This window comes from Shewanella sp. MBTL60-007 (genome assembly GCF_019654915.1).
Classification (GTDB): domain Bacteria; phylum Pseudomonadota; class Gammaproteobacteria; order Enterobacterales; family Shewanellaceae; genus Shewanella.
This window is the reverse complement of the sequence record NZ_BPET01000034.1, coordinates 1-57,671: the sequence shown is the minus strand read 5'-3', so window position 1 is coordinate 57,671 and position 57,671 is coordinate 1. Positions and strand designations below refer to the sequence as shown.

At 46.2% G+C, this 57,671-nt stretch carries 50 protein-coding genes; 17 read left to right on the top strand and 33 right to left on the bottom strand.

Annotation, left to right across the window (positions count from 1 at the left end; genetic code table 11):
• Positions 1-73: 73 nt before the first annotated feature.
• Entirely contained in the window at positions 74-559 is a 486-nt protein-coding gene (locus tag K5Q92_RS14020) for a VOC family protein (protein WP_220769619.1), read from the bottom strand.
• 443 nt (positions 560-1,002) lie between these two features.
• Between K5Q92_RS14020 and K5Q92_RS14015 the strand changes: the two genes are divergently transcribed.
• Both K5Q92_RS14015 and K5Q92_RS14010 read left to right on the top strand, forming a co-directional pair.
• Complete coding sequence (locus tag K5Q92_RS14015) at positions 1,003-1,647, top strand: recombinase family protein (RefSeq protein ID WP_220769618.1); 645 nt, start codon at positions 1,003-1,005, stop codon at positions 1,645-1,647.
• A gap of 7 nt (positions 1,648-1,654) precedes the next feature.
• Positions 1,655-2,824 (top strand): multidrug effflux MFS transporter, encoded by a 1,170-nt coding sequence (locus K5Q92_RS14010; protein ID WP_220769617.1) that lies wholly within the window; start codon positions 1,655-1,657, stop codon positions 2,822-2,824.
• Between the two features lie 307 nt (positions 2,825-3,131).
• On the opposite strand, the gene K5Q92_RS14005 is transcribed toward K5Q92_RS14010, so the two are convergent.
• The 4 genes from K5Q92_RS14005 to K5Q92_RS13990 form a co-directional block, all read right to left on the bottom strand.
• Positions 3,132-4,019, bottom strand: coding sequence for a helix-turn-helix transcriptional regulator (locus tag K5Q92_RS14005; protein ID WP_220769616.1), 888 nt, complete (start codon positions 4,017-4,019; stop codon positions 3,132-3,134).
• 84 nt (positions 4,020-4,103) lie between these two features.
• Complete coding sequence (locus K5Q92_RS14000; RefSeq protein ID WP_259649579.1) at positions 4,104-5,657, bottom strand: Ig-like domain-containing protein; 1,554 nt, start codon at positions 5,655-5,657, stop codon at positions 4,104-4,106.
• 429 nt (positions 5,658-6,086) lie between these two features.
• Positions 6,087-7,679 carry an ABC-F family ATPase gene (locus K5Q92_RS13995; protein WP_220769614.1) on the bottom strand — a complete coding sequence of 531 codons (1,593 nt, stop codon included), beginning with the start codon at positions 7,677-7,679 and terminating at the stop codon, positions 6,087-6,089.
• A gap of 278 nt (positions 7,680-7,957) precedes the next feature.
• On the bottom strand, positions 7,958-10,195 hold the full coding sequence (locus K5Q92_RS13990; RefSeq protein ID WP_220769613.1) for a heavy metal translocating P-type ATPase: 2,238 nt from the start codon (positions 10,193-10,195) through the stop codon (positions 7,958-7,960).
• Between the two features lie 119 nt (positions 10,196-10,314).
• Between K5Q92_RS13990 and cueR the strand changes: the two genes are divergently transcribed.
• Positions 10,315-10,716 carry a Cu(I)-responsive transcriptional regulator gene (gene cueR, locus K5Q92_RS13985; protein WP_220769612.1) on the top strand — a complete coding sequence of 134 codons (402 nt, stop codon included), beginning with the start codon at positions 10,315-10,317 and terminating at the stop codon, positions 10,714-10,716.
• Positions 10,717-10,797: 81 nt separating this feature from the next.
• Here the strand turns inward: cueR and K5Q92_RS13980 are convergent, their stop codons facing one another.
• From K5Q92_RS13980 to K5Q92_RS13930, 11 genes are all read right to left on the bottom strand, one after another.
• Positions 10,798-12,831, bottom strand: a complete 2,034-nt coding sequence (locus tag K5Q92_RS13980; protein ID WP_220769611.1) for a prolyl oligopeptidase family serine peptidase — start codon at positions 12,829-12,831, stop codon at positions 10,798-10,800.
• A 75-nt stretch (positions 12,832-12,906) separates the two neighbouring features.
• Positions 12,907-13,134, bottom strand: a complete 228-nt coding sequence (locus K5Q92_RS13975) for a hypothetical protein (protein ID WP_220769610.1) — start codon at positions 13,132-13,134, stop codon at positions 12,907-12,909.
• A 124-nt stretch (positions 13,135-13,258) separates the two neighbouring features.
• Positions 13,259-14,017 (bottom strand): SDR family oxidoreductase, encoded by a 759-nt coding sequence (locus K5Q92_RS13970; RefSeq protein ID WP_220769609.1) that lies wholly within the window; start codon positions 14,015-14,017, stop codon positions 13,259-13,261.
• Positions 14,018-14,028: 11 nt separating this feature from the next.
• A complete protein-coding gene (mmsB, locus tag K5Q92_RS13965) occupies positions 14,029-14,940 on the bottom strand; it encodes a 3-hydroxyisobutyrate dehydrogenase (RefSeq protein WP_220769608.1) in 912 nt (303 codons plus the stop codon).
• Positions 14,941-15,059: 119 nt separating this feature from the next.
• Positions 15,060-16,229, bottom strand: a complete 1,170-nt coding sequence (locus tag K5Q92_RS13960; RefSeq protein WP_220769607.1) for an enoyl-CoA hydratase/isomerase family protein — start codon at positions 16,227-16,229, stop codon at positions 15,060-15,062.
• On the bottom strand, positions 16,229-17,020 hold the full coding sequence (locus K5Q92_RS13955; protein WP_220769606.1) for an enoyl-CoA hydratase: 792 nt from the start codon (positions 17,018-17,020) through the stop codon (positions 16,229-16,231). Before K5Q92_RS13955 ends, K5Q92_RS13960 begins: the two co-directional genes overlap by 1 nt.
• Positions 17,021-17,070: 50 nt before the next feature.
• A complete protein-coding gene (locus K5Q92_RS13950) occupies positions 17,071-18,228 on the bottom strand; it encodes an acyl-CoA dehydrogenase family protein (RefSeq protein WP_220769605.1) in 1,158 nt (385 codons plus the stop codon).
• 282 nt (positions 18,229-18,510) lie between these two features.
• Positions 18,511-20,010 (bottom strand): CoA-acylating methylmalonate-semialdehyde dehydrogenase, encoded by a 1,500-nt coding sequence (locus tag K5Q92_RS13945; protein WP_220769604.1) that lies wholly within the window; start codon positions 20,008-20,010, stop codon positions 18,511-18,513.
• 181 nt (positions 20,011-20,191) lie between these two features.
• Positions 20,192-21,382, bottom strand: a complete 1,191-nt coding sequence (locus K5Q92_RS13940; protein WP_220769603.1) for an acetyl-CoA C-acyltransferase — start codon at positions 21,380-21,382, stop codon at positions 20,192-20,194.
• 355 nt (positions 21,383-21,737) lie between these two features.
• A complete protein-coding gene (gene metA / locus K5Q92_RS13935) occupies positions 21,738-22,682 on the bottom strand; it encodes a homoserine O-succinyltransferase (RefSeq protein ID WP_220769602.1) in 945 nt (314 codons plus the stop codon).
• A gap of 76 nt (positions 22,683-22,758) precedes the next feature.
• Positions 22,759-23,160: a YbaY family lipoprotein gene (locus tag K5Q92_RS13930; RefSeq protein ID WP_220769601.1), complete on the bottom strand. Its 402-nt coding sequence runs from the start codon at positions 23,158-23,160 to the stop codon at positions 22,759-22,761.
• Positions 23,161-23,376: 216 nt separating this feature from the next.
• On the opposite strand from K5Q92_RS13930, the gene K5Q92_RS13925 reads away from it, so the two are divergent.
• A complete protein-coding gene (locus K5Q92_RS13925; RefSeq protein ID WP_220769600.1) occupies positions 23,377-24,150 on the top strand; it encodes an SDR family oxidoreductase in 774 nt (257 codons plus the stop codon).
• A gap of 90 nt (positions 24,151-24,240) precedes the next feature.
• Here the strand turns inward: K5Q92_RS13925 and ompW are convergent, their stop codons facing one another.
• From ompW to K5Q92_RS13885, 8 genes are all read right to left on the bottom strand, one after another.
• Positions 24,241-24,891, bottom strand: coding sequence for an outer membrane protein OmpW (gene ompW / locus K5Q92_RS13920; protein ID WP_220769599.1), 651 nt, complete (start codon positions 24,889-24,891; stop codon positions 24,241-24,243).
• A gap of 487 nt (positions 24,892-25,378) precedes the next feature.
• A complete protein-coding gene (locus K5Q92_RS13915; protein WP_220769598.1) occupies positions 25,379-26,080 on the bottom strand; it encodes a class I SAM-dependent methyltransferase in 702 nt (233 codons plus the stop codon).
• A 129-nt stretch (positions 26,081-26,209) separates the two neighbouring features.
• Positions 26,210-26,677, bottom strand: a complete 468-nt coding sequence (locus tag K5Q92_RS13910; RefSeq protein ID WP_259649578.1) for a GNAT family N-acetyltransferase — start codon at positions 26,675-26,677, stop codon at positions 26,210-26,212.
• Positions 26,678-26,995: 318 nt separating this feature from the next.
• Complete coding sequence (locus tag K5Q92_RS13905) at positions 26,996-27,718, bottom strand: aminoglycoside phosphotransferase family protein (protein WP_220769597.1); 723 nt, start codon at positions 27,716-27,718, stop codon at positions 26,996-26,998.
• 137 nt (positions 27,719-27,855) lie between these two features.
• Positions 27,856-28,464, bottom strand: coding sequence for a nucleotidyltransferase family protein (locus K5Q92_RS13900; protein WP_259649577.1), 609 nt, complete (start codon positions 28,462-28,464; stop codon positions 27,856-27,858).
• Between the two features lie 88 nt (positions 28,465-28,552).
• Positions 28,553-28,954 (bottom strand): YbaY family lipoprotein, encoded by a 402-nt coding sequence (locus tag K5Q92_RS13895; protein ID WP_220769596.1) that lies wholly within the window; start codon positions 28,952-28,954, stop codon positions 28,553-28,555.
• A gap of 44 nt (positions 28,955-28,998) precedes the next feature.
• A complete protein-coding gene (gene tesB, locus K5Q92_RS13890) occupies positions 28,999-29,865 on the bottom strand; it encodes an acyl-CoA thioesterase II (RefSeq protein WP_220769595.1) in 867 nt (288 codons plus the stop codon).
• A gap of 80 nt (positions 29,866-29,945) precedes the next feature.
• Complete coding sequence (locus K5Q92_RS13885; RefSeq protein ID WP_220769594.1) at positions 29,946-30,878, bottom strand: SDR family NAD(P)-dependent oxidoreductase; 933 nt, start codon at positions 30,876-30,878, stop codon at positions 29,946-29,948.
• A 339-nt stretch (positions 30,879-31,217) separates the two neighbouring features.
• On the opposite strand from K5Q92_RS13885, the gene K5Q92_RS13880 reads away from it, so the two are divergent.
• Positions 31,218-32,108 (top strand): 1,4-dihydroxy-2-naphthoate polyprenyltransferase, encoded by an 891-nt coding sequence (locus K5Q92_RS13880; RefSeq protein ID WP_220769593.1) that lies wholly within the window; start codon positions 31,218-31,220, stop codon positions 32,106-32,108.
• Between the two features lie 149 nt (positions 32,109-32,257).
• Here K5Q92_RS13880 and gndA read toward each other — a convergent pair whose 3' ends face one another.
• Both gndA and K5Q92_RS13870 read right to left on the bottom strand, forming a co-directional pair.
• Positions 32,258-33,796 carry an NADP-dependent phosphogluconate dehydrogenase gene (gene gndA / locus K5Q92_RS13875; protein WP_220769592.1) on the bottom strand — a complete coding sequence of 513 codons (1,539 nt, stop codon included), beginning with the start codon at positions 33,794-33,796 and terminating at the stop codon, positions 32,258-32,260.
• Between the two features lie 483 nt (positions 33,797-34,279).
• Positions 34,280-36,184: a propionyl-CoA synthetase gene (locus K5Q92_RS13870; protein WP_220769591.1), complete on the bottom strand. Its 1,905-nt coding sequence runs from the start codon at positions 36,182-36,184 to the stop codon at positions 34,280-34,282.
• A gap of 362 nt (positions 36,185-36,546) precedes the next feature.
• On the opposite strand from K5Q92_RS13870, the gene K5Q92_RS13865 reads away from it, so the two are divergent.
• From K5Q92_RS13865 to K5Q92_RS13820, 10 genes are all read left to right on the top strand, one after another.
• The gene (locus K5Q92_RS13865) at positions 36,547-36,945 is read left to right on the top strand and encodes a MerR family DNA-binding transcriptional regulator (RefSeq protein WP_202721612.1); all 399 of its coding nucleotides are present in this window, start codon (positions 36,547-36,549) and stop codon (positions 36,943-36,945) included.
• 174 nt (positions 36,946-37,119) lie between these two features.
• The gene (locus tag K5Q92_RS13860; RefSeq protein ID WP_220769590.1) at positions 37,120-38,289 is read left to right on the top strand and encodes an isovaleryl-CoA dehydrogenase; all 1,170 of its coding nucleotides are present in this window, start codon (positions 37,120-37,122) and stop codon (positions 38,287-38,289) included.
• 84 nt (positions 38,290-38,373) lie between these two features.
• Complete coding sequence (locus K5Q92_RS13855) at positions 38,374-39,981, top strand: carboxyl transferase domain-containing protein (protein WP_220769589.1); 1,608 nt, start codon at positions 38,374-38,376, stop codon at positions 39,979-39,981.
• Between the two features lie 57 nt (positions 39,982-40,038).
• Positions 40,039-40,917 (top strand): enoyl-CoA hydratase-related protein, encoded by an 879-nt coding sequence (locus K5Q92_RS13850; protein WP_220769588.1) that lies wholly within the window; start codon positions 40,039-40,041, stop codon positions 40,915-40,917.
• A 1-nt stretch (position 40,918) separates the two neighbouring features.
• Positions 40,919-43,030 carry an acetyl/propionyl/methylcrotonyl-CoA carboxylase subunit alpha gene (locus tag K5Q92_RS13845; RefSeq protein WP_220769587.1) on the top strand — a complete coding sequence of 704 codons (2,112 nt, stop codon included), beginning with the start codon at positions 40,919-40,921 and terminating at the stop codon, positions 43,028-43,030.
• A gap of 2 nt (positions 43,031-43,032) precedes the next feature.
• A complete protein-coding gene (locus tag K5Q92_RS13840; RefSeq protein WP_259649576.1) occupies positions 43,033-43,197 on the top strand; it encodes a 3-methylcrotonyl-CoA carboxylase in 165 nt (54 codons plus the stop codon).
• A complete protein-coding gene (locus K5Q92_RS13835) occupies positions 43,198-44,094 on the top strand; it encodes a hydroxymethylglutaryl-CoA lyase (RefSeq protein ID WP_220769585.1) in 897 nt (298 codons plus the stop codon).
• Positions 44,095-44,319: 225 nt separating this feature from the next.
• Positions 44,320-45,036 carry a CoA transferase subunit A gene (locus K5Q92_RS13830; RefSeq protein ID WP_220769584.1) on the top strand — a complete coding sequence of 239 codons (717 nt, stop codon included), beginning with the start codon at positions 44,320-44,322 and terminating at the stop codon, positions 45,034-45,036.
• A gap of 12 nt (positions 45,037-45,048) precedes the next feature.
• Positions 45,049-45,705 carry a 3-oxoacid CoA-transferase subunit B gene (locus tag K5Q92_RS13825; protein ID WP_220769583.1) on the top strand — a complete coding sequence of 219 codons (657 nt, stop codon included), beginning with the start codon at positions 45,049-45,051 and terminating at the stop codon, positions 45,703-45,705.
• Positions 45,706-45,836: 131 nt separating this feature from the next.
• Positions 45,837-46,856 (top strand): aminoglycoside phosphotransferase family protein, encoded by a 1,020-nt coding sequence (locus K5Q92_RS13820; protein ID WP_220769582.1) that lies wholly within the window; start codon positions 45,837-45,839, stop codon positions 46,854-46,856.
• 240 nt (positions 46,857-47,096) lie between these two features.
• On the opposite strand, the gene nrfA is transcribed toward K5Q92_RS13820, so the two are convergent.
• Positions 47,097-48,482 (bottom strand): ammonia-forming cytochrome c nitrite reductase, encoded by a 1,386-nt coding sequence (gene nrfA / locus K5Q92_RS13815; protein ID WP_220769581.1) that lies wholly within the window; start codon positions 48,480-48,482, stop codon positions 47,097-47,099.
• Positions 48,483-48,818: 336 nt separating this feature from the next.
• Between nrfA and K5Q92_RS13810 the strand changes: the two genes are divergently transcribed.
• Positions 48,819-49,256 (top strand): hypothetical protein, encoded by a 438-nt coding sequence (locus K5Q92_RS13810; protein ID WP_220769580.1) that lies wholly within the window; start codon positions 48,819-48,821, stop codon positions 49,254-49,256.
• A gap of 96 nt (positions 49,257-49,352) precedes the next feature.
• Here K5Q92_RS13810 and K5Q92_RS13805 read toward each other — a convergent pair whose 3' ends face one another.
• Positions 49,353-49,700, bottom strand: a complete 348-nt coding sequence (locus tag K5Q92_RS13805) for a RidA family protein (RefSeq protein ID WP_220769579.1) — start codon at positions 49,698-49,700, stop codon at positions 49,353-49,355.
• A gap of 174 nt (positions 49,701-49,874) precedes the next feature.
• On the opposite strand from K5Q92_RS13805, the gene K5Q92_RS13800 reads away from it, so the two are divergent.
• Positions 49,875-50,366, top strand: a complete 492-nt coding sequence (locus K5Q92_RS13800; RefSeq protein WP_220769578.1) for a hypothetical protein — start codon at positions 49,875-49,877, stop codon at positions 50,364-50,366.
• A gap of 85 nt (positions 50,367-50,451) precedes the next feature.
• Here K5Q92_RS13800 and K5Q92_RS13795 read toward each other — a convergent pair whose 3' ends face one another.
• The 5 genes from K5Q92_RS13795 to K5Q92_RS13775 form a co-directional block, all read right to left on the bottom strand.
• Entirely contained in the window at positions 50,452-51,162 is a 711-nt protein-coding gene (locus K5Q92_RS13795; RefSeq protein WP_220769577.1) for a molecular chaperone, read from the bottom strand.
• A 102-nt stretch (positions 51,163-51,264) separates the two neighbouring features.
• Positions 51,265-51,930 (bottom strand): DMSO/selenate family reductase complex B subunit, encoded by a 666-nt coding sequence (locus K5Q92_RS13790; protein ID WP_028768110.1) that lies wholly within the window; start codon positions 51,928-51,930, stop codon positions 51,265-51,267.
• Between the two features lie 14 nt (positions 51,931-51,944).
• A complete protein-coding gene (locus tag K5Q92_RS13785; protein WP_220769576.1) occupies positions 51,945-54,467 on the bottom strand; it encodes a DMSO/selenate family reductase complex A subunit in 2,523 nt (840 codons plus the stop codon).
• Positions 54,468-54,506: 39 nt separating this feature from the next.
• Entirely contained in the window at positions 54,507-56,543 is a 2,037-nt protein-coding gene (locus tag K5Q92_RS13780) for an MtrB/PioB family decaheme-associated outer membrane protein (RefSeq protein WP_220769575.1), read from the bottom strand.
• A gap of 18 nt (positions 56,544-56,561) precedes the next feature.
• A complete protein-coding gene (locus K5Q92_RS13775; protein ID WP_220769574.1) occupies positions 56,562-57,500 on the bottom strand; it encodes a DmsE family decaheme c-type cytochrome in 939 nt (312 codons plus the stop codon).
• Positions 57,501-57,671 lie beyond the last annotated feature (171 nt).

The window sequence follows — 57,671 nt, the reverse complement described above, 5'->3', positions numbered from 1 at the left end:
TAACTTTTCAGTCATACAAAAAGGGTTAGCATTGCTGCTAACCCTTTTGTGTGCGTGCACGCTTCAGAATCAATTACTCATAATCAGACGCGTATGTTTCTTCGTAAGTGTGTGAGTAGAGTTCAAACAAATTACCGAAGGGATCTTCTAGATAAACCATTTTAGCTTGTTTATTATCATCTTCCGGATGGTAACGCATAATATCCATACGCACTCTACCACCAAATTCCTCAGTACGCTTAATCGCGCCTTCAAAGTCGTCAGTTTGAAGACAGAAATGGAAAATACCAATACGAGAGAAATCGACTTCATGGCGTTCTTGACGATCAACCATTTCAAACAGTTCAACGCCAATCCCATCCGTTGTCACAAGGTGAGCAATATTGAAACCTTTAAAGCCTTCACCGAAAACCGCAATACACATTCTACCAATAGCCGTCTTACGCTCTTCAATAACTTGAGTGTTGCCCATCACCACTTTTAACCCTAGAGCATTAGTATAAAACTCAACGGCTTTATCCATATCGCCGACCATGATACCTAGGTGATTCATCTTCATAATTTTGCTCCAGACTCAAATAATCTATTCGTTACTCATTTCGATGGATTAAAGTATAGGGCCAGAAAATAAAAATATTAAATTATCATTAATTATGAAAATGATAATTTAATTTTATAACCAGAGACTGTCGAGCCGACACTATGGCTTAGTGCTAAACCGCCAACAATGAAAAACTTTTGCGCATATATATTCTACTGCACTCTATTAACTTGGTAGTCGCTGCTGACCTTTCAGTGCTAACTTGCGCTCAACTCAATACTTACCACTTATTTGAACTGAGCAAACAGAAAAGAAAATTGATAGATATTCATTTTAAATTCAGTTAAATACGCTCACACATCAGGGGATAAAATAACTCTCTATTGATTGAGTCTTGAACATATTAACTCATTTCACTACAATTATGAGCCATAACACCAAATGAACCACCAAGAGGTGCAATGAAGAACTACCTTTATACTCGGTACTCCCCCAAAAACAAATCCTATCAAGGCCAGCTAGCAACGATGAGGCTGTTAGCCCCAGAGGCCGAGCACTTCCAAGATAAAGTACGTGGTGATATTCCTCCCATGGAACGAGCAGCGTTTAAGCAATTACTTAGCTCTGTTAAACCCAAAGATACGGTGATCATCTGGTGGTTGACTGATTTCAGTCATGATTTCAATCAAACCTTACACACCATCAACCACTTATTGGATAAAGGAGTTAGATTGCAGACGACCTGTGAACCACTGGTATTTGAAGCCGATTCAACTCTAAGCCATGGGTTACTGACTCTCATATCGGGTTATGGAAAAGTACAAACCCAACATCGGCTATTAGCTGCAGAGCAAGGTAGAAATGCACTCAAACACGACTCTGAGCAATGGAAGCGAAGATTTAGCGGTAGACCTGCAAATAAGGAGAAACATCAGCAAATCGCCACATTGTTACTTGAAGGGGAGACGCTACTGAGTGTTGCAGAACAGTGTGGTGTAAGTATGTCCACCGTAAAACGAGTCAAAGCCAAATTGGGTACATTTGACAATGAAGGCAGCTTGAGACGCAGAGGAAAAGTGGGCTCAACTTCGAATGATACTGAGTGAGAGATTCATGAATTTTAAAGCCATTTTACTGGCCTGTTTAATTATCAGTGTCGGGCAATTAAGTATGGGATTAGTCTTCCCATCGCTCCCCTGGATAGCCAAAGATTTTGCGGTTTCCCATGAACAGGTTCAGATATTAGTCAGTATTTATTTACTAGGGTTTGGTCCGTCACAGTTTATCTACGGCCCTATTTCTGATGCGCTTGGACGCAAAAAAGTATTGTTGATTGGTCTGATGATCGCCATGCTAGGTCTACTGATGATCATTTTTCTCAGCCATTCATTTACGGGGATGGTGCTAGGGCGCTTCCTTCAAGGTTTAGGTACCGGATGTTGTGCAGTACTAGCTCGAGCCTCCACACGAGATAACTTCAGTGGTGCAGAACTGCCGGTTGCAATGTCCTACATAGCAATGGTTGCATCGATAACACCTCTTCTCGCTCCAGTGCTCGGTGGCTTCATCAACTTCCACTTTGGTTGGACTATGGTGTTCATCTCTTTGCTGGGCTACCTAGCTGTCGTTTGGGGGATTGTGGCATTGCGATTCCAAGAAACCCTAGACCAACTCTCTCCCCTCCCGTCTCCTAAGAAGGTGTTACTTCAGTATCGTGAGCTGCTAAGTTCACGATACTTCATGAGTTTTGCCAGCATAGGTTGGCTAAATTTTAGTTTAATGATCACCACAATTTCGCTAATGCCATTTATCATGCAAAACCAAATAGGTATGACGTCTGATAAATACGCAATGTGGGCACTCATCCCAGCATTAGGCATGTTAGCGGGTACCAGTATCTGTAATCGTGTGCGCCCCTTAATCGGTAGTAAGAAGCTCCTGCTATGCACTCCCGTGCTACATGTGGCCGCAGCGCTATGGTTATTTTTCTGTCCACTCGATCCTTTGTATTTAATGCTCGGACAGCTATTGATGATCTTAGGCAACAGCATCGCTTTACCTTGTGTTCAAGCCATGGTTATGCAGCCATACAAGAAACAGGCGGGAGCGGCAGCTGCGATGTCTGGAGGCGGCCAAATGGTGGTTTCCTCCATCATCAGTATGGGACTGGTTAATTTAGGCTTGAGCCAAGCCTGGCACCTTTCTTTGATCATTATTGTCTTTGCAGTAATTACGCTCATTAATGTTTTGCGTGGCTTTGCCACCCAAGAAGCTATGCAATAACTCAAGTCAATCATCCCTCATTAATGATACTAGGAAGACTATTATGGGTAGTGGTGCCGTTGCAGCTGCTGTAAATGAAGCCTGCCCACTAAAAAGTCATTCTATTCATAGTAGGAAACAGAGAAACGCCCTTAAAATATCTAAAAAATAGCGTTTAGAGTCGATGAGAAAATTGAGGAGCGTCTGCGGCAGAATTTAATTGAACAATACAAAATCTTATGTCAATTACCTTTTAATCAATACCTTCTGCAATCTTATCACTCAGTATAAATGACATTTTTAGATAGAGTTCTCAACTCAAATAACATTAGGTAATGGCATTGTGAGCCGCCCGATAACAGGATGGTGTTTGCCCATTAAGGCGCTTGAAGTAGCGTACAAAATTTGTAATGTCATCAAAACCCAACTCAAAGGCGATAGATTGTACACAGTCCCCTTGCATTCTCAGCTTGCGCATAATCTCTAAATTCAAACGGAAGTCTATAATCTGCTTAGCCGTACGCCCACTACAACATTTACACAATTGATTTAAAGCTTTATAGCTTAGATGCATTTGCTCCGCATAACGCTTAGCCTCGCGCTCAAAGTGAAACTTTTGCTCCACCAAGCCAAGAAACTCGCTAAAGCGTTGCCTATGCTCACCATCAGCCATCTTTTGTTGTGAACTACGCAACTGAGCCAACTTAAGCACCACTGCTGAAAATAGTAGTTTGACCTCTATCGAGTCAGCTCTCTGTTCAGCAATAGCGTCTGATATTAGATTAATCATGCTATGACAATTTTGGCTTTGCTGAGACTCAAGCCGCAGTACAGAAGCACAGGACAGGCTTAGGTGAAACGGAATAAAGTAAGAGTAGCGAATATTGGCGGAACACTCAGAAAAGAAAGTTGGGGTGAGAATAACCATCTTACCTTGGGGGGAGTCCGCAGCATCGAATGCATGGTGCTGCCCCTGATTAATAAAAATCACATCACCACTCTGATAAGGGTGCAACACACCGTCTACCAAGTGCTTCCCTTGCCCGTTTTCGATATAGATAAAACTAAAATAGTTGGCGCATTGAGGTTGAAATGGGTTATTGGAATCTTGATTCTGATGAGCGTAAATATGCTCCAACTCCACCACATCAATCCCCGCTTCAGCCATCTTGGCATCGCCGCGTCCTTTCATTGAGGTAATATCTAAAGAGGTCATTGAATTTCTATCCGTAACCAAGGTAACTAATTCCACTCTACTCGAAAAGACACCGAGCAAGCCCGGTGTCACAACTTAAATAACTTAACGGTGTATCCGCTCTACTCGTGAAGCTCTGTCGTCATAGTCCTCTGCATGGCACGCTTTACACGACTGTGACGGTCTCAACCAAGGCTGACGGAACTTACCATCCTTAGAGAAATGATAAGGGCTGTCTGAAGGTTCTGACAGATCAATTTTAAACAGATGTGAGTTTATCGGCATATGACAATCAGTACAGTCTGCTACTACTGCATGAACTTTGGTCGCCCCATCTGCAAACTCCTTATTGCCGTGACAATCTTGACACTCAGTTATCAACGCCTTTTCGTGTCCAGGCTTATCCTGGAAGTTGGTGGATAGATGAGGGTTGTGGCAATCTGCACAGTGCAGATGACGCTTCGAACCACTGGGTACACCAGTGTCAGGATCAATCGCCATTAAGGCGTCTCCAGCTGTACGACCTTCTTCAAAATATTCCTTATAGCGCCCACCAATAGTGTCTCCACCAAAGTCAGCATTATAGGGTGTCTGATAGCTTGGGTAGTAGCGTTCTCCCTCTTTAGTATGACATTCACCACAGGCTACAGGCTCTCCATAGGCCATATTCAGTGCCGTCAAGTCCGCGGTTAGACGCCCCTCAGCTTTACGAGTGATATTATCTTTACTGGGTTGCTTAGCGTGTTCGCTACCTGCACCGTGGCACGCCTCACATTGCACACCAGGCAGAGCGAAGGTTCCCTCCATGCCAATTAAGTCATCCTGACGATGACGATTACGGTGATCACCTGGTTCAGAAGTGTAATCTCGCCAACCTGTGTTATGGCAGGAACCGCATTTATAAGGCATAGCATCTGCACCTGCACCCGGGGCAAACGGTACCATTCTATCGGCAGTGATCACTCCGCCTGTTGGCACTACGTCAACCATAGCCTTGGTACCATTAACCATATAACCGTTTTTATCCAGCAATATCCCTTGTCGCTGATAACCGCCGAGCACATAGCTGACATCAGCCCAACTCTTCGGTGCCCCCAAGCTATTTTCAACCCCCTCTAAGTGGTCAAATATCCCTTCCATTGTCATGAAAGGAAACTCCGGCATCTGATCGTTTTCAACCTTACTAAACTTAAAGTTATGGCCAGTCTCTTGGAAACTAGCCTTATCCGTATGACAACCAAGGCAAGTTTCAGTACCAACGTAATCTCGCAAACTAGCCTTAACTTCTACATCTACCTTTGCTCGTCCCTCGTTGCTGTGGTCATCAAGAATAACGTACTCAATTTGGGCTATACCATAAACATCTGATTCAAACCAAAGTTGGTCATCTTGTACTCGCACTTCGCCGATACCATTAACCACTTTCGCCTCAGACAGTGTTAATTCACCTCCCTCAGGGTCGCTGGACTCGGCCAACACATCAATGGCGGTTTCCTCACCAATAAGAGCAACAACAGATAGACTGCCTGCCACAGGGGGCTTGTTAACCCCTTCATTATCATCATTATTTTTATTATCACTGCCACAACCAACCATAAGCGCTATCAGCGTACTGGCGATTAGTGTTCGACGACCATGTTCGATTACATGTCTTTTCATCATCATAACTCCTTTTAATTTTATATTGCTTTCGCAGTAAAAGAGTAATGAAGCGGTAATAATCAAAACAGGTCATTTATAGCCCCGGAATAGTCAATCCAGCACCTCTAAACCGTTTTGTGAACTATCTCTTTATTTACCCAATTATGAGTATACGATTCAATAAACACTCCAAAACGTGGTAACTCTGAGGTACTCGATATTTGCGAAAATAAGTAAGAAACAATGATTCAGTTGGGACTGAATTGGTGGATGCAAAGAATGAAGAGTCATACTTGCTAACTATCTGACGAAGAAACTTGAAACAAGCGTGACATAAATGTTCCAGACATAAAAAAGCCCGATTACTCGGGCTTTTTCTTTCATAAAGCTATCAACTAGCTCTATCAGCTAAATCTCTCAATTAAATAAAAGACAAGAGCTATAAAATTAACCTTCGATACCTTTGCTCGCTAGGAACTCATCATAAGTTCCTTTGAAGTCATTCACGCCTTCAGGGGTGATCTCAAGGATACGGTTTGCTAAAGATGATACGAATGCACGGTCGTGACTGACGAAAAACAGTGTACCTTCGTACATTTCAAGCGCATTGTTCAATGACTCAATAGACTCCATATCCATGTGGTTGGTTGGTTCGTCAAGTAGCAAGATGTTTGGCTTTTGCATAATTAGCTTACCAAACAGCATACGCCCTTTCTCACCACCCGATAGCACTTTAACTGACTTCTTGATGTCATCAGAGCTAAATAGCATACGACCTAAGTAACCACGAACTGACTGGTCATCATCTTCTGGTTTACGCCATTGGCTCATCCAGTCAAACAATGTCATATCGTTAGCAAAATCTGCTTCATGATCCTGTGCGTAGTAACCAATGGATGAATTTTCAGACCACTGGATAGTACCGCTATCTTGTGGGATATCATGTACTAGGGTACGAAGTAATGTGGTTTTACCCACACCGTTCTCACCCAAGATGGCGATACGCTCGCCCACTTCAGCAATAATGTTTAGATCTTTAAATAGCGTGTGGTCAAAACCTTTCGCTAGATCTTCAACCACTAGTGCGTTACGGAACAGTTTCTTCTCTTGTTCGAAACGGATGAATGGGTTAACACGGCTAGATGCTTTCACTTCATCAAGCTTAATCTTATCGATCAACTTAGCACGTGATGTGGCTTGTTTAGCTTTAGATGCGTTAGCAGAGAAACGTGCAACGAAGCCTTGAAGCTCAGCAATCTGCGCCTTCTTCTTAGCGTTATCAGACATCAAACGCTCACGCGCTTGCTGTGCCGCCATCATGTACTCATCGTAGTTACCTGGATAAACACGTAGCTCACCGTAATCTAAGTCAGCCATATGAGTACAAACAGAGTTCAAGAAATATCTATCGTGTGAGATGATAATCATGGTGCTGTTACGTTGGTTTAGCATCTCTTGCAACCAGCGGATGGTATCGATGTCCAAGTTGTTGGTTGGTTCGTCAAGCAGCAATACATCTGGATCGCTAAATAGTGCCTGAGCCAAAAGTACACGTAGCTTAAAGCCTGGTGCGATTTCGCTCATTAGACCAAAATGCTGCTCAACACCAATACCTACGCCCATTAACAGTTCACCCGCGCGAGACTCTGCGGTATAACCGTCCATCTCAGCGAATTCCATCTCAAGCTCCGCAACCTTGATGCCGTCTTCTTCAGACATCTCAGGAAGCGAGTAAATGCGATCACGCTCTTTCTTGACTTCCCAAAGCTCAGCATGGCCCATGATTACAGTGTCAACAACACTAAACTCTTCGTAGCCGAACTGGTTCTGGCTTAGCTTACCTAGACGTTCATTCACATCTAATGAAACGTTACCCGCTGTTGGCTCTAGATCACCAGCAAGGATCTTCATGAAGGTTGATTTACCACAACCGTTCGCGCCGATCAGACCGTATCTGTTTCCGCCGCCAAACTTAATTGAGATGTTTTCAAACAGTGGCTTAGCGCCAAACTGCATGGTGATATTAGCTGTAGTAATCAAAGTGACAATTCCGCTCTTGGTTATATGATTAACGTCATCATAGATAAAACAAAAACCAGTAGCCCAGTACCAAGATTTTACCCGATACCGACCTACTGGCCGAAGGTTGACGCCGCTTGGCGCCAAGCCTGTAAAATTAAGCGCGATACTATAGCATTTTAGGCTAATTTATCAACTGCCAATAGCCGTTTGCGGTGACATTTAGCTGAATTCCCCATTCATGGTTTTGCCTGTAGATTAAAGCACTCATCACGCTTAACTCCCTGAGCTTTCTAATGCTAACCAAGGGCGACCCGCCTCAACCTATTCGCATTGCTCACCACAGTTAGTGATGATAATGCCATAGCCGCGCCAGCAATCACTGGGCTTAATAAGAGTCCAGTAAAGGGAAATAACACGCCAGCTGCGATAGGGATCCCTAAGGTATTGTAAATAAATGCACCAAACAAATTTTGCTTGATGTTTCTCATGCTCGCCTTAGCCAGTAAAAGTGTATCGGCAATCACCACTAGTCGTGTTGATAGCAAGGTAAAGTCGGCGCTTTCGATAGCGATCTCCGTGCCACTTCCCATGGCAAACCCCACATCCGCGCTCATCAATGCGGGCGCATCATTAATACCATCCCCCACCATGGCTACCACTTCGCCAGCGCGCTTGAGCTCAATCACTTTTGACTGCTTATCTTCAGGTAACACCTCGGCAAATACCCTAGTGATCCCAACTTTATCGGCAACCGCTCGGGCCGTCTGTTGGTTATCTCCGGTAAGTAACACTAACTTAAGTCCCGCTTGTTGCATCTTCTGCACCGCTTGCATGGCATCGGGCTTTATTGGATCGGCAATGGCAATAAAAGCCAGTAATTGTCTGTCGCTAGCCACAAACACGGGAGTCTGGCCTTGATTGGCAAACTCTGAGATCTGCGCTTGATAATCCGCAAGATTATCGATACCAGCCTGCTGCATTAGGCTCAAATTACCAATGCTATAGTGTTTACCGTTGACGGTGCCGACAATCCCTTTTCCTTGTATATTGGTGAAACTTTCAGGCTCAATAAACTTAACCGCTACCGTCTTCGCTTTATCGATAATTGCGCTCGCAAGAGGATGCTCTGAGTGTTGCTCCAATGCGGCGACATCACCGAGCAGGCTGAGTTCATCAAGCTCAGGTTTTAGTATCACAATCTCATGGACTTCGGGCTTACCGGCCGTAATCGTGCCCGTTTTATCGAGTACCACAGTAGTGACTTTACTGGCGGTTTGAAGCGCCTCACCATTTCTCACCAAAACCCCAATCTGCGCCGCGCGGCCAACAGACACCATGATCGACATTGGGGTAGCCAGTCCCAGTGCACAAGGACAGGCGATAATCAGTACGCTGGTTAACACCACTAAGGCATGGGATAACGCAGGCTGTGGACCAAACAGGTACCAAAAAGCTGAGCTAAGCAGCGCGATAATGACGACCACAGGAACGAAGTAGGCGGAGATCTTATCGGTTAGTCGCCCAATAGGCATCTTAGAGGTCTGCGCCTGCTGCACTAATTCAATGATCTTTGACAGCTTAGTATCTTTAGCGCTTGCGGTAGCTCTGTAGATAACAGCTCCGTTACCGTTGACTGTGCCCGCGCTAATGGTGTCGCCTACCGTTTTATCAACCGGAATAGGCTCTCCGGTCAGCATGGACTCATTGAGAGTCGTCTGCCCCGTTAAGATCTCTCCATCTAATGCGACTCTATCACCAGGCTTAAGGCGCAATTTATCTCCCACCTGCAGCAGGTTGATCTCAACTTCCTCATCGCCACTCTCTGTTATCCGTGTTGCAGTGGTTACCTGCAAACCCAGCAGGCGCTTCACCGCCTCACTGGTTTTGCCCCGTGCGCGCAGCTCTAAAGCATGGCCGAGATTGATTAAGCCTAAGATCATTACACTGGCCTCAAAGTACACATGCCGCGTATCGGCTGGAAACCACTCGGGGGCTGTTACAACCATCATGGAGTAGATCCAAGCAGCACTAGTGCCTAAAGCGATAAGCGTATCCATATTGGCGGATTTTGCTTTTATGGCACGCCACATGCCTTGATAAAAATGAGCTCCGGTGAATAGCATCACCAAGAAGGTGATAATGCCGACTGCGCCCCAAGCCAATTGCTGCTGGGCATTGTTCACCATCATTTCACCGCCGAGTAAGCCCCAAAGCATTAACGGCACACCTAAACCTAAGCCAATGCCCGCCTGTATTAGCCTTCGGCGATACTCTTTGCGTTCATCATCACTTTTTTGCTCGGCGGCGGAGCGGGCATCGATCACCAACTCCCCCTCATAACCCACACTAATGATTATCTCGAGTGCCTCTTTTGCTACAATATCACCGGACACCAATACCAACTTATCGGCTAAATTCACTCTGGCGCTGATATCTCGTTGGTCTTTTTGGCTGGCATCGGCAAAGGCTGTTTCAATCTTTGCAACACAGCTGGCACAGCTCATCTTAGGTACATATAAACTTAAGTTAGCCATTAGAACAATTCCCAATTTGTTTCTTGATGTCACTAAGAGTAATGTCTCCCATAAGGGGAGAGTCAAAGCGAAAGTTGAGCTAAATTGAAATTAGTTGAATTAATATTAGGAGAGTTCTAATGAAAATTGGAGAGGTAGCAAAATTAACCGGACTCTCGGTCAAAAGGATCCGTTACTATCATGATATTGGGCTAGTACTCGGTCTGCGCGGTGACAATGGCTATCGAGAATACAGTCAAAGTTCAATTGAAGCGCTGATGTTTATTCAACATTGCCGCACACTCGGCTTTGCGTTAGAGGAATGTAAGACGCTACTCGAGTTACAAAATAACTCAGATCGTAATGCAGCCGATGTGAAGGCGCTCGCGATGCACCACTTACAGGATATCGAAACGCGCATTACCCAGCTAAGCAACTTAAGAGAGCAACTGACTCAGCTTATTCACGACTGCCAAGGAGGCGAACAGCCCAACTGCGCCATACTCACGGGCCTGAGTCAAAAGCAACACGGCGCTAGCTAGCATACTCAAAACTAACAACCTATTTTAGGACTAGACACTATCAACATACGCTAGCTACAGGCTACAGAAACGATTTACGGCTTATCTGCGGCGTAGGTTGTCGATATTTTCGATCGCTAATGCCGGTAAGCTGCCCGCGGGAGTAAAGCCAAAGATCTGTCCGTAGAAAGAGAGCTCTGCTTCCAGAGCCAGCTTCTTGCTCTGAGCAGAAACTCGATTTGCCGCATCTTCATTAAACTCAAGGTAAGCTACAGGCACTCCCCTGTTCTTGACGGCCTGATAAATTATCAACGACTGTTCGGCTGGAATGAGCGAATCATTCACCCCCTGAATAAGCAGTAAAGGCTCGTTCACACCTTTAATATTCGACATCGCCGAACGCTGGTGATAGTTATCTATATTGCCGAGCAATCGCAGTAAGTAGTGGGATTCAAACTTATGGGAGTGACGCTTAAACTCTTCCATATCGCTGATCCCAGAGTAGCTGACGCCCGCTCCGAAGGTACTGTAAAAAGCCACCGCCGACAGCGCGGTAAAACCTCCGGCACGGTTACCTCTTATCGCCAGTTTGCGCCCATCGACATATCCACTATTAACCAAGAAGCCTGCGGCTCGCACCGCATCCTCCACATCTGACTTGCCCCAATTACCATAGAGACTGTTACGATAATCTCGTCCAAAACCGGTACTCCCGCGGTAATTCACATCAAATACAGCAAAGCCCCGGCTAGTCCAATACTGAATATCCCGCCTAAAGACGCGGCTCGCCTTTGCCGTTGGCCCAGGATGCATCATCATGACCAAAGGAGGCTCTTGATCCTTAGGACCTTGAAAATTTGGGTTCTTAGGCTGATACAGGTAGCCATAAGCGGTCTGTCCATCTGCTGTTTTAAAACTCAAGCTCTGAGCTCTAGAGATAAAATTAGGATCCATCACTGGTAACTTAGGCGCATAAACAAGTTGAGCTGAGCGCCCCTGCACTTTATAAATCCCCTTCTCTGGTGTCTCTTTAGCCCCGACAAATAACACTTCATTTTCATGTTGTGTTACGTAGGCTATCTCAGCAAAATCCACCGCTATCGCATCCACAGTACCGCTCATGGTATCGATACGGATCAGATGCGCTTGGCCTTCATGGCTAAAACTTGCCACTAGCGAGTGCTCATTTTCAAAGGCGTAGCTATACTTGCCAACTCGCCAGTCTGCATCGGCAAACTCGGCTTGTTGCTCTAAAACAATTTCGACCTCATAGGCCTCATTTAAGCGGTAAATATTCCACCAATTGTTGAAGTCGGCGATAAAGTAAAGCTGCCCTGTCGGGCTATACAGAGGCTGAGTAATGGCACCTTTCTGCTCTGTGTGGATCTGTCGTGGATTTTGAATCGCTCCTTTGCCGTCGATATCGGCGATCCACAACTGAGTTTGATCCCACTGCATATTCGGGTGCTGCCATGATACCCACGCCAGCTGAGTTTGGTCAGGAGATAACACCGGCTTTGAGTAAAAATCGGCCCCAGTCACCAATGTAACGCCTTCATCGGCATAGCTTAAGTTGATACCGACTAAACTATTTACAGGCTCACCTTTACCGCGGTGATCTTCACGAATACAGATAAGTCGTGAAGCCTTAGAGTTTGAGATACAGCCCGCATGACGCGTGCCATTTGGCGTTAGGGGAAAGGGAGCTTGATTAGGCGCAATACGATATAAAATTTGGTCAGAAAATTTGGTGGCAAACAGGCTATTACCAATAGCGACAAAGGGCGAACCACCATACTCATGGACACGACTACGGATATCGAAGTTTGACGATACCACCTTACTGGCACTGCCATCACGTTCTAACCTATATACGCCTTTCTTATCTTCATTGTCGGCATTAGATTGCACGAAATAAATGCCCTGAGATGTCGCACGCACATCACTGATATCATCGGTGAGATCATATACATCTTCAGGCGTTACCGGAGAAGCCCAACTACCAAACTCGGCAACACGGCTCCCTTCGACAGCGGGCTTAGAAGCAGTGACTTCGCTCCTTTTAGATGCATTATCACAGCCTATTAGGGTTAACAGGCCGGCTAAAGCTAACAATGTTGTTTTAATCGCTTTCATTTTATACCTAGGAATTTCGCCCTAAAAGCTCAAGTTAACCCTGCTAACTAAATGACAATGTATCAAGCAAACGACTCACTTTCGCGGCCATTTATTCACAAACCATCGAATGACAGCCAACTGCTTTTTCTGGCTTAGGCCAAAATAGATACACACCCAAGGCGACAGCAAGATGTACCAAGGGATGGCCGCCGTGCTTCTGCCCGTAAAAAGAAGATAAAAAAAGCCAAAATAGATCACCAACAGACCGACGCAACCTACGACTAGCATCATCCATTTTGTCGCTCTTTCAAGCTTATCCATTTTGCTGCCATATTCCTTTTACAATGAAGCTATTATGGCCTATTGCTAAGCAATTGTTCAAATCGTCGTATCCTCATATAAAAAAACGGGCCTAAGCCCGTTATTTTTCATTTGTAATCAAGACTTACAAACGAATGCCACCATCGATTTCAAATACGCGGCCGTTAACATAGTCATTTTCTATGATAAAACGAACTGTCGCTGCGATTTCTTGTGCTTGACCTAAACGCCCAACCGGAACCATCTTCTCTAAACGCTCTAACGCTTCAGGCTTCATCGCCGCCGTCATCTCGGTTTCAATCACTCCCGGTGCTACCGCAGCGCTTCGGATATTGTAACGCGCTAACTCTTTTGCCCAGCCCACGCTCATTGCTGCAACACCGGCCTTAGATGCGGCATAGTTTGTCTGGCCCACGTTACCCGCTTTTGCAAGGCTAGAGATATTAATAATGACCCCTTCTTGCTTAGTCTCAATCATTGCAGCAGCTGCTTCGCGACCGCACAGGAATGATCCCGTTAGGTTCACGTTAATCACCGACTGGAATTGATCGAACGACATACGGTCGAATACCTGATCCTCTTTCGCCTTCAGCAACAGACCGTCACGCAAGATCCCTGCGTTGTTCACCAAAACATTGACCTGACCAAAATCCTCTTTAATGAATTGAAAAGTGGCAAACACATCTTCTTCATCTGTAATATCAACGGCATAGCCTTGAACTTCAGTCGTTGCACCTATATTGGCACAGGCTTTTTCCAACTTCTCTTGGTCAACGTCGATAAGTGCTAATTTGGCACCTGCAGCCGCTAAATTTTCCGCCATGGCGTAACCTAGTCCACCTGCACCACCAGTAATAACAACAACCTTATCTTTTAAATCCATTGGAACACCCTTTATTTTTTTATCTGCTTTGAATGAGCAAACTGCTCAAAAATACTCGAAAAATCTCGTTTACCGTTACCCTGCTTCGCATGATTCACATAGAGGCTACGAGCTAATGCGCCCATAGGTGTGCTTGAATTAGATAACAATGCCGCCTCTTGAGAAAGCCCTAAGTCTTTCACCATCAAGTCGACCATAAAGCCACCTTGATAATCGTTTGACGAAGGAACCGACTCCATCACACCTGGACAAGGATTATATTTATCTAACGTCCAATTGCCACCACTACTAACTTTCATGATATCGGATAGGACCTTAGGATCGAGTCCATGATCGACTCCCATCTGCAGCGATTCCGATGTAGCAACCATCAATACCGAAAGCAGCATATTATTACATATCTTAGCGACTTGCCCAGCACCAGGACCACCTGCGTGGAAGATATTCGCGCCCATAGCATTCAGTGCGCCCTGCGCCTGTTCAAATGCCTTATCGCTGCCACCACAAATAAAGGTCAATGTACCAGCTGCCGCACCTGCTGTGCCGCCAGAAACTGGCGCATCGATAAACTCTAAGTCCTTATTGGCCGCATGCTCAGCCACAAATCGCGCACTGTCAGCATCTATGGTTGAGCAGTCGATAAGTAAGGTTCCCGGCGCCACCACATCGATAAGACCTTTATTTGTATCATCGCTTACATAAAGGCTGCGTACATGCTTGCCCGCAGGTAGCATGGTCACAACGATATCCGCCCCGGCAGCTGCGCCGCAGGCACTTGTCGCAGTGAGCGCCCCCTGTTGTGCTAGTGCTTGCATCGCTGCCGGCACCAGATCGAATACTTTAACGGTAAAACCCGCCTTAATCAGATTGGCCGCCATCGGGCCGCCCATGTTTCCCAAACCAATAAATGCAACTGTACTCATTATTCGCTCCAGCTCACCTTGTGAGTGCTTGGTACTTAATCCGTTATAGCGGCAGTATGAACCGCCGCTCGCGTCTATCTTCTATTGAGGCATCGCCTCTGCAGAGAGTGAATCTATTTTTAGCCCATAGCCTTAAGCGGATGGTTTTCATCATCCCAAGGCGATTTCAGCAACGCTTGTGCATAACCCTCTGGGATAGCCTCAACAGTGGCAAAGCGCCACTGTGGGTTACGATCTTTATCGATAAGCAAAGCTCGAACCCCTTCTGCAAAGTCGGCCTTGGCACAACAATTAACACTTAAACCAAGCTCCAACTTAAAACACTCGGCTAGGCTCAGCTCTTCACCCAGTCCTGACTGCAGATGCACCAAACTCAAGCTGATTGGGCTACCCGCTAATAGGGTCTTAATCGCTTTCGCTAACCAAGGATGTGCTGTCGCAGTTTGCTCATCGTGCACGCTGACACGCGCAACGATCTCGTCCAATGACCCCGTCATTAGCTCGTCAATAAGCCCTTGGTTTTGTTCAAGCTGACTCGCTGCCAGTGAGGTGGCGCATTTGTCCTGCATCATATCGAGCAAGCTGTGCAAGGCTTGATGGTTATCATCTTGGTTATCACACCAATTAACGCTAACTAATGCATCGAAAAATGCTGCTCTATCATCACCATTAAGATAATGATTCCCTATGCCAACATAATGGGCATCTGCGCCGCTCATGTTATAGGCGGTCATTCCTAAAAATAATCCGGTCCTGCCCGGCATACGATTTAAGAAATAACTGCCGCCCACATCTGGGTATAAGCCGATAGTAACCTCAGGCATGGCGATACGTGAACGCTCGGTGACGATGCGGTGGCTCGCACCAATCATCAAACCTAGGCCGCCGCCCATGACGATGCCATCGCCCCAAACCGCCACTGGCTTGCCAAAGCTATGTAGCAGATAATCAAGCTCATACTCTTGCTTAAAGAATTCGGTTGCCGCATCTGTTACTTCGCCCGGCGCCTTCACCGATGCTTGATAGATGGCGCGCACATCTCCACCAGCACAAAAAGCTTTTTCACCAGCCCCATCGAGTACCACGGCGACAATATTGTCATCACCACGCCACGCTGTTAGCTGGGCCGTTAACATCTGCACCATGTTTAGGTTTAACGCATTGAGCGCTTTTTCGATATTAAGCGTCGCCACACCGATTTGCTTGCCGCTGTCGGTTGTTAAGGTGCTAAATAGCACCTGCTCAGCTGCACCGTTTTTTACTGCAGCGTCCAAATTTGCCCCGCCCATTAACCGTTCTTCCAAATAGCTTTGCGCTTACCTAAGAAGGCATTTACCCCTTCAGCCTGATCTTCCGTATCGAATAAATTGACGAAATACTCCCGCTCCAACGGCAGCACTTGGGATCTGGGCATGTTGCGTCCCGCTTGAACCAACTGTTTACAAGCCTTAACACTGCTTGGACTCTGATTCGCTACTTTCTCGGCCAAGGCCATTGCTGCGTTAAAGGCATTGCCCTGCACTACCACCTCTTCGACTAGGCCTATCTGCTCGGCTTTCTCGGCAGTAATACGCTCGCCACATAAAATCATTCGCTTCGCCCAGCCTTCGCCCACAAGCGCAGTTAGGTTTTGGGTACCACCCGCACAAGGCAGTAGGCCTACAGTGGCCTCGGGGAGCGCCATCTGCGCCTGCTGCTCACAGATGCGAAGATCACAGGCAAGTGCAACTTCTAAGCCGCCGCCCATGGCGTAACCATTAATGGCCGCAATCGATACACCACGAAAAGAGCTTAAGGTTTCGAAGGCTTCACCAAAATAGCGCGCCATATCGGCTGCATTTTGCTTATCACCATCGGCAAACAGTTTTAGATCCGCGCCAGCCGAGAAGAACTTGTCGCCTTCGGCGGTGATCACTAAGGCATATACCTCTTTGTTTTCATTGAGGGCGAGCACTTTTTGCTTTAGCTCTTGCAGGCTCTCGGCGGTCCAAGTGTTAGCAGGTGGATTGTTCATGCTGATCACTGCGGTATGACCAACAATCTGTTCGATTAACAGAGACTTTTTATTCTCAGCAGACATGAATAACTCCTTTATAAGACTGAAATCAATTTAAAGCTGATGCAAGGCGCTTAGAGGATTGCGCCCGCGTTTTCATCCAATAAACGACGAGAGATAATCAATCGCATGATTTCGTTAGTTCCCTCTAATATTTGGTGAACTCGCACATCACGAACATGACGCTCTAGCGGGTATTCACGAATGTAACCATAGCCGCCATGAATTTGTAGCGCTGCATCACACACCTGAAAACCGATATCGGTGGCAAAGCGTTTTGCCATGGCGCAGTAAGCAGTGGCTTCAGGATCTTGCTGATCGAGTTTAAAAGCTGCTAGACGCACTAACTGGCGAGCGGCCACCAGCTCAGTCGCCATATCGGCCAACTTAAATTGCAGCGCCTGAAAAGCTGCCAAAGGCTTACCGAACTGCTTACGCTCGTTCATATATTGTGTCGCTCGCTCAAGTGCGGCCTGAGCGGTACCGATTGAACAGGTAGCAATGTTAATGCGGCCACCATCGAGCCCCTTCATAGCGAAGGTAAAGCCTTGCCCTTCTTCACCGAGTAAGTAAGCGACTGGCACACGCACATTTTCAAAGGTGATTTCACGAGTCGGCTGAGCATTCCAGCCCATCTTATCTTCCGCCTTGCCATAGATGATACCTGCAGCATCGGCTGGAACGGCTATCGCCGAGATCCCTTTAGGCCCAGCGTCTCCGGTGCGGCACATCACTACTAATAGATCGGTAGCGCCCGCGCCAGAGATAAAGACTTTCGAACCTGAAATAACATACTCATCACCATCACGCACAGCCTTGGTTTGCAGCGCAGCGGCATCACTGCCCGCTCCTGGCTCAGTTAAGCAATATGACGCTAATTTTTCGCCAGTAGTAAGACGCTCAGACCACTCTTGGCGTAGTGTTTCACCACCAAAGCTGGTCACCATCCAAGTGGCCATATTATGGATAGTGAGCATGGCAGTTGTCGCGGTGCAGCCCATCGACAGCTGCTCAAAAATAATCGATGAGTCTAAACGCGACAATCCCATTCCACCTTCAGACTCTGGCGAATATAGCGAGCAAAAACCTAATTCTCCCGCTTTTTGAATCACATCTTTTGGAAAGTGATGCTCTTCATCCCACTTAGCAGCAAACGGCGCGAGTTCCTCGGTTGAAAACTGCTGAGCAAGATCGCTAAATTGGCGTTGGTCTTCATTCAGGTTGAAATCCATCTGGGTACTCCTATTGTTCTATCAATTGCCTCTGCTCTAGGTTCTAGCTCTGTACCATCAAGCAAAAAGGCCGTGAGTCTTTACTGCGGTGCTTTTATCTAGTCGCTACCGCTACAGACCTCTATTCGTTATTTATCGTTTTGTTCTGTTTTATTAGTCTAAATACGCTAATCACTGTATTTAGCTTTAGTTCATTTAGGGGAAGTCGGCTAAGCCTCAACTCGCCCCAAACGAACATTGCCACACTTATAAGGCATAACCTTATGGGGACAATAAGCCTTATTACTTAAGCTCAATCGTCATATTTGGCGTCGAAGCCACCGCGATATCCGACTCGAACCAGCGAGCGGTGATGGTTTTCGTTTCGGTATAGAAACGCACTGCTTGCTTACCGTAGGCGTGTTGATCGCCATAGAAGCTGCCTTTCCAGCCGGTAAATGAGAAGAAAGGTAATGGCACAGGAATTGGAACGTTAATTCCCACCTGACCCACTTCAATTTCATGCTGATATTTACGTGCTGCGGCGCCACTGGCTGTAAAGATTGAGGTGCCGTTGCCGTATGGGCTGTCGTTAACTATCGCAATCGCTTCTTCAAGAGACTCAGCGTTCATGCAGCACAGCACTGGACCAAAGATCTCTTCCTGGTAAATGCTCATATCCGTGGTCACCTTATCGAACATCGTTGGGCCAACCCAGTTACCTGACTCATAACCCTCAACGGTAAAGTCTGTGCCATCGAGCAAGCAATCGGCTCCCTCCTCCTTGCCCTTCGCGATTAAACCAACGATACGCTGTTTCGCTGCAGGGCTGATCACAGGTCCGTAAGCGGCATCTTTATCATTCCAAAGCCCAGGTTTGACCTTAGCAATCGCCTCTTTGAGCTCAGGGATCCACTCTTTGGCCGCGCCGACAAATACCGCAACAGACAGTGCCATACAACGTTGACCCGCAGCACCAACAGAGGCACCGACGAGGTTATTAATTACCTGCTGTTTATTGGCATCGGGCATGATAACGCAGTGGTTTTTAGCGCCGGCAAAGGCTTGCACACGCTTTAGGTTATCGGTACCAGTTTTATAAATGTATTGGCCGACATTCACCGAACCAACAAATGAGATGGCTTTAATATCTGGATGAGCAAGCAGGATATCCACCGCCGTTTTATCGCCATGGATCAGCTGCACCACGCCTTTTGGCGCACCAGCCTCTTCAAACAGTTCGATCAAGCGCTGGGGCGTCATAGGATCTTGCTCTGACGGCTTTAGCACGAAGGTGTTACCGCACGCAATTGCTAAGGGGAACATCCACAGTGGGATCATCGCCGGAAAGTTAAACGGAGTGATGCCAGCACATACGCCCAGTGGCTGGGTGTAGCTGTAGGTGTCGATGGAGCGCGCAACATTTTCAACGGTTTCACCCATCATCATAGAGGCGATATTGCAGGCATGCTCCGCAACTTCGATACCACGCCAAACATCCCCTTTGGCATCATCGAATGTCTTACCTGTCTCTTGGGCAAGAATGGTTGCTATCTCATCGTGATGCTCTTTCAGTAGATGCTGGTATTTCAGCATGACACGTGCACGCTCTGAAACAGGCACCTCTTTCCAAGTTTGAAAGGCCTGTTTAGCACTGGCTACTGCCGTTAATACTTCGGCATCAACCGCTGCATTAACCACTGCAATCGTTTCGTTATTCGCCGGGTTTGTCACGGCTATCTGCTTATCGCCTTGACCTAATACCCATTCACCGTCGATGTAATGCTTCACTTGAGTTGTCATATCGCTTCCTACTTTGGCAATGCCCGTTATTGGCTACTGCAAAATGATGATTCAACTTGGCCAGATTTTTATATTGGCTTAACAGCAATGCAGCCGTTAGAGCCTTGGTCCTAAGTTAAACCCTCTCTTGTTGAATAAAGTCTTGTTGAATACTGGTGTTTAACTACTTTAAACCTGAGTTTTATATTTCAATCGCCATCGCTGTGGCTTCACCGCCACCAATACACAGTGATGCCACGCCGCGCTTGAGACCACGCGCTTTAAGAGCATAAATAAGTGTCACCAGCAGACGCGCGCCCGAACAGCCGATAGGGTGGCCAAGAGCACAGGCGCCTCCATTGACATTGACTTTGGCTGTATCGAGTCCAAGCTCTGAAATAGCCAGCATGGTCACCATAGCGAAGGCCTCATTGATCTCATAAAGATCCACCTCATCTTTACTCCAGTTCACTTTTTCGAGCAGCTTATTCATGGCGCCAACTGGCGCTGTGGTAAACATAGATGGCTCTTGAGCGTGTGTGGTGTGACCCTTAATGGTGGCTAACACATCGAGGCCAAGCTCAGATGCTTGCTCGCGGCTCATTAACATCAGTGCTGCTGCACCATCGGAGATTGAGCTTGAGTTGGCAGCGGTAATCGTACCGTCTTTGGCAAAGGCTGGACGCAGTGTTGGAATTTTATCAGGGCGTGCATTACCAGGTTGCTCATCGGTATCGACCACAATATCGCCGCGGCGGTTCGATACGGTAACAGGGGTAATTTCATCGCTAAATGCCCCCGAATTAATCGCGGCATTGGCTTTTTCCAGTGAGCTCAGTGCAAAACTGTCCATCTGCTCACGGGTTAATTTAAAATCGTTGGCGGTGTTCTGAGCGAATGTCCCCATAGCGCCGCCAGTGTACGCATCTTCGAGACCATCAAGGAACATATGGTCCATCACCTTACCGTGACCCATACGCATACCGCCGCGCGCCTTATCAAGCAAATAAGGAGCTAGGCTCATACTTTCCATACCACCAGCAACCACAACATTTGCACTACCCGCTTTAATTAAATCATGGGCGAGCATCACGGTTTTCATGCCCGATCCACATACCTTATTGACTGTAGTCGCGCCTACCGATAGTGGTAACTCAGCGCCCAATGCTGCTTGTCTTGCTGGCGCCTGCCCTAAACCAGCCGGCAGAACGCAGCCCATCAAGACTTCATCAACCTGCTCACCAGCAATCTGGGTTTGCGCAATCACGCCCTTAATCGCTGTTGCCGCCAATTTGGGAGAGCTAACACTAGACAGCGCACCTTGAAACCCACCCATTGGGGTACGCTTTGCTGCAACAATAACAATATCTTGGTTTGACAGAACTGAACTCATAATTACTCCGGTAATACGCTAGGTAACCTCTAATAGAAGCAGTCCAAAGTCGCGCTGACTGTAGGGTTGTGCGACTTGTCTTACAGACCGTTCTCAGGCTATTGCCTAGTTAACATAAGTGTGATCTTGCTCAATATTTACCACTCTGACGTTTACGCGAACGTAAAGCAAGCGCTTATTGGTCAAATATCTACCAAAGTATAGGGTTTAGATGTCACATAGAATTTACACAAAGATAACTGTTAAGGGAGAAGCTTAGCTTGATTAGCTGTGCAGAGCTGATGCTGCTAGGAACAAGGGCTGAAAACAAAAAGCCGATACTACTATATCGGCTTTTTAGTGATAGCTAGAACTGTTACTCCTTAGATTCCCAAGGGGTGATGCCTGTCATATCATCGAGATTATATGGCGTCAGCTGGTAAACGTAATAGTTAAGCCAATTACTCACTAATAGACTGCCGTGACTGTGCCAACGGGCAATAGGTGCTTGCTGTGGATCATCGTTAGTAAAGTAATTTTGCGGCACTTCCGGCGCTAAACCTTGCTCAAGATCTCGGTAATACTCATCTTTTAAGGTCGATTTTTGATACTCAGGATGCCCCATTACAAACAGGTTACGATTATTTTTACAGAGCACCATATAGGCTCCAGCCGTCTCTGATTCGGTCAAAACCTCAAGCTCTGGGTGCGCCTTTAACGTATTGATATCCATCTCGGCAAAACGGGAGTGCGGCGCAAAAAATTCATCATCGAACCCTCGCAGCAAGGGATAATGCTCTGAGGTACGCTTATGGACAAATACCCCTGAGCGTTTAGTTGTCAGCAGTGAGCGGTTTAAACCGAATAGATGGTACAGTGCCGCATGCGCTGCCCAGCATAGGAAGAGCACCGAAGTGACATGCTGCTGCGACCAATCAATGATTTCGCGAATATGGTCCCAGTACGACACCTCTTCAAACTCAATCTGGCCCAGCGGCGCACCAGTGATGATCAAGCCATCGTAGTTTTTATGACGCACCTGCTCAAAATCTCGATAGAAGTTATTCATATGGTCAATCGAGGTGTGTTTGGAAGCTTTATCGTGAATTCTAAGTAGATCCACATCAACCTGTAATGGAGTGTTACCTAAGAGACGCAGCAGTTGAGTTTCAGTCTCAATTTTATTGGGCATTAAGTTAAGGATTAATACCTTCATTGGACGAATATCTTGATTGGCCGCCCGAGTTTCGGACATAACAAAGATATTCTCTGACTCCAAGATCCCTGCAGCGGGCAGATCGTCGGGAATTTTAACCGGCATAACGCGCCTCTTTATTCTAGTTATGTAACCTATCAGAAAGAGACGCGCCAGCTAGACTAACTCACAGCTAATTTAGTTAACGTGCCACCCTCTGTACTAATACAGACATTGGCTCACTCGAGTCCAGATCGATTCGGTAAGCTTGGGTATTAATAAACATCAATTTATTATCCAGCGTGATACGGGCACCTATATTATAGGTGTGGCCATCTTCAAATTGATCTCTATTAATTAAAAACTGAAATGGGATTGGGGTACTGACATCATTACGCTCAAACTCTGCAATGACTTCAGCAGGAGCGTCCATACGAGACACATCTTGAACCTGAACGCTGATCACTGCGTCTTCAGGTAGCGCCATACGCTCCTTGTACCAAACCTCACCATGGATCTCCACCACAGCATTGGATGTTGCACAACCTGTCAACATACTTGCTGCTACCGCTAAAGGTAATAAAGGCTTAAACCACTGTTTCATATTTACGCTCCTAATAATACATTAAGACTTCTAGAAGTCTATATGTCCGTACTTGAATTTTATATCAGTTGATCGGAATGTCTTTCACACATTCATGCTGATGCTCAATCTAAAAAGTGCATTCTCACTATTTGCATCACAGCAACAGACAATTAATCTTGTTCTAATACACTTATCTTTCTATGATAAGTTACCTATTCGAAGTCGAATACCCATATGACACAAGCAACTGCAATAATTGTGGGCGCTAGCTCATTACTTAGCCGTGAAATTGCAAAACAACTTGCAGATGAAGGCGTTGAACTGGCCCTATTAGCACAAGATCCACAATCTCTTATCGAGTTTAGCCAATCCTTGCCCACTAAGGCGCAAGTTTTTCCGCTGCAAATTGATAATCCTGAAGCCATTATCAGTACCATGAATGCCGTTTGGCAGTCACTAGGCGGCGCTCACCTTATTTTGGTCAATACTGGACTCACCCATTACGATCCCGAGCTGCCTTGGCAGCCAGAGCAAGATATCATCACAGTTAATGTGCAAGGCTTTTCAGCCATTTGCAATACGGCCTTTAGACTATTTCGCGAGCAGGGCTATGGTCAATTAGCGGCGATTAACTCTATTGCAGGGCTACGAGGCGGTCCAAGTGTGGCCTATCATGCATCAAAAGCCTATTCGCAGAACTATTTCGAAGGATTGAGCATGCATGCTCAGCGTTTGAAGCTGCCTATTACGATTACCGATATTCAGTTGGGCATGTTAGATAAAGCAGCTATGCAACAAAACCGTCTGTGGTTGTCGCCACTGTCGGTTGTGGCAGGTCAAATTATTAAGGCGATGAAAGCAGGTAAGCGCCGAGCTTATGTGACTAAGCGTTGGCGACTCGTGGCTTGGTTAACTAAGGGCTTACCTGAGTTTGTTTACAATACCCGCCACTGGAAAACCAAAGCAGAGAAGAAAGCCGAGCGTGCGGCTAAGAAAACCTCTAAGTAGAACGCACTAAATCATTGCTTTTTACAAATATAAAAAAGGAGCAAAACGGCTCCTTTTTTATGGGTGGGATTAGTCCAAAATTTCTTTCGATTAGAAAGTATAACCTACGCTAATCATGTAAACCCATGGATCGATATCGGTTTCAACTTTTTGAGGAGCGTCACCTAAGTTAAATTTAACATCAGTGCTGATCTGCGCGTACCAAACAGAGGCATTGATCAACCAGCTATCATTAATTTGATAATCTAAACCTACTTGAGCGGCTAAGCCCCAAGAGTTCGACATACTCAATTCAGATAAACCTAACTCTTGCGCTTCTTGAGTAAATTCGTTATCGAAGAAGTTTGTGAAGTTAACACCCGCGCCAATGTATGGACGTAGTTTTGAATTTGCATCACCGAAGTAATACTGAGCAACTAACGTTGGTGGTAGGTGCTTAGTCTCGGCAATCTTACCTAGCTCACCTAATGAAATGTCATGAGAAAATGGCGTAGCAGCCAAAAGCTCGATACCGATATTATCAGTCAACATATAACCGAAGTTTAAGCCTAATTGGGTATTATCACTGACGCCAAATTCTGCGATATCAGCAACGACTGGGCTAGACTCATTTGGCGTAACAACAGCTACACCCGCACGGACGATAATATCGCCAGCTTGGTGAGCTAATGCAGAAGAGGTAAAACCTGTAGATAGTAGGGCGGTGGCAATTAAGCTAGAAACGATTTTTTTGTTCATCATACTACTCCATTAATACAACACTTAGCGCTGTTTTTATTATCAATATCCTTACAATTGCGTGAATCCTGCCAGAATGCTTAACGAAAACTTTTGATCTAAATCAAAGTCGAAACCGAATACCTCGTTAGTGATAACCAAAAAAGGATCCAGATCACACTAACTAAACATTTATTGAAGTTACAACTTTAATAAATGTGAGGCGCGCACGCATTGTTTACAAAACAAACCAATCATTCAATTATCAAAAACAATCGTGAAATCAAGCCGATTATTCCTCCCTTACCAGTAAGAACTGTTCAAAATCAGACCAAGAAGTAAGTCGGTGTGCGCTAATTTCACTAACGGACTCTTATCGGGATCCGTAGCGAAAGATAAGCCTTTGTAGATAGTGTGGAATGCGAGTGGGTATGCGAATAGACGTGCCAATAGAAATCGATATGCAGATCGATAAGAGCTACTGAGATAATCAGCCTATTTTAAGGAGCATCTATAATTTGCGACACTTTACAAAGATAAAGTTAGGATTTTTAGACAAGTATTCATATTGCTGCATCGATATTTGCTTGACGTTATCTGACACACGACCTTCAGATAGCTGAATCACAGCCAGACCATTAGTTGTAACTGCGTCCATTATCTCAGTTAACGAGCGACGATAAAATGTAACCTCAACGGGCTTTCCCACCGTATCCCAAACATCTTTAACTAACTCACGTTCAAAGTAGTTACCGGAGCTTGAACACTCAAAGTCTGCAAATGGGTGATGAGTTGAAAAGACTATATAGCCACTAGGCTTCAACACTCGACTTATCTCTGCGAACAATGCTGGTAAGTCTTCTATATAATGAATAACTAGAGGGCTAATAATCACATCGGCACTATTCGAAGCCTCCTGTGGAAGGCCAATCGAGAGATCTTGCGAATATGCAGATACCCTATCACCAAATTTATGCTTCACTATCGCTATCATCTGCTCAGAAGCATCAAGGCAAGTAATCTTTGTAGCTCCCTGCTCGATTAGATATTCGGCATATACACCTGAGCCACAGCCCAAATCTAATACATCAAGTCCGGTAATATCTTCTAGCATCGCCTGTAATGAAGGCCTCTCTAGATGGGCGTTATAAATATTATCTCGCACAGCTAAATCATATTTCTGCGCGTACTCTGAATACATCTCTAATTTCATATAGCTCTATCTCTATTCACAGTGTTTTGTGCATAACACCTGATTAACGACCTATTTGCTAGGGCTGTTCGCAGCCCCCTAAGTTTTCTCCACTGAAATCTCTTGCTATGAGTCCTGTAATAGCCTTGATTAGGATAAGGATTGAAAGGGAGGATATTCATAAAAGATGACGGAGCCCTCTGCATTTCTCTGGGCAAAGCCTAGCTTGAGTAATAATCTAGACGAAGCAAGGTTGTTTGCCTCAACACCAGCGATTAATTTAGTCCAGCCTTGTGTTTGATTAGCCTGTTTAATAAAAGCTTGCAACAGCTCGTAAGCTAGACCCTGTCCCCAATAGCTCTTTCCTAGCAAATAACCAATATGGGCTTCAGTGTCACTTTCACTTTCTACATATGCAAATATAAAACCGATAATCAAATTTGTACTATGTAGTGTAACGGCAAACAAGCGACTTTCAGACACCATACGTTCAAGCCATAATCTTGCATCACCTTGAGACTCGATGCCATGAAAATAGCTCGGAAGTCTCTCAACAACTGCTGGAGTCAGTAATTGGGGAATTCGACCTAGTAGCTCAAGTGCTTCACCTTGGGCCATCTCGTGGTTATCTCGAATACATCTAATCGTGACGTGGTAAATGATAGCGCCATATTAAACCTGTTAATTACCTTTAAATGAACACTGTAATAAGCATTGATTACGCCTTATCGAAGCGTTAATGGTTGATGCAATAGAGAGCTTATCAAAACCTTGTTGAGCTTGATAACAAACCATGGATAAGTCGCTTTAGATGCTAGCCTAAGATCTGTGGTTGAATCGATACAAAAAAAGGGCTGTTTATTCAGCCCTTTTGTTATCGATTTAACCCATCCTAAATAACGTACTGTTCAATAGCACACCACTTAATTAGCTTGGTTAACTCGCGTATTTATGGGATATGGGATCCGTAATCACAATAGTATCGCCCCTAAGCATATAATTACCGCCATGTAGGTCCATCACCCCGTGGTCATCAATAAAACTCAGCACCTCAAACAGGGTTTTCAACAATGCTTCGTGCTCATCGATGATCTCATCATCGATCACCACAGGCTGACGTTCGGCGGAGTTCATATAAAAATGCGCCCGTGGCTCTTGGATCTGCTCAACAAACTCATCGACAGTCTGAACCTCATCGGTAAAGGGCTTTTCAGGATCGGCAAATGGTAAGGTCATGGTGCGCAAGGTGCCCCAGAGTTTACCAAAGTCATAATCATGAAAATGGCTGGGGCGGGTAGGCTCTTTGCCGTCATCAGTGATGTCTTCAAGTCGCTCCATCACATAAAAGCGCACCACTCGGCCACTGCTCAATTCAATTGTGTCTTCACGGTGAATGGTTGGAACATGAGGGTTATCTTGATTTTCTGGACGCATACACCAGCGAGCGAACAGGTAGTAGCCATCGATTTTGCTGTTACACAACTTAACGACTTTATCTGGCTCTCCAGGCAGTTCGTACACCTCGGCATAAATTCCTGTAGCGATTAAATCAAGATCGGTAAAGCGCTCCAGATATATCGACACATCATCAACCCGATGGATCTCCTCTGCATTCGCTAACTCTTTAATCTCATTTATCGCATCAAGATAAGGTTCCATCGATTAAGCCACCATTAACAACAAAATAAATTTAGAACAATCGACAGCAATCAACACACATACACCTATGATGCCATCATCGTTCTCTAACAATGCCTAATGTGTCAAGCAATAAAGAATATTGTCTGCTCATAAGTTCACCAGTTACCATTATCTCGTAGCTTCGGGTAGGTTTGCAACCACTGCTTATTTTTCACTCTCTGCTCAAACAAGCCACGCTTTGCTTTGGGATTACGTTGTAGGGTTAGCTCAAACAGGCAGGCTAGCTCGAACGGACTATGTAAAATCAAAGACGTTGGTCCGATTGAGCTAGCTGATTTTGCGACTGGCAGACAGCTGACCCCTACCGCCGTTTGCTTCTCAGGCCAGTAACTCATGGCATCTAAGCTTGATATATATCCTTGATGTTGATTACGCAGATGCATTCTCGCTTGATTCTTAACAGACCAGGGGTACATAGGGGCGATTCTATTTAGCTCTGCTTTAATTGCACTGTCTTTATCTGCGGATAAATCACTGGAGTCAAAATAGATAAGATCGATATCATTAAGCGGCGTTTGCAGGCCATGTAACTTATCCCAAACTAAGTTACGCACAAAGCCTGCCGCTAGCATCCAATCGCTAAGGTTTAACTGCTGAGCGACTAACAAGGCTTGAAGTCTGTAATCATCTTCGAGTAGCCACCGCTTCAACAATTCTTGACAACCAACTTGCGTGGGCAAAGACTCTTTCACTGCTTGGTTCATCCTCTTATCCTATGTCACTCCCAACTAGAATGACCTAAACAGGGCAATAAAAAAGGAGCCTAAGCTCCTTTTAGATCAATGTCGACAGCTACCTTGGCATAGGCACAGCTTTCATCAACACTTCGGTGGTGTACTTGTTATTGTTGATCACTGGAAAGCGATCATAGGTTTGAAAGATCACCCGCCCTTGATACTGGATCATCGCCACCACCCCGTAATGGATGCTGTCATCTATACTATCGGCTGGTAACAGAAACTTAAACGGCACGGGCGCTCTAACGATATTAAAGCTTTTTTGCGCCACAATCACGCCGGGAGTATCAAGGTCGATAATCGCTATCGTAATCGCGCTTCCTTGAGGAAGAGCCAACTTCTCTAAGTAACCAGCCGCACCATTGATCACTACTGGCGGCTTCTCTTCCACTGTCACACATGCAGTTAACAGCAACATACATACGAGAACGATGCTCTTTTTCATCAATGAGATCATGATTTTAATCCTGAGTATCAAATAATAATGGATGCAAACGCTGACTATGACTTCTTAGTCATGCGAATAAGTCCTTCCTGAGTTGCAGACGCCACCAACTCACCCTGCTGATTAAAGAATTGGCCTCTTACAAAACCTCTTCCACCACTGGCATTTGGGCTGTCTATGCTATACAACAGCCACTGACTCAAATCGAATGGACGGTGGAACCACATCGCATGATCGATAGTGGCCATACGCATGCCTGGTGTTAAAAATGATACCCCGTGTGGCTGTGCCGCAGTAACTAAGAAATTAAAGTCCGATGCATAGGCGAGCAGATAATCATGGACACACATATTATCAGGTAGCTCACCATTGGCGCGGATCCATACGTGACGAATAGGTTCGCGAGCTTTAGGTGCGATAGGATCGCTTGGGTTGACCAAACGCATCTCAATAGGGGTATCAGCCATAAACTTTTCTAGCACTTTAGATGGCACTTTATCTCTTAATGTCATCGCAAGTTCTTGTTGGTTAAGTAAACCATCAGGCCCCACCACATCGGGCATCACAGCTTGGTGGTCATATCCCTCTTCAACAGTTTGAAAAGAACAGGTCATGTAAAAGATGGGGCGGCCTTTCTGAATAGCCTTTACTCTGCGGGCACTGAAACTGCCGCCATCACGCATGATTTCAACATCATACACAATCGGCAACTTCTCATCTCCGGCACGTAAAAAGTAAGAGTGTAAAGAGTGCACTTTACGGTCTGGGCTGACGGTCTGTTTTGCCGCACTCAGGGCTTGGCCCATGACTTGCCCACCAAAGACATGCCCAAAACCTAGATCTTGGCTTTGGCCACGAAACAGCCCTTCTTCGATCTGCTCTAAAGAGAGTAATGCTAAAAGATCATCTAATACTTGGCTCATTACAACCTAAAACTCTGACAATAAAGCCATAAGCTTAACTCAAGATCCCCTAGTCTCGCCAGTTCTACGCTAACTCGCTGCTACTCTAACACGATCCTACGCTGATTTGCCGATGCCTTTGCCCAAGCGAGCACCTGCGCCTCACCGCTTCGGTGAGCGGTAACGGGTTTTGCATGGTAGAGTTCATGCCAGCGTTCAGTGATCACCTCAGGGGTGCACTCCTCGGCTTTAAAGCGTCCTGGATTAAATTCGACTAAGGCGGCATGGCTAATTCCGCCTGCCGCTGCGAGCAAGTGTTCACCCGACGGGCTTTTAGAACTGCACAGGTACAACATGGTGGCTGTCACGGTTGTTTTTGAAAAAAGTGGCCTAACTGTTGGTGCTAAATGGTTTGCTGTCATCGATGTGACGGCATGAGGAATAATGCTGTTAACCTTGATCCCGTGCTCTACGCCCTCGTGGTGAAGGCTATTAACTAACCCCATCACAGCCATCTTGCTAGCACTAAAACTGGTCTCATACATATCGCCATAAATGGAGCTGGCACTGCTCATCACTATCCGCCCATAACCTTGGCGTTTCATTAGCGGCCATACGGCCTTGGTCATGTAGAAGGTACCGTTGAGATCCACATCCAGATGATGCTTCCAGATTGAGGCACTCATCTGCTCAAATGGGCAAGGCTGATGAACTCCCGCATTATTAATTAAGATATCGACGCGGCCCCAACTTTGAACCACATCATCAACCATAGCGTTAACGTCATCAGCATTGCTGACATCCATAACAAAAGATTGAAATTCGCCTCCTAAAGCGTTTATTGCAGCTCCACAGGCTTTTAGGCCTGAGTCAGCCTCTATGTTTGTCATGCTGGAGCTAACATCCTTTGTTTGATTCGCTTCGTTATCCACCAAAACGACTCTTGCTCCTCGCTCAGCTAAGGCGATGGCATAGGCCCGACCTAGACCCGAAGCAGCACCTGTCACTATTGCGACTTGTCCCTCAAAACGCATAGTTTTCGACCTCTAAGCAAATTTGTCCATTACAAATCTAGTCGTTGACTGCTGACACCGCAGTTTTAAAGCTAATGCCAAAATGACAGCTTATATTCTAGCGCTCTCTTTAAAAATGTAATATTGCATACACTCCTGCCTAACAGTTGTGCGCTAGTTCAAATTTATTCATATAAGCCAATCTGAAATATAGTAATGCTTAGCAAAGTGTTAAGCCGACCACTTTTGCTGCTATAAAATCCACTTTTTAGAAGTTGTTAAATTTGCTATGCTATGCCAACTTTTTTTACCTTTATGTCTGCACCCTTTGACGTAAACCTCTGTAAGTAATTAGAAAACATGAACCCTTGGATACTTGCCATCCGCCCTCGCACCTTGCCTGCGGCGATTGGACCACTGCTGGTTGGTAACGTACTCGCACTGCACCTTGAGCAATTCAGCCTATTCATTGCTGCTGTTTCAATGCTTTGTGCCCTGCTGCTACAAATTGCCGTAAACCTAGCTAACGACTATTTCGACTTTAAAAGTGGTGTGGATACCGAAGAGCGCTTAGGGCCTGTGCGTGTCACCCAAAGTGGTATGTTAAGCCCAACATCTGTACGAAACGCCATGATCTTATGTCTGGTATTAGCACTCATCGTTGGCTCTTTCCTAATCTACCATGGTGGCCTCCCCATCGCCTTTTTAGCGGCGGCAGCGATCCTTGGTGCCCTAGGTTATAGTGGCGGCCCATACCCACTAGCCTCTCACGGCCTTGGCGAGGTGGCAGCATTTGTGTTTTTTGGTCTGGTAGCCGTTGTAGGAAGTTACTTTCTGCAGGCGGGCGATACAGCAACTAGCGCTTGGCTTTTGGGCAGCGCTATCGGCTTTCTAAACGCGGCGATAATGTTAGTCAATAATACCCGCGATATGGATACCGACATCAAGGCGGGTAAGCAAACCTTAGCGGTACGCATCGGCCTTGAACAATCGCGTATTTTCTATCAAAGCTTTCTCTATCTCCCATTTGCCATCATCATCGCTGGCTTCCTGATGGGAGCGCTACCGGGTTTACCAGTGCTGTTTGCGGGACTCGCATTTGTTATGGCCAGAACCCTATGCCGTGACTTTAATGAGGTGACTGGCGCAGCCTTAAACCCATTACTCGGCCGCACCGCTAAGCTGACCATGATTTTCAGTGCGCTGTTCAGCCTTGGCCTACTCATTGATATCTGTCTGTTTGCATCCTAGTTTAGCCATTCACTCGCCGCTGAAGAGTACTAAAAAAGCCTATCAATTTTGATAGGCTTTTTTTGTTTTCAATGTCTTGTCCTGTGCATCACGTTCTGAATGCCCGGCTTGAGACAAACAGTCAGCCGACTACAGCGACTAGGCATGAGCTATACCTTGTTGATTCTGCGATCGCCACTCCAATTTAAGTGGTACTTCTCACCATGAGGTTTATCGATGCGCTCAAAGGTGTGGGCACCAAAAAAATCTCGCTGCCCCTGTAGTAAACTCGCCGGTAAAGTTTCGCTTCGGTAGCCATCATAATAAGCCAAAGCCGAACTGATGCATGGCGCAGGAATACCGCTCAGTACAGCACCTGATATCGCCACCCGCCAATCTTGCTGTTTCTCGGACAGAGCCTTAGCAAAGGTTTCTGCCATCAGCAGATTTTCGAGCTCACCGTCTTGCTGATAAGCCTGAGTAATCGACTGTAAGAATGTGGCTCGAATGATACAACCAGCACGCCAGATCTTAGCGATTTCACCAAAATCTAACTGCCATCCTTGCTCGTTAGCTTGCATAGCCATCAGCTGAAAACCTTGGGCATAACAAGATACCTTGGCGCAATAAAGGGCGTTTTCCAATTGGTCTATAAATGCCTGCTTATCAGTATTTACCAACGCCACTTGACTCGGTCCCGATAATCGCTGACTTAGCTGATGTCGCTGTTTTTTTTGCGTGCTGAGCGCTCTAGCATACACCGCTTCGGCAATCGTTGGGGCTGGACAGCCTATTTGCAAACTGCTTACCGCAGTCCAAAGACCTGTGCCCTTCTGCCCCGCCTTGTCTAAAATCATCTCCACCAACGGCGCACCAGTTAACGGATCTGCCTGTTTAAGGATATCGGCGCTTATCTCCATCAGGTAGCTATTTAAACTGCCTTTATTCCAGCGCTCGAATACATCACCCACTTCACTAGCACTCAACCCAAGACCTTGGTTCAATAGATGGTAAGCTTCGCAAATAAGCTGCATATCCGCGTATTCGATACCATTATGCACCATCTTAACGTAGTGACCAGAACCCGCAGGGCCAATATAAGTGGTGCAAGGTTCCCCCTCTGTTACTGGATTGCCCGGCTCGAAACGTTCAATAGGTAAGCCTGTGTTGGCATCCACCTTAGCGGCAATGGCCTGCCAGATAGGCTCAATACGCTGCCAAGCCTTAAGGCTACCACTAGGCATCAATGACGGCCCAAAGCGAGCCCCCACTTCACCACCTGAGATCGCGCAGCTAAAGAAAAGGAAGTCTTTGGCGTAGCGCTTCTCACGCTCAAGTGTATCGGTCCATAAGCTATTACCGGTATCAATAACGATATCATCGTCTTCAATACCCACTTCAATCAGCGACTGACACACACCATCCACCGGAGCTCCCGCAGGGACAGAAAGGAGTAATACACGCGGCTTTTCTAATTTAGATATCATTTCAGAAAGATTGTTACAGCCAAGAATGCGTGCTTGAGTCGACTGTTTAAGGAATTGCTTACGTTCAAGCTCTTCTTGTTTTACAGTGTCTTGCACCTTAATTTCATCAAGGTCAAACGCAGCTACACGATAGTTATTATCAGCAATATTGAGCGCTAGGTTCTTACCCATTACGCCTAAGCCAATAACACCTATATCGTAAAGATTAGATTGGTTATTCATGTTAATTTTGTTCCGCAGGTCACAGAGAGTTCCCTATCTATTTTTTATTCAGCTCACGTCATTGCGTTTGCTTGATTGATAGGGTTATTTGTTATGGATTATACAGACTTTGGTAACTTAATTACTATATAAAACTTAACAACTCTAGCTTATATAAACGAAAACTCCATTGATTAACCTACTAGCCACCTAAACAAGAAAAGCAGCGCTTTTTAAAGCCCTGCTTTTCTATAACCGTCTCAGCCTTACCGTCTCAGCCTCACCGTCTCAGCCTCACCGTCTCAGCCTCACCGTCTTAGCTTTACCGTCTTAGCTTTACCGTCTTAGCTTTACCGTCTCAGCCTCACCGTCTTAGCCTCACCGTCTTAGCCTTACCGTCTTAGCTTTACCGTCTCAGCCTTACCGTCTCAGCCTTACCGTCTTAGCTTTACCGTCTTAGCTTTCCTCGTGCCTAGAACCTGCTCTTCCTAGGACCTTCTTAACCTAAACATGTGCATCGGCATACCCCATGCGGGTTAAGGTGTTACGCACGATATCAAGTGTGGCAGGGTCCTCGATAGTCGCAGGTACCTTATAGCTTTGATTGTCGGCAATATTACGCATGGTACCACGTAAAATTTTGCCACTTCGGGTCTTAGGGAGTTTCTGTACCGCGCTCACGAGTCTGAAAGACGCCACCGGACCTATCTCTTGACGCACTAAGCTCATCAACTGGCTGTTGAGTTCATCATCACTCAAGTTAGCGCCTTTCTTCAATACCACCAGCCCTAAGGGCACTTGCCCCTTGAGCAGATCTTTAACACCAATGACAGCCGCCTCGGCTACCGCCTCATGTTGACAAAGCACCTCTTCAAAACGCCCTGTTGAGAGTCGGTGACCCGCGACGTTAATAATGTCATCGATTCGACTCATGATATAAAGGTAGCCATCTTCATCCTTATAGCCTGCATCCCCCGTCAGGTAATAGCCTGGATACATGGAAAGATAGCTATCTTGAAAGCGCTGCTCATTTTGCCAAAGCGTGGTTAATGTGCCTGGTGGCAGCGGCAATTTAATTACCACATTACCTGACTCATTGGCGTCGACTTTATCGCCCATCACATCAACCACATCAATTTGATAACCGGGCACCGCTAATGCAGGAGAGCCCGCCTTGACCGCAACAGGCGCGTACCCCATCAAGTTAGCCGCCACAGGCCAACCTGTTTCAGTCTGCCACCAATGATCAATCACTGGCTTTTGTAGTTTATCTTCCGCCCAATGCAGCGTATCGGGATCGCAGCGTTCACCGGCTAAGAACACATTCTTTAGGCAAGTTAAATCTACATCTTGTAGATAATCCCCGTTAGGATCATCACGCTTAATCGCACGAATAGCGGTTGGTGCAGTAAAGAAACTCTTCACCTTATACTTAGCAATCGTGCGCCAAAATGCGCCAGGGTCTGGCGTGCCTACAGGCTTGCCTTCATATAAGATACTCGTTGCCCCCACCAGCAGTGGGCCATAGACGATATAGGAGTGCCCCACGACCCAGCCTACGTCGGAGGCCGCCCAAAATGCGTCACCCACATTGATATCGTAGATATGTTTCATTGACCACGCGAGTGCAACAGCATGACCGCCGTTATCGCGTACCACCCCTTTAGGCTGACCTGTGGTTCCAGAGGTATAAAGTACATACAACGGGTCGGTAGCATCGAGAGGAAGGCAATCGATATTAGGCGCAGCAGCCATTGCTGATTGCCAATCACAATCACGCTCAGGCTGCAATTGAGCCTCTAGCTGACTTCTGTTTAATATTAAACAGCGCTCCACCTTATGAGTTGCTTGCTCAAGCGCATCGTCGAGCAATGGCTTATAAGCGATAACCCCAGATGGTTCGATACCGCAAGAGGCGGAAAGGACCAGCTTAGGTTTAGCATCGTTAATTCGGGTAGCCAGCTCATTTGCCGCAAACCCACCAAATACCACAGAGTGAATTGCACCGATACGCGCACAAGCCAACATGGCAAATGCGGTTTCAGGCACCATAGGCATATAGATCACGACTCTGTCGCCCTTCTTGACCCCGACAGAGTCCATATAACCAGCAAGCCTGCTCACCTGTGCTTGCAGTTCCCTATAAGAGATCCCGTATTCACTCTCTGTAACCGGGCTGACGTATTGCAAGGCGATTTGATCACCTCGCCCAGCATCAACATGTCTATCGACCGCGTTATAACAGGTGTTCATCTTGCCACCTTTAAACCAGTGGTAAAAAGGCGCGTCAGTCTCATCTAAAACCGTATCCCATGACGAGAACCAATCTACTGCATTGGCAGCCTCGGCCCAAAAGCTTTCGGGCTGGGCGATGGATTTGGCATGTAGCTGTTTATTTTTATCTATCACAATGCTGGCTCCACTTGCTAAAACTCTGCCAAATAGCGCCTTGCAGCCCTAGATAGTGAGTGATTTATGTCCATTTTATGCTTAACAGCATTATGCAACCGCGCTTAAAAAATCCCCATTAGACCTTAGAATAAGGTAATACAAAGGAATGAACGCACTCAATCCACCCTAGAAAAAACCGGTGCAACCACATGTTTTTAAAAGCTAAAACCACAGGCGGTAACCTTGATAACTTTCGCTAACTTATCTCTTGTGGCACGTGCCATTGACATGAAAACTAATCTTTGCAACGCCCATAAACTTTACCTTTACGTAAACTTCATATATCGTTCAGTAAATGTAAACAAATATGGTGTTTTTTGATGGTAGAGAATCAACTCCCACAAACGACATACTCAATCAGTGATCTATCCAAAGAGTTTGATATCACTACCCGTAGTATTCGTTTTTATGAAGACCAAGGCTTACTCAAGCCTAAGCGTCGTGGTCAAACACGGATCTATAGTCTTAAGGATAGAGTCAGGCTCAAGCTTATTCTGCGAGGTAAGCGTTTAGGCTTCTCATTGGCCGAAACAAGGCGCCTATTTGAGCTTTACGATGCGGATAAGAATAGCAGTAGCCAACTTCACACCATGCTCGAGCTAGTCGAAGAGAAAAAAGTATCGCTGCAGCAACAGATGGATGACATCAAGGTCGTGCTGATGGAGCTTAACTCGGCGGAGCAGCAATGCCGTGACGCATTAGCCAACAATGCCCAATAGCGCATTGCCATATGAAAGCAACGCTCGATAAAACAAGGTCCGACATAAGGGCTGGCGTTGCTAGCAACTCGTCACATAAAAGCAGTGTAAACACATAATAATGAAATAAATCACAAGTATCACGGCGAAGATCGGTGAACTTGAATCCAAACAAAATTGACAGGACACAAGCAGATGACTCAACTCTACACCTCTCTAAACTTTGGCCTCGGTGAAGAGGTCGATATGTTACGTGATGCGGTGCAAAGCTTCGCCGCCAACGAAATCGCCCCTATCGCCGCAAAAACCGATCTCGATAATGCTTTCCCCAATGAGCTTTGGCCAGTTCTTGGTGACATGGGACTGCTGGGTGTAACTGTTTCAGAGGAGTATGGTGGCGCAGATATGGGCTACCTTGCCCATGTGGTCGCCATGGAGGAGATCTCACGAGCATCGGCTTCCATTGGTCTAAGCTATGGCGCTCATTCTAACCTGTGCGTTAACCAAATTAACCGTAACGGTAATAGCGAACAAAAAGCCAAGTATCTACCTAAGCTGATCACAGGCGAACACATTGGCGCACTTGCCATGAGTGAGCCCAATGCAGGCTCTGATGTGGTATCAATGAAGCTCCATGCTCGCAAGGAAGGCGATAGATACATACTCAACGGCAACAAGATGTGGATCACTAACGGACCTGACGCCCACACTTATGTCATCTACGCCAAAACCGATCTCGATAAGGGTGCCCACGGCATCACCGCATTTATCGTCGAGCGTAGCTTTAAAGGTTTTTCTCAGGCACAGAAGCTCGACAAGCTAGGTATGCGCGGCTCCAATACCTGTGAACTGGTATTTGAAGATTGCGAAGTACCAGAAGAGAATATTCTTGGCGGCCTGAACAACGGTGTAAAAGTGTTGATGAGCGGACTCGATTACGAGCGCGTTGTGCTCTCTGGCGGCCCACTTGGGATCATGACCGCCTGTATGGATATCGTCGTACCTTATATTCATGAGCGTGAGCAATTTGGTAAGTCTATCGGTCAGTTCCAGCTAGTACAGGGCAAACTTGCCGATATGTACACTGGCATGAATGCCGCCAAGTCTTATATCTACAACGTGGCTAAATCTTGCGATCGCGGTGAAACCACACGTAAAGATGCGGCCGGCGCGATCCTCTATTCAGCAGAATTAGCCACCAAGATGGCTCTCGATGCCATCCAACTGCTTGGCGGTAACGGGTATGTCAACGAATACGCCACTGGTCGGTTGCTGCGAGACGCCAAGCTCTATGAGATTGGTGCGGGTACGTCAGAAATTCGCCGTATGTTAATTGGCCGTGAGCTATTTAACGAATCAAAATAGCCTAACCTGCTCTGTAAACAGACAAGCATCAAGGCGGCTTGCTTAACGCCGCCTCACTCAAACAGCTTCAAAAGGATTGAAATTGTGACGCAACTAAGCAGCCGTATTAATGCCCGTAGCGATGAATTCAAAGCCAAGTTTGATGACATGGCTACCGTGGTTCAAGACTTAAAACTAAAACTCCATCAAATTGAGCAAGGTGGCGGTGAAGTCGCTCGCAACCGCCATCTTTCACGAGGCAAACTGCTGCCGCGACAGCGAGTAGAAAAACTGCTGGATCCAGGTTCTCCGTTTTTAGAGATCTCGCAGTTTGCCGCCTATGAGCTTTATGAAGATGTAGTACCTGCAGCGGGTGTAATTGCCGGAATTGGCCGAGTTAGTGGCGTTGAATGCATGATTATTGCAAACGATGCAACTGTAAAAGGCGGTACTTATTACCCTGTGACGGTGAAAAAACATCTACGTGCCCAAGATATTGCCAGTCGTTGTCACCTCCCTTGTATCTATCTGGTGGACTCTGGCGGAGCAAACCTGCCTCGTCAAGATGAAGTGTTTCCTGATAGAGACCATTTCGGTCGTATCTTCTATAACCAAGCGCAAATGTCAGCTAAAGGCATTCCACAAATTGCCGTAGTAATGGGACTTTGCACCGCCGGAGGAGCCTATGTGCCCGCGATGGCCGATGAATCGATTATCGTTAAAGAGCAAGGCACCATCTTTTTAGCTGGCCCACCGTTAGTAAAAGCCGCAACTGGTGAAGAAGTGACAGCAGAAGAGCTTGGCGGCGCTGAAGTACACACCAAAATATCGGGTGTTGCAGACCACATGGCACAAAACGATGAGCACGCATTAGAACTTGCTCGCAAAGCGGTGACTCGCCTTAACCATCAAAAAGAAATTCGCGCCCAACTAAGCCCAGTAAAACCGCCTAAATTTGATATCAACGAGTTATACGGCATTGTCGGTACCGATCTTAAAAAGCCGTTTGACGTAAAAGAGGTCATCGCTCGTCTAGTGGATGATTCAGATTTTGATGAGTTTAAAGCAAATTACGGCAACACCTTAGTCTGTGGCTTTGCCCGTATTCACGGCTACCCAGTGGGTATTGTGGCCAATAACGGCATCTTATTTTCAGAGTCGGCGCAAAAAGGCGCTCACTTCATTGAGCTATGCTGCCAACGCAAGATCCCACTTTTATTCCTACAAAATATTACTGGCTTTATGGTAGGTAAAAAGTACGAGCATGAAGGCATCGCTAAGCACGGCGCTAAGATGGTGACTGCCGTGTCCTGTGCCAATGTCCCTAAGTTCACCGTGATTATTGGCGGCAGCTATGGCGCAGGTAACTACGGTATGTGCGGCCGCGCATTCGAGCCGACTATGATGTGGATGTGGCCCAATGCACGCATCTCGGTGATGGGCGGAGAGCAAGCCGCTGGTGTATTGGCTACGGTCAAACGCGATGGCCTCGCCCGTAAAGGGGTTGAGTGGTCTGCCCAAGAAGAGCAAGACTTCCGTCAGCCAATTGTCGATAAGTATGAACAAGAGGGTCATCCCTACCACGCGAGCGCCAGATTATGGGATGACGGCATTATTGACCCAGCTCAAACCCGTGACGTTGTTGGTTTAGCCTTATCTGCTGCGCTAAACGCGCCGATTGAAGACACTAAGTTTGGTGTATTCCGTATGTAACCCACTCCTGGGATACATAGAAAACATCGACTTAGAAAACACAATGGACAGATAACAATGAATAACTCAGTCACAATAGATACCACACTACTCAGTCAAGAATTACAGTATGTAAGTTGTGAGCTCGATGGTGGCGTAGCTCAGATGGTGCTCAACCGAGCCGACAAGCATAACGCCTTCGATGAGGTGATGATTAGTGAAATGATTAAGGTGCTAGAACACTTCAGTCATCACCCTCAATGTCAGGTCTTAGTGCTAAAAGCCAACGGTAAAAACTTTAGTGCCGGTGCTGACCTCAATTGGATGCGCAAGCAAGCCAAGATGGATTTTGAGCAGAACCTTAGCGATGCCAACGAGCTTGCCAAGCTAATGTCATTGCTGGATAAATTTCCAAAACCCACTATTGCCTTAGTTCAAGGTGCAGCCTTTGGTGGTGCACTTGGGCTAATTTGCTGCAGCGATATTGCTATCGCCAATCAGCGGGCTAGCTTTTGCTTAAGTGAAGTCAAACTTGGGCTTATTCCAGCCGTGATTAGCCCGTATGTCACCCGCGCCATGGGGCAACGTGCTGCTCGTCGTTACATGTTAACCGCCGAACGTTTTAACGCGCAAAAAGCCCTTGAGCTTCAGATCATTCACGAGATCGATGATGAGCTAGAGATAGCAGCACAACCCATCATTGCCGCGCTGCTCAATAACAGTCCACAGGGAATGGCTTGGGTGAAGACACTACTATCGACCCTTGAGAGCGGCGTAATAGACCAAGGTACTTTAGACCATACCAGTGAGCGCATTGCACGTATTCGCGTATCAGATGAAGGCCAAGAAGGACTCAATGCCTTTTTTGAAAAGCGCAGCCCACAATGGCCAACAACCACAAACGTCAACGCGGCAACAAAAAATAATAATGACGCCAGCGGACAAGGAGCTCAATAACATGTTCACTAAATTGCTAATTGCTAACCGAGGCGAAATTGCTTGTAGGATTATCGACACCGCCAAAGCCATGGGCGTTCGCACTGTTGCACTGTATTCTGATGCCGATATCAATGCTCGCCATGTTGCCATGGCCGATGAAGCCTTTTACTTAGGTGGCAGCGCCCCTGCTGACTCCTATCTTAAAGGCGATTTGATTATCGAGATCGCCAAACAATCCGGCGCTCAAGCTATCCACCCCGGCTATGGCTTCCTATCGGAAAACGCTGAGTTTGCCCTCAAGTGCGAGCAGGCTAATATTGCCTTTGTTGGTCCAAGCGCGGCAGCGATTGACTCGATGGGCAGTAAGAGCGCTGCAAAAGCCATCATGGGCGCGGCGAACGTGCCTTTAGTTCCCGGCTATCACGGTGATGCGCAAGACGATGATTTGCTCGTTTCTGAGGCAAACAAGATGGGCTACCCTTTACTCATTAAAGCTGCCTTTGGTGGCGGTGGTAAAGGTATGCGCATTGTTGAAAATAGTAGTGAAGTGCTCGATGCTATTCACTCTGCAAGACGTGAAGCGATTAGCTCTTTTGGTAACGACAAGCTTTTGATGGAGCGTTATCTACGCCAACCGCGCCACGTTGAAGTACAAGTATTTGCCGATAGCCATGGCAGCTGTATTTACTTGTCTGATCGCGACTGTTCAATTCAGCGTCGCCATCAAAAAGTGGTAGAAGAAGCGCCTGCTCCGGGTCTAAGTGACGCCCTAAGAGTAAAAATGGGAGAAGCTGCGGTTGCCGCTGCCAAAGCCATCAATTATGAAGGCGCAGGTACGGTTGAGTTTTTATTAGATACTGATGATAGCTTCTATTTCATGGAGATGAATACCCGTTTGCAGGTAGAGCATCCGGTGACAGAGCTGGTAACAGGCCAAGATCTCGTCAAATGGCAGCTAATGGTTGCCAGTGGTAGCAAATTACCGCTTAAACAAGATGAAGTGAAAATTACTGGTCATGCTTTTGAAGCACGTATTTACGCTGAAGATCCGCAAAATGACTTTTTACCAGCAAGCGGTAAGCTCGATTTTTTACGTGAACCGGCACAAAGCCAATTTGTGCGTATCGACTCTGGCGTGCGTGAAAATGATGTGATCAGTAACTTTTACGACCCCATGATTTCAAAGCTTATCACTTGGGATGAATCACGCCCTCGCGCACTGCAGCGTTTAGTGCACGCATTGGATGATTATCAAATCAGTGGCCTTAAACACAATATCGAATTTTTAGCCAATATTGCCAAGCACACAGCTTTTAGTGACGCAAGCTTTAGCACTGACTTTATCGAGCGCTATGGCGACGGGTTATTAGCGCAGTCAGCAGTAAGCCCTGAGCAACAAAAAGTCGCCCTTAGCTTAGCGGCGCTTTATCAACTTTGTGTCCGTAAAAAACTGGCAAAAATTGCCGCTAACGCTAGCCATGATCCCTACTCTCCATGGAGCAATAACAGCGGCTTTAGGCTCAATAGTGCCAGCCAACATCAAGTGGCGCTGTTAGATGACAACCATCAAATTAATCACCTTGATTTAATCGAGACTCAAGTCGCTGGTCAGTCGCAATATCAGTTACAGCTTGATGATTGCCTAATCACCCTCTCAGGTGAATTAGTAGCTGAGACGCTGCATGCTGAGATCAGTGTGCAAACGCTTAACTCAGAACAAACAGAGCAAATCCAGCAACCCGATACCCGTAAATCTAACGGTCATAAAATCAGTCTACCTGTTAGCCAAGTGGGTGATGACTTTACCCTATTTATTGATTCCACCAGCTATCACTACCGTGCGCTCGAATCTGAAGTGATTGAAGAGCAAGATAACCTTGAAGATAAACTCAAGGCGCCTATGAACGGCACTATTGTGACGCAACTTGTCGCTGTCGGTGATAATGTCAAAGCTGGCCAAGGCATTATGGTGATGGAAGCCATGAAGATGGAGTACACAATAGAATCGCCCTTTGATGGCGTAGTCAGTGCGTTTTTCTTCGAGCCTGGTGAACTCGTGAGTGACGGTATGCTTCTGGCTGAAGTTGAAGCCGAAGCAGAAATGACAGCAGAAAAGGAAGAAGCAGGATGAAGATGACTCATGTAATAAACGCAATAGAATCGCCCTTTGATGGCGTAGTCAGTGCGTTTTTCTTCGAGCCTGGAGAGTTAGTTAGTGACGGTATGTTACTTGCCGAGGTCATAGCTGAAGTTGAAGCTGCTGAAGTTGAACCTGCTGAAGCTGAGGAAAGTGCATAAATGGCTGCTTATCCAAAAAAGGTTAGCATCTTTGAAGTGGGCGCCCGTGATGGCTTGCAAAATGAACAGCCGGTTACCACTCAAGATAAGATCGTACTCATTGAAGATTTGGCCGCAGCTGGTGTAACGCGTATCGAGGCTGCCAGCTTTGTATCGCCTAAATGGGTGCCGCAAATGGCCGACTCAGCTGACGTACTAGCAGGAATCGCTCGCCATGACGGTGTCACCTACAGCGCGCTAACCCCCAATTTAAAAGGCTTGGAACTCGCACTTGACGCTGATAGCGATGAAGTGGCTATCTTTGGCTCGGCTTCTGAAAGCTTTAGCCAAAAGAATATTAACTGCTCGATAGAAGAATCCATCGAGCGCTTTATCCCAGTAATGGAGCTTGCTAAGGCCAGAAATGTGCCTGTGCGAGGTTATGTCTCCTGTACCTTAGGCTGTCCTTATGAAGGTGAGATAAAGTTAAGCGAAGTGGCTCGGGTGTCTGAATTACTTTACAAAATGGGCTGTTATGAGATTTCCCTTGGCGACACCATAGGCGTTGGCACACCGCTTAATGCCCGTAGAATGGTTGAATCAGTGGCGAAAGTCGTTCCCGTTGAAAAGCTAGCACTGCATTTTCATGACACTTACGGACAAGCACTAGCCAATATTTTAGCCTGCTTAGAAACCGGAGTCAGCGTGATCGACTCCTCAGTCGCGGGTCTTGGCGGCTGCCCCTACGCTAAAGGCGCATCGGGAAATTTAGCCACTGAAGACTTAGTCTACATGCTGCATGGGCTGGGTATAGAAACAGGCATAGACTTAAATAAACTCGCCCTAGCTGGCAATAAAATTAGCCAAGCGCTCGGACGCCAATCGGGTTCGAAGGTTGCTAGAGCACTAAGCGAGTAGAGAGCAAGAAGGTTCTAGTTCTAGGCTTGGGTATTAGAGGTTCTAGGTTCTAGGTTCTAGGTTCTAGGTTCTAGGTTCTAGGTTCTAGGTTCTAGCATGATTTAGCAATGGACAAAACATAAGCCTGTAAACGCAGATGCGATCCCCCTTAGATCTGTGTTTAGTTTCTAACTGATTAGAGCAGGCTTAACTCACTCCTAATATAGGAATAAGGAGATAACGATAATGGCAGGACTCAATAAAGTTGTCGCAAGTTATGACGAGGCGCTTGCAGGCCTAACTAACGATATGACAGTCATGGTTGGCGGTTTTGGACTGTGCGGTATACCTGAAGGGTTAATCGCGCAAATGGTTAAAACCGGTGTCACCGGACTTACCGCAATCTCAAACAATGCCGGTGTCGATGACTTTGGTTTAGGCTTGCTATTAAAGAGCCGTCAAATTGATACCATGATTGCTTCTTATGTGGGAGAAAATGCCACCTTCGAGCAGCAGATGTTATCCGGTGAGCTTAACGTTATCTTGACCCCACAAGGCACTCTGGCCGAGAAAATTCGCGCAGGTGGTGCTGGCATTCCGGCATTTTTCACCGCAACAGGCTATGGCACACCAGTAGCTGAAGGCAAAGAGACTCGTGAAATTGATGGCCGCCACTATGTGTTAGAGCCAGCATTAAAAGCAGACTTTGCCTTAGTTCGCGCATGGAAAGCCGACACCATGGGTAACTTAGTGTTCCGTAAAACCGCCGCTAATTTTAACCCTATGATGGCAACCGCAGGTAAAATCACTGTAGTAGAGGCTGAGCATATCGTTGAGCCGGGAGAGCTTGACCCTGACCATATTCACACTCCAGGCATATACGTAAACCGCGTTATTCAAGGCAAATTTGAAAAACGTATCGAACAACGTACAGTTAAACCAAGCTCTGAATCAAAAGCATAAGGAGGCAGCACTATGGCGTTATCAAGAGAACAACTGGCACAACGTGTTGCCAAAGAGCTTCAAGATGGCTTTTACGTCAACCTAGGTATTGGTATTCCTACCTTAGTGGCCAACTATATCCCTGAAGGCATGCAGGTAATGCTGCAATCAGAAAATGGTTTATTAGGTATGGGCGAGTTCCCTACCGAGGAAACCATTGATGCCGATTTAATCAATGCTGGTAAGCAGACAGTTACTGCCGTCGATGGTGCTTCGTTTTTCTCATCTGCAGAGAGCTTTGCCATGATCCGCGGCGGCCATGTAGACTTAACGGTTCTTGGCGCATTTGAAGTCGATGAGCAAGGCTCTATTGCATCATGGATGATCCCAGGCAAACTGATTAAAGGCATGGGCGGCGCCATGGATCTAGTCGCCGGCGCCGACAATATTATTGTGACTATGATGCACGCCGATAAAAAAGGTAACTCTAAGCTACTTCCTAAGTGTGAACTGCCACTAACCGGGTTTGGTTGCATCAAACGGGTATTAACCGATTTAGCCTTTATGGAAATCAAAGACGGCGCGTTTCATTTATTAGAACGTGCCCCCGGAGTATCGGTTGAAGAGATTGTCTCTAAAACAGCTGGTAAGCTTGTGGTCCCTGAGCATGTACCAGAGATGAGCTTTTAGCGAGTATTAAAGCAGCATCAAGCTTATCTTCTCTTAGTTGAGCGTTAGTTTGACGCTCTAATTTAAAACTAAAACGCAGCTTACTAGAGGCTGCGTTTTATTGAGCCCTAGGGTTACACATTATCAAGACAATGAATCCGCCATTTTTAACGCAATATCCTTCAGCCCTTTTCTTACCTGAAACACCTGAATACGACTTGGCCTGCGACATCATTGATTATCTCGACTTTGACTTCTGGCAACCTCTGACCGAGATCTTAGCGACCAACCATCAGCTTAGCTATTCCGGCTGCACACGCGTTGCCGAGGGGGCTAATCCGGTGTTTATTTTTGAAGGGCAGCAAAAGTTCGTCCTGAAGTTGGTACCGCCCAACTGGTCTCAACAAGCCAGAGCGGAACTTGCTGGCCTTAAACTGTTAGCCCAAGTAGAGCTAGAGCTCGAAGTACCAAAGCTCATCTGTCATGGCCGCTATAGAAATTGGGACTATATTTTTATGAGCTTTGTTGAGGGCGATAACCTCGCTTCTCTTCTGCCAACGCTAGCGCGACAAGAAATACAGGACATTGCGTTTCAATTAGGCGGTTTCTGTCAGGCGCTACACCAGCTCCCCGTTTCCACAGCCTCGGGAGCGATTACTGAGGAAGCTACAGAGCTCACCTTAGACTGGCCACTCTTTTTGCAAACGCAGCGAGATAATATTTACCAAAAACGACAACAGCAAGGTTTAGTGGAGCCATTCTTATCTGACTTAGAGCCTTACTTAAATAACATTAATATCCAATGCAAACAGGGCCCAGACCATTTAATTCATACCGACCTGCATCCTGCAAATCTGCTAGTAAAACGCACGAAAGATGGAGTCCGTTTGACCGGAATCATCGACTTTGGTGACGCTATTATTTGCCCCGATCCCGTATTTGAGTTCACTTCACCGGGTCTGTTATTGGCGCTAGGTGATAAAGAGGTATTCACTCATTTTTTAGATGGCTATGGCATTGATTATAACGATACACAAAGCTTGGTAGAGCAGTGTATGGCGTTATCATTACTACGCCATACGGGTGAACTCAACTACATACTCAATACCGTTCCTCATGCCAATACGGCTAAGGGATGGAAGCAAGCTGAAAAGTATCTGTTTCCCTTGTAAAAGTGATTTGAATGAGGTGTTGCAGCAACATCAACTTGCGAAGTTTACAAGTTCATATCGATAATTCCCCCCTAATTTGAATTGACTCGCCTACTGAGTCAATGACAGTTTATTTAGGCCCACAGCGAGTGAGAAGCACTCCACAATCCTTTTACTGCGTTGGATTCATCCATTGGGGAAGAAATAAAAAAATCCGGGAAACTCACTTCCCGGATTTTATTGAGTCACAGCGATTAAAGCCTACTCGCCACCATTGGCAGCCTTATATTCTGCTTCCCATTTAGGCACGACTTTCTCAATAAAAATGGCTTTGTCTGCATTCATTTTATCCATATCCATACCTAAGACAGCTTGGGCTTTGGCCTTAGTTGAAATATCGGGAATGGTGACCGCAGTTTTAACACCTTGAGTGGCTAATACTTTTGCAAGCTTATTCCGCGCTTCAGCAGATTTAGTTAATGAGGTCTCTAAAATACGCAGTCCCTCTTCAGGTGCATGAGCAGCAATACCATGGGAGGCAATGGCAAAATCCCAACGCCACTGTGCATGACGAATATCGGTTAACGCTGCCGTCATTTGCTTCTCAGATGCCCCAGCTTCCCACGCTGCTGCCGCTTCAAAGTGCGCTTTAACAAGTTCAGCCTCAGCCTTAAGTTTTAGCGCATTGACCTTATCTTTATTCGCTTGAACTAAAGACTGCAATTGCTCTTGGGTCTGCTCATGACAATTTGCACAGGTAAACTCAAACTTATCAAACGGGCTGCCCACATTATGGTCGGTGTATTCCTTCCCTTCAGCATTGGTAACTCGCGGCATATGACAATCGGTACACGATACCCCCATATCACCATGCATACCTAGCGCAGTGGTTTCATAACCAGGATGCTGCGCCTTTAACATCGGCGCTTTTGATAGTTGGTGAGTCCAATCTTTAAACTTCAGCTTGTCATAGTAAGCTTCCATATTCTCAACTGTGGTACCGTTATCCCAAGGAAACTTCACCCAGTTTGGATGTTCAGCAGTTTTTTCAAAGTAGTATTCCACATGGCACTGACCACAGACCATATTTTGCTTCTCACTCTTATCTGCCTTATCAAACGGCGTACCTATCGCTTCAAAGGCGCGCTCGGCAAATGGACGCGCAACCCTTAGTTTGGGTGTTCCAGGTTTATGACAATCGGCACAACCAATCACATTGACAATTTCTGGGCCACCTTTGGCCCACTTACCTTTAAAGTACTCCCCTTCCCCCTGCTCCTCAATCACCCTTGGTACATCGGGACTTTTACAGCTCCAGCAGGCCATAGGCATAGGGCCTTCGTCTTCTTTCATTGGTGCACCTGTTCGAAGTGTGGTTCTCACATCGGTAATCGCATACTGGTGCCCTCTTGGGGCGTTGTAATCTTTAGAGAACCCGTAACCTGCCCAGAGAATAACCAAATTAGGGTCACTGGCTAATGCATCATCCACCTCTTTACTGTCAGCTGTTTTCTGCCAGCTTTGATATTGCTTAGAGAAACGTTTTTCATATTGTGCATTGTCTGCGGGATTCGTTTTTGCCACGGCTGCGCTACTAAAAATGCTAATACAGACGCCAGCTATCAAAGGGATAGTGCATGATTTCATAGGTTATCCATCCATTATCTGAGTGTATTTAGATATATGAAATGTAGTCGTTAAAAGCTCGTTGTCAAAAGCTAGCGCAATTTAATTTTCTTTTTATTTTCAAAGGGGATTTTGCAAGTAAATGCAATATTTTCAGCGGCTAATAATGGGGGGCTATGCCACTGATATTCACGGCTTGCATTAGCCATATCTGCTCATCTGTCCAAGCTTCCCGAATTTATGCTTACCGCCCTTGAAATTTAACTGGCGTACTCTACTAGTATTAGTAATAGAAATAAGTAATCGTCGGTTTAGCAAGGGCTGAGTGAATTCAAATAACTCTGCAAGGGGGCAAGGTTGAAAATTGATATCTCTGGCAAACAAACAATTTCCGTGTTTCAGTTAACTGCGGTGTTTAGTATGTTGTTTGCTTTGGTGGGATTTAGTTATAACGTCTGGCGCATGGAGATCACCGAATATAACAGCAATATGCGTTCGGCAAGTTTTGAACTGCTACTGCAGCTATCTGAACTAGAGTCTATTGTGTACGCAGCCCATTACGATAACGACCTGATCCTAGGCAATCCACGTAAAGGCTGGGTAAAGGTTAATTTAATTGCCGACTTAAGCATGATAACCGAGCCGGAACTCAGTGTGGCAGCAGAGGAGCTGAAACTAAGCTGGCAATCAAATTGGGAGTTGCTCCCCAATGATGAGGCCAGCGCACAAGCGGTTGTGAGTGAAATTGATGATACTCGCGCCCAAGTGCGTCAACTACTTAAGCAACTAGATTAAGCATTTAGATTAAGCCAGCGCTCTTGCTAGCTCAATCTAGACTAACTTAGGTTTTACTTCCTAAGGCGGGCTTAATCTCTATCCCGTCAGCAGGTCTTACTTCACCGCCGCAACAAAGGCAATTTCAACCAAATAAGCAGGGTCGGCAAGCTCTACTTTCAAACAAGCGCGGCTTGGAGCACAACCTTCTGGCAACCAGGCCTGCCATGCCTGATTAAAGGCCGCCACGTTTGCAAAGTCAGTAACATAAATGGTCACCGATAGTAGGCGTGACTTATCGCTGCCCACACTGGCTAAGGTCGCTTCTGCCTGCTCAAAAATTTGTGCAGTCTGGCTTTGCATATCACCCTCTACATCGGCAGCAATCTCAACAAAATGCGCGATGTTGTTAAACACTGTTGCATCGGACCAATTTGCACATGGGTTAACGCGTTGAATATCCATTTTAAACCTTAAAAACTCATCGAAATAAGACGCAGATTTTAACAGAAATAGATTATTTACCTAGCTATATCGCAAAGAGAACGCCAATTTGCCATGCCGCGCACATAGCCCAATATGCTTTGATGCTAAAATTCAATTCTTGTGTGTTTTACTTTTAATTTTTAAGTTACCGACATGACTCTTAGACGCTCTTTAGGCCAACAATGGAGCAAATCCATTCTAGCCAACCGCTTAGCATTAACTTTAAAAAAGTCAGACAAAGTACAGCAGTTATTTGGTGGTGCTACTTCACTAACGACAGTCACCAATACCATTGCTGCACTTGTATTTGCTGAGGGCGAACCGGTTTGGCTACCGCCAATGGAGAGTAGCGAGCAGACGCCGCTCGAGCATGAGCTTGCCCTGCACTGCTTGTTCGCCGCCAGCCGTCTGCTGTTTGTCAAAGAGATCGAGCAAGGTGAGCTAGGACAGGCGGAACATTTGGTACTAACCATTGCCTATCAATGGAGTCAGTCACTCATTAATACCGCAATCAACACCTCTGAGCAGACACTCAGCAGCGATGCCCAGCGCCTTTGCCAACTATTACAGACGATCAATACTCAGCTAGAGAAGGTTCGCAGTGAAAAGCGCAATTCCAGTCGCAATATGGGCAGTCACTTTTAAATGTAACTCAAGGTTGAGCTGAAAAATTAAAAGCCCGCAAATAGCGGGCTTTTTTTACTTTAGATTTCACATTAGCACTAACGTATTAGCGGAATAAGCGTTTATCCACTGGTAACACTTGGAAATCTTGCTGCAGTTGCAATAAGAAGTCAGTGGTTAACAAGGCAAAGCCACGATAAAAATCGGTCTTGGCATGTTCATTCGCTAATTGGCAGCAGCGCATTGCCCAAGGCAATAGATGCTGCTGCAATAGCACTTGAGTAAAGCGGATCAAAGCTTGGTTATCTGATTCGCTCTGCAAGCGACCAAATGTTTGATCAAGTACAGCAAAAAACAGACCTATATGGTCAATGGGTTGCTTATAATCGAGTTGCAACTCAACGCCATGCGCCCGATAAAAATCCATCAGTTCGACTGTGGTTCTATCGTTGATCAACTGTTCTTCACACAGATAAACTGAGCCTTGCGGCACAGCTGTCGGTTCACCCGGTCCAAAGAAAAGCTGACCGTAATCTAGCTTCAAGGTAATTAGTGCCTTCTCTGCATCTTCCGCACTCTCTTCACTCGACCATTGCTTTAAAAAATCTCCCAGCAATTGGCGACCAGTGCTATTTTGCTCGCGACCACCAAACTCAGGCCAGCTGCCAGCAACATCACACTCTTTTAAGCCGTTGATAAAATCGGCCTCAGGATAACGAATAAGGCAATGATGCAATATTCGCGCTACCCCTTGATACTCGACAAAGTCCACTGCTGCGATAGATGAATGACTTAACGACTCAGATTTTGAAGACATAATTTACCTTACAAGTTAAGCGGGCTATACAGCCCGCTGCGCTTGTGATCCTTAAATACTAATGCATTGATAGCTTGGTAATACTTGAACTTATAACTGAAGTTATACTTCAGTTGGGTTTAGGATATCGCCGCCTTGTCCACCATTCACATTAGCCTTAATGATAAGGTTCGGTGAAGTAATAGACTCTGGTGGTAATGGAGCGATATGACCATCGCCGTTACCGTACTTAGCGCGTAGGTTATCCATAGTGTCAAAGTCTAGTGCACGTAATGGGCAAGACTCAACACACACAGGCTTACGGCCTTCAGCGATACGCTCAAAACAACCATCACACTTGGTCATTACTTTACGCTCACGGTCAATTTGTGGCGCATCGTATGGACATGCACGAGCACAGCTCTCACAGCCGATACATAGGTCTTGTGCTACGTGTACTAGACCATCTTCGCGGCGTTTATGCATTGCACCTGTTGGACAAGCTTTAACACACACAGGCTCAGAACAATGGTTACAACCAATAGACATGTAGTAAGCAAATACACTTTGCTCGAAACAGCCATTTTGGCCTTCAGTCCATTGTCCGCCACCGTATTCGTACACGCGGCGCCAAGTTACGCCATTAAGTGCAGGAACACCATTTTGCTCAGGATTGGTGTTATTACGGATCTCGTTACCTTGACGGTCTTTACAAGATACATGGCATGCTTTACAGCCAGTACACTTAGTGCTGTCTACGTAAAAACCGTATTGAGTTGCTTCAGTCATAATTAACTACTCTCTTAAATCTTTTTAATGGCAACACGAATAGTGTGCTGTGGGTTACCTTTAGCGACAGGGCTTGGCTGGTAGCGCGTTAACGAGTTAATTGCGCCGCCTTCATCAATAATGTGACCTGTGCTGCCACGCTTGTTACCTGGGTTGTACCAAGCACCTTGACCTAGTGCGAATACACCTGGCGCTACACGTGGTGTGATACGTACAGTCACTTCAACAGAGCCGCGTTCGTTGTACATTTCAATCTTGTCACCAGAACTTAAGCCGTGCTTAGCGCCATCCATTGGGTTAACCCAAACAGCGTCTTCTACCGCTTCACGTAGCCATGGCACGTTGTGGTAGCTTGAGTGAGTACGACCCTTAGTGTGGTAACCCGCTAATTGAATTGGGTAATCTTCTTTAGCATCTTCATCTTCATAACCATCCCAAGTCACTGTGTACTGTGGGATCGCTGTGATGGTGTCGCCTTTAACGCCTGTTGGGTTTTGAACACTGTTCTCTTGATCCCAGTTAGCTGCGCGCCATGCCAGTTCAGCAGAGTAGATCTCAATCTTGCCACTTGGTGTAGACAGTGGTTTACCGTCTTTAACGAAGCTTTGCAGTGAAACGTGGTTGTCGTTCATGTTCTTACGGAAGAAGCCGATCTCTTGTGCTTCTTTGTAAGTTGCAGGAAACGCAGGAGAAACACCGATGTTGTTGCTGTTAGCTTTAGTGCTTTGGTAAAGCTCTTCTAACCACTCATCTTCATTCTTGCCATCTCTAAAGCCAGCACCTACGCCCATCTTGTCGGCGATCATCGCTGCGGCTTCGTACATAGACTTACAATCCCACATTGTCTCAACAGATGAAGACATTGCAGTTAGGTAGCCTAGAGAGCCTGAAGCGTATGAATCGTTAACTAAGTCGTTTGATTCTAACCAGCTGGTATCCGGTAGGATGATGTCAGCAAATTTAGCACCTGGAGTCATCCAGCAGTCACAAGATACGATGAATAGATCTTCTGCTTTACGGAAAATATCTGCGGTCTTGTTAATTTCAGCGTGCTGGTTCAATAGCGAGCTATCAGATGCAGATAGAATGAACTTGATGTTAGCGCCAAGCGGCGTATCTAAACCGTCAGTACCACGAACGCCGTGACTACGTGCAGTCATGGTTTCGCCATTTAGAATCGCTTCAGACCAAGTAAAGAATGAGATACTTTCTTTAACTGGGTTGCTGCCTGTTGGGATGCCAGCACGAGACATGCTGCTCATGTATGGCAGTTCGCCGTTTGATGCACCACGAGTACCAAGCTTACCGGTTAGCACTGAAAGCATGTAAAGTGCACGCATGCTTTGCTCACCGTTTGCTTGACGGTTAACACCTGCACCAACAACTATGTATGGCGCTTTAGCAGTCATTAACTTGCCAGCGATGTAACGGATTTTCTCTGCAGAGATACCACAGATCTTTTCAGCCCACTCAGGCGTTTTAGCGTCAGTGTAAATACCTTGACCTAGAATGTAGTCTTGGTAGTTCTCATCTGAGTTCATCACCTTAGCGTATTCTTGCTTAGTCGCATCACCGCTAGCTGCAAAAATTGCAATTTGCTCTTCGATTGACTCTTTAGTGAAACCTACAGAGTGCTCTAGAACAAACGGTAGTGATTGGCTATCGAAGTTAGCATGGTTGATCATCTCATAAGCAACCGCTTCAGCAAACGCTGCATCGGTACCTGGACGAATTGGTAACCAGCTTGATTCTTTGCCTAACATAGAGTCAGTGTAACGAGGGTCAATCATTACCACTTCAAGGCCGTTGTTTCTTTGTAGCGCTTGTAAGTAATCGTAACCTTCACCAGAACCTGACTGACGGATTTCGCTTGGGTTGTAAGCAACACCTAGGAAGAAGTCACTGTCTTCGATAGTAATCGTTGATGAACCTGCAGTACTACCGGTACCGAAAGTGTGCTTCGCCGCTTCCATCTGCTGTGCCCAAGAGTAGTTACCGTAAGCATTTAGGCAGCCACCATTTAGGTTAAATAGGCGGTTAAAACACGCATTTGATGCAAAACCGTAATAGGCACCAGAGCCGTAGCTACGGAATACCGACTTAGCGCCGTTTTCTTGTGCATAAACAGCTGACAGCTTTTCAGCAATAATGCTAGTCGCTTCGTCCCAGCTAATTGGTACAAACTCAGCTTTACCGCGCTCACCAACACGCTTCATTGGTGTTTTAAGACGGTCTACAGCGTAGTTTCTTTGACGTAGTGAACGGCCACGAGCACAGGCGCGTACTTCATGCAATCCGTACTCATCCGTTACTTGGTGGTCAGTTTCAACACGGGTCACGATACCGTCTTTAGTAAAGACTTTAATTGGACAGTTAGAACCACAGTTTACTAGGCAAGATGACCAATTCACCACTTCGTCTGTAACAGGCGGCTGTGGTGGAATAACATTGGCATCATCAGAGCTTGAATTACAGCCGGTAACTGTTGCGGCGCAGCCCAGCGCGGCACTCATTTTTAAGAAACTTCTGCGTTCCATAATTTTGTTTTCCTCAAACTTATTAATATCTGAGTCGACTTACTTCAGCTTGTAGCTGAAGGTCAACATCAGTTGATGGGCGTTGTAATTGTGGTTCAGGTCACCCAAGGTCACTAAACCGGGAACTGGACCTGAAATGCTATCAGCGTTGACCGCAGCACTGTCGGTATCAAAATAACGTTCAAATTGGTAAGCCAACTTAACTGCCATCTGCTCAGAGATCAGATATTGACCGTACAAACTCACGCTGTGGTTGTACGAGTAATAGCTGCCGTAATCGTAAATATTTGAGCTGCCAGTGTTATAACCGTTGACGCCTGTGTTACTTGATGAATTAGCAAATAGGTAATCTGTACCTAGAATTAATCTGCCATCCATTAAGCCGCTATAGGTCGCGCCTAGGCCTAAGTTAATGAACTCATCATTAATCTCTGTATGCCAAATAGATGCTTGGTCACCACTTTGGTCTGAATCAATCCACTGCTGACCTGCGAATGCATACACAGATAACGGCTCAGAGATTTGCGCATGAACGTTCATGTCGTAACCGTAATCTTTAGCCTGAGTCAGACCGATTACAGTGGCGTCATAGTCATCGTTTGCGTAGTAAGTGCTAACATCGAAGGTTAACCACTCAAGAGGTGCATAATTAGCACGAGCATTCACTTCAGTGCGCTTACGATCAGCAAGGTTGTACTTGCGCAGTAACGACTCAGTTTCATCGCTAGTCAGCTCGTTGGCTTGGTATTCACTACCGCCACGCTCGCCATAGCTCACACCAAAATCTAGGGTTAGCTTGTCAATGGCGCGAATGTTTAGCTTGCTCCAAAACTCGTTATCACGGGTTTCTTCACGCTCACCATAGCTACGCTCAACTTGTTTGTAGTCGTAACCCGCTTGTAAGCGGTAGCCACTGGCAATACGGTAGCTCGCGTTAGTTTTAAAGGTTTGACGCTCAATATCCATTGGCACATTTTGCTTAAACGCACCAGACACTGAGTTGAACTCGTATTGAGCAAAATCAAATACTGACGAGCGGTTGTCACGCTTGCTGTAGTCATAGCTTGCGCCTAGGCGTAAGCGACTGCTTACTCGCGTGCTTGCAGCTAGATTTGAGCTTAAGGTATCGACCTGACCATCCCAGTTTTGAATTGGGTTGCCACTCATCTGAATGAGGTCTTGATCTTGGATCATGCGACCGGTAACCACGCGACCACTAAATACACTTGACGCTAAACGGTACTGACCAGATAGCGACACTTGGTGCGCTTGGTTATCTGGTGTTGCGCTGTATACGTCGTAAGCATAAGGCAGGCTTAAGTCACCCATATTGTTGTCGTAGCGTGAGCCGTTGTAGCTAAGCTCTGACAACCAGTTCGCACCATCAAGTACCACACCCGCACTGAACTTGTCTGTGGTTTCGTCAACGGCTTCAGCAAAATTCGTTGGACGTGGGCTAGTTAGACTCGCACTGCGGTGACCGGTTTTATCTTCGCGGTCATAACGGGCATAACTGCTTAAACCTAGGCCCATTACTTCAGAGAAGTCATATTCAAAACCAATGCCGCTACGCTGTCTTTGTAACTCAAGATCAAGCACACGAGTGTGCTCACTTGGCGTTAGCATGCCATTGTTTTGCCATAGGTTTGTAGCTGCATTACTGCCTTGATTAGTGGTAATCGTTTGAAAATCCACATCAAGTTTATAATGGCCACTTTTACCCGCTTCCATAGTAACAAAGCCGTTTTGCATACCAAGTTGGTGCGCTTGTACTTTGGCTTTGTAACCACTTTGCTGGTAAGCAAGATCGGCATTAACACCCGCAACTGCACCGTCATCACCTGTGCCAAACTGGTTGATGGCATGATTGTCATCGGCGTCAATCGCGCCGACACTCGCACCAACACTACCAGTGTAACCTTGCGGCTCAACACAACGCTTGCATTGATAATTTGCGGTTTTACCTGCAGCGATATTGGCGTTTTGCACACCAAAGTCTGCCGCATACACGCTAGTACCTGCACCCAATAACGCTAGGGTGATCAGGTTTAATGAAAAAGGTTTAATTAAACGCATATAGAGTCACTCCTAGACTTAACGGGCAAAGTTGCTGCCAGCAGGATGGTTAGAACCATGGATCTTGCTGTGACAATTTAAACAACTCTTACCAGCACTGAACGCATCTAGACCCGCTTGGCTCGTCATACGGCTTGCGTGGCCATCGTCGGCGTGACATTGCTGACACAACTGAGGAGTGCGAGACTTAAGTAAGTTGTCATTCACACTGCCGTGCGGTGTATGACAGCTTGAGCAGTCTTCCATCACTGGCGCATGCTCCCATAGGAATGGACCACGTTTGTCAGCATGACACTCTGCACAAGTTTCATTCAGGCTAGGCTTAATAAGTGCGCTTTCAGTCATCGAACCATGAGGATTATGACAATCGATACACGTCATCTGATCCCACTTCATTGGGTGTGATGAACGCTTGTTCATGTCTGCTTTAGCGCGGGTGTGACAAGAGGTACAAGTGTCGTTAACCGTTAAACGGTCAAGTGCTGGATCTTTAGCTGCGTGAATATCGTGGCAGTCACTACAAGCCACTTCTTCAAGGTTATGAGTGCTGTTATGCCATGCCATTTGCTTAGGGTCGTTGTGACACCCTTGACACACACTGTTCTGGCTAGCAGCAGAAAGCTTGCTGTCTGGACTAAAGCTAATCATTGGCTCTTTACCACCACGATTATGCTTACCTAGCGGGCCATGACATGCTTCACATTGAATGCCTGCCATAGGTGATTTACTGTTGCTCATATCACCATGAACACCGTCAAAGATCGCCATGACTTTGTCATTCTTTTTGTGACACATAAGGCAAGAGTCCGCTCCTTTTGGAGAGTACTTACCTTCGCTGAATTTCTCTGTTAATTTTTGTTCGAGTTGCGTTGAGTCAAGCTTATCCCATGGAGTTGCTTGCGCAGGCAAAACACTGATGAGCATAGTGAGTAAACTGCTAGCCATTAATTTGGCCATAAAATTCACTGACTTTACGGTTTTTATTGTGGACATTAACTACAGGCCGGTTGTATATCGAAGGTGGTATTTTATTTAAGTAGGATATCTAAATTCAAGATTATGCATATCTGGCAATAACTTGAGGCTTGCAGCAAACTTTCGTGAAAACCGTCTATCACCTCACACTAT

Coding starts and splice junctions, on each gene's coding strand:
- K5Q92_RS13900 (WP_259649577.1), bottom strand. CDS start 28,464: ATGAACCAAGCAGTGAAAGAGTCTTTGCCCACGCAAGTTGGTTGTCAA.
- K5Q92_RS13895 (WP_220769596.1), bottom strand. CDS start 28,954: ATGATCTCATTGATGAAAAAGAGCATCGTTCTCGTATGTATGTTGCTG.
- K5Q92_RS13990 (WP_220769613.1), bottom strand. CDS start 10,195: ATGGCTAACTTAAGTTTATATGTACCTAAGATGAGCTGTGCCAGCTGT.
- mmsB (WP_220769608.1), bottom strand. CDS start 14,940: ATGAGTACAGTTGCATTTATTGGTTTGGGAAACATGGGCGGCCCGATG.
- K5Q92_RS13850 (WP_220769588.1), top strand. CDS start 40,039: ATGAATAACTCAGTCACAATAGATACCACACTACTCAGTCAAGAATTA.
- metA (WP_220769602.1), bottom strand. CDS start 22,682: ATGCCGGTTAAAATTCCCGACGATCTGCCCGCTGCAGGGATCTTGGAG.
- K5Q92_RS13785 (WP_220769576.1), bottom strand. CDS start 54,467: ATGGAACGCAGAAGTTTCTTAAAAATGAGTGCCGCGCTGGGCTGCGCC.
- K5Q92_RS13860 (WP_220769590.1), top strand. CDS start 37,120: ATGACTCAACTCTACACCTCTCTAAACTTTGGCCTCGGTGAAGAGGTC.
- K5Q92_RS14015 (WP_220769618.1), top strand. CDS start 1,003: ATGAAGAACTACCTTTATACTCGGTACTCCCCCAAAAACAAATCCTAT.
- K5Q92_RS13980 (WP_220769611.1), bottom strand. CDS start 12,831: ATGAAAGCGATTAAAACAACATTGTTAGCTTTAGCCGGCCTGTTAACC.
- K5Q92_RS13790 (WP_028768110.1), bottom strand. CDS start 51,930: ATGACTGAAGCAACTCAATACGGTTTTTACGTAGACAGCACTAAGTGT.
- cueR (WP_220769612.1), top strand. CDS start 10,315: ATGAAAATTGGAGAGGTAGCAAAATTAACCGGACTCTCGGTCAAAAGG.
- K5Q92_RS14010 (WP_220769617.1), top strand. CDS start 1,655: ATGAATTTTAAAGCCATTTTACTGGCCTGTTTAATTATCAGTGTCGGG.
- K5Q92_RS13840 (WP_259649576.1), top strand. CDS start 43,033: ATGACTCATGTAATAAACGCAATAGAATCGCCCTTTGATGGCGTAGTC.
- K5Q92_RS13805 (WP_220769579.1), bottom strand. CDS start 49,700: ATGGATATTCAACGCGTTAACCCATGTGCAAATTGGTCCGATGCAACA.
- K5Q92_RS13880 (WP_220769593.1), top strand. CDS start 31,218: ATGAACCCTTGGATACTTGCCATCCGCCCTCGCACCTTGCCTGCGGCG.
- tesB (WP_220769595.1), bottom strand. CDS start 29,865: ATGAGCCAAGTATTAGATGATCTTTTAGCATTACTCTCTTTAGAGCAG.
- K5Q92_RS13950 (WP_220769605.1), bottom strand. CDS start 18,228: ATGGATTTCAACCTGAATGAAGACCAACGCCAATTTAGCGATCTTGCT.
- K5Q92_RS13945 (WP_220769604.1), bottom strand. CDS start 20,010: ATGACAACTCAAGTGAAGCATTACATCGACGGTGAATGGGTATTAGGT.
- K5Q92_RS13955 (WP_220769606.1), bottom strand. CDS start 17,020: ATGTCTGCTGAGAATAAAAAGTCTCTGTTAATCGAACAGATTGTTGGT.
- K5Q92_RS13975 (WP_220769610.1), bottom strand. CDS start 13,134: ATGGATAAGCTTGAAAGAGCGACAAAATGGATGATGCTAGTCGTAGGT.
- K5Q92_RS13795 (WP_220769577.1), bottom strand. CDS start 51,162: ATGTCTTCAAAATCTGAGTCGTTAAGTCATTCATCTATCGCAGCAGTG.
- gndA (WP_220769592.1), bottom strand. CDS start 33,796: ATGAATAACCAATCTAATCTTTACGATATAGGTGTTATTGGCTTAGGC.
- K5Q92_RS13830 (WP_220769584.1), top strand. CDS start 44,320: ATGGCAGGACTCAATAAAGTTGTCGCAAGTTATGACGAGGCGCTTGCA.
- K5Q92_RS13970 (WP_220769609.1), bottom strand. CDS start 14,017: ATGGATTTAAAAGATAAGGTTGTTGTTATTACTGGTGGTGCAGGTGGA.
- K5Q92_RS13820 (WP_220769582.1), top strand. CDS start 45,837: ATGAATCCGCCATTTTTAACGCAATATCCTTCAGCCCTTTTCTTACCT.
- K5Q92_RS13835 (WP_220769585.1), top strand. CDS start 43,198: ATGGCTGCTTATCCAAAAAAGGTTAGCATCTTTGAAGTGGGCGCCCGT.
- ompW (WP_220769599.1), bottom strand. CDS start 24,891: ATGATGAACAAAAAAATCGTTTCTAGCTTAATTGCCACCGCCCTACTA.
- K5Q92_RS13915 (WP_220769598.1), bottom strand. CDS start 26,080: ATGAAATTAGAGATGTATTCAGAGTACGCGCAGAAATATGATTTAGCT.
- K5Q92_RS13775 (WP_220769574.1), bottom strand. CDS start 57,500: ATGGCCAAATTAATGGCTAGCAGTTTACTCACTATGCTCATCAGTGTT.
- K5Q92_RS13905 (WP_220769597.1), bottom strand. CDS start 27,718: ATGGAACCTTATCTTGATGCGATAAATGAGATTAAAGAGTTAGCGAAT.
- K5Q92_RS13910 (WP_259649578.1), bottom strand. CDS start 26,677: ATGGCCCAAGGTGAAGCACTTGAGCTACTAGGTCGAATTCCCCAATTA.
- K5Q92_RS14000 (WP_259649579.1), bottom strand. CDS start 5,657: ATGAAAAGACATGTAATCGAACATGGTCGTCGAACACTAATCGCCAGT.
- K5Q92_RS13925 (WP_220769600.1), top strand. CDS start 23,377: ATGACACAAGCAACTGCAATAATTGTGGGCGCTAGCTCATTACTTAGC.
- K5Q92_RS13845 (WP_220769587.1), top strand. CDS start 40,919: ATGTTCACTAAATTGCTAATTGCTAACCGAGGCGAAATTGCTTGTAGG.
- K5Q92_RS13930 (WP_220769601.1), bottom strand. CDS start 23,160: ATGAAACAGTGGTTTAAGCCTTTATTACCTTTAGCGGTAGCAGCAAGT.
- K5Q92_RS13780 (WP_220769575.1), bottom strand. CDS start 56,543: ATGCGTTTAATTAAACCTTTTTCATTAAACCTGATCACCCTAGCGTTA.
- K5Q92_RS13960 (WP_220769607.1), bottom strand. CDS start 16,229: ATGGGCGGGGCAAATTTGGACGCTGCAGTAAAAAACGGTGCAGCTGAG.
- nrfA (WP_220769581.1), bottom strand. CDS start 48,482: ATGAAATCATGCACTATCCCTTTGATAGCTGGCGTCTGTATTAGCATT.
- K5Q92_RS13940 (WP_220769603.1), bottom strand. CDS start 21,382: ATGAGTTCAGTTCTGTCAAACCAAGATATTGTTATTGTTGCAGCAAAG.
- K5Q92_RS14005 (WP_220769616.1), bottom strand. CDS start 4,019: ATGACCTCTTTAGATATTACCTCAATGAAAGGACGCGGCGATGCCAAG.
- K5Q92_RS13885 (WP_220769594.1), bottom strand. CDS start 30,878: ATGCGTTTTGAGGGACAAGTCGCAATAGTGACAGGTGCTGCTTCGGGT.
- K5Q92_RS13865 (WP_202721612.1), top strand. CDS start 36,547: ATGGTAGAGAATCAACTCCCACAAACGACATACTCAATCAGTGATCTA.
- K5Q92_RS14020 (WP_220769619.1), bottom strand. CDS start 559: ATGAAGATGAATCACCTAGGTATCATGGTCGGCGATATGGATAAAGCC.
- K5Q92_RS13825 (WP_220769583.1), top strand. CDS start 45,049: ATGGCGTTATCAAGAGAACAACTGGCACAACGTGTTGCCAAAGAGCTT.
- K5Q92_RS13800 (WP_220769578.1), top strand. CDS start 49,875: ATGACTCTTAGACGCTCTTTAGGCCAACAATGGAGCAAATCCATTCTA.